Annotated in this window: 59 protein-coding genes, 2 pseudogenes and 1 riboswitch (2 of these 62 running past the window's edge); of the genes and pseudogenes, 22 read left to right on the top strand and 39 right to left on the bottom strand. The window is 66.4% G+C overall.

All coding sequences use genetic code 11. The features are described 5' to 3' along the window. Positions 1 to 1,385, top strand: the end of a protein-coding gene (locus ACPXB3_RS03025) for an ATP-binding protein (RefSeq protein WP_425702631.1). The gene continues 1,960 nt to the left of window position 1, outside the view; the window shows 1,385 of its 3,345 coding nt (coding positions 1,961-3,345); its start codon lies beyond the left edge, outside the window; it ends in the stop codon at positions 1,383 to 1,385. Positions 1,386 to 1,395: 10 nt separating this feature from the next. On the opposite strand, the gene ACPXB3_RS03030 is transcribed toward ACPXB3_RS03025, so the two are convergent. The 3 genes from ACPXB3_RS03030 to ACPXB3_RS03040 form a co-directional block, all read right to left on the bottom strand. Next, positions 1,396 to 1,872: a DUF5313 domain-containing protein gene (locus ACPXB3_RS03030; RefSeq protein WP_425702629.1), complete on the bottom strand. Its 477-nt coding sequence runs from the start codon at positions 1,870 to 1,872 to the stop codon at positions 1,396 to 1,398. Between the two features lie 145 nt (positions 1,873 to 2,017). Beyond that, positions 2,018 to 2,356, bottom strand: a complete 339-nt coding sequence (locus tag ACPXB3_RS03035) for a DMT family transporter (protein WP_425702627.1) — start codon at positions 2,354 to 2,356, stop codon at positions 2,018 to 2,020. 1 nt (position 2,357) lies between these two features. Then, positions 2,358 to 2,672, bottom strand: coding sequence for a DMT family transporter (locus ACPXB3_RS03040; RefSeq protein ID WP_425702625.1), 315 nt, complete (start codon positions 2,670 to 2,672; stop codon positions 2,358 to 2,360). 18 nt (positions 2,673 to 2,690) lie between these two features. Beyond that, positions 2,691 to 2,755: riboswitch (guanidine-III (ykkC-III) riboswitch) on the bottom strand. 69 nt (positions 2,756 to 2,824) lie between these two features. On the opposite strand from ACPXB3_RS03040, the gene ACPXB3_RS03045 reads away from it, so the two are divergent. Beyond that, complete coding sequence (locus ACPXB3_RS03045; protein ID WP_425702623.1) at positions 2,825 to 3,379, top strand: hypothetical protein; 555 nt, start codon at positions 2,825 to 2,827, stop codon at positions 3,377 to 3,379. A 94-nt stretch (positions 3,380 to 3,473) separates the two neighbouring features. Here ACPXB3_RS03045 and ACPXB3_RS03050 read toward each other — a convergent pair whose 3' ends face one another. Next, positions 3,474 to 5,711, bottom strand: coding sequence for an NADP-dependent isocitrate dehydrogenase (locus ACPXB3_RS03050; RefSeq protein WP_425726302.1), 2,238 nt, complete (start codon positions 5,709 to 5,711; stop codon positions 3,474 to 3,476). Between the two features lie 245 nt (positions 5,712 to 5,956). Between ACPXB3_RS03050 and ACPXB3_RS03055 the strand changes: the two genes are divergently transcribed. Continuing rightward, on the top strand, positions 5,957 to 6,769 hold the full coding sequence (locus tag ACPXB3_RS03055) for a methyltransferase domain-containing protein (protein ID WP_425726304.1): 813 nt from the start codon (positions 5,957 to 5,959) through the stop codon (positions 6,767 to 6,769). A 26-nt stretch (positions 6,770 to 6,795) separates the two neighbouring features. On the opposite strand, the gene ACPXB3_RS03060 is transcribed toward ACPXB3_RS03055, so the two are convergent. Beyond that, complete coding sequence (locus tag ACPXB3_RS03060) at positions 6,796 to 7,011, bottom strand: dodecin (protein WP_425702618.1); 216 nt, start codon at positions 7,009 to 7,011, stop codon at positions 6,796 to 6,798. 162 nt (positions 7,012 to 7,173) lie between these two features. Between ACPXB3_RS03060 and fadD5 the strand changes: the two genes are divergently transcribed. Next, positions 7,174 to 8,778, top strand: coding sequence for a fatty-acid--CoA ligase FadD5 (fadD5, locus tag ACPXB3_RS03065; RefSeq protein ID WP_425726306.1), 1,605 nt, complete (start codon positions 7,174 to 7,176; stop codon positions 8,776 to 8,778). A 49-nt stretch (positions 8,779 to 8,827) separates the two neighbouring features. Here the strand turns inward: fadD5 and ACPXB3_RS03070 are convergent, their stop codons facing one another. Continuing rightward, the gene (locus tag ACPXB3_RS03070) at positions 8,828 to 9,679 is read right to left on the bottom strand and encodes a 3-hydroxybutyryl-CoA dehydrogenase (RefSeq protein ID WP_425702614.1); all 852 of its coding nucleotides are present in this window, start codon (positions 9,677 to 9,679) and stop codon (positions 8,828 to 8,830) included. A gap of 135 nt (positions 9,680 to 9,814) precedes the next feature. Here ACPXB3_RS03070 and ACPXB3_RS03075 point away from each other — a divergent pair, with 135 nt between their 5' ends. After that, the gene (locus ACPXB3_RS03075; RefSeq protein WP_425702612.1) at positions 9,815 to 10,606 is read left to right on the top strand and encodes a hydroxymethylpyrimidine/phosphomethylpyrimidine kinase; all 792 of its coding nucleotides are present in this window, start codon (positions 9,815 to 9,817) and stop codon (positions 10,604 to 10,606) included. Between the two features lie 38 nt (positions 10,607 to 10,644). Here ACPXB3_RS03075 and ACPXB3_RS03080 read toward each other — a convergent pair whose 3' ends face one another. Further along, positions 10,645 to 11,685: a YihY/virulence factor BrkB family protein gene (locus tag ACPXB3_RS03080; protein WP_425726308.1), complete on the bottom strand. Its 1,041-nt coding sequence runs from the start codon at positions 11,683 to 11,685 to the stop codon at positions 10,645 to 10,647. Between the two features lie 188 nt (positions 11,686 to 11,873). On the opposite strand from ACPXB3_RS03080, the gene ACPXB3_RS03085 reads away from it, so the two are divergent. Both ACPXB3_RS03085 and ACPXB3_RS03090 read left to right on the top strand, forming a co-directional pair. Next, on the top strand, positions 11,874 to 12,200 hold the full coding sequence (locus tag ACPXB3_RS03085) for an ArsR/SmtB family transcription factor (protein ID WP_425702924.1): 327 nt from the start codon (positions 11,874 to 11,876) through the stop codon (positions 12,198 to 12,200). Between the two features lie 3 nt (positions 12,201 to 12,203). Next, positions 12,204 to 12,689 carry an SRPBCC family protein gene (locus ACPXB3_RS03090; protein WP_425726310.1) on the top strand — a complete coding sequence of 162 codons (486 nt, stop codon included), beginning with the start codon at positions 12,204 to 12,206 and terminating at the stop codon, positions 12,687 to 12,689. Here the strand turns inward: ACPXB3_RS03090 and ACPXB3_RS03095 are convergent, their stop codons facing one another. The 4 genes and pseudogenes from ACPXB3_RS03095 to ACPXB3_RS03110 all read right to left on the bottom strand — a co-directional run. After that, a complete protein-coding gene (locus ACPXB3_RS03095; protein ID WP_425726312.1) occupies positions 12,690 to 13,355 on the bottom strand; it encodes a phosphoribosyltransferase in 666 nt (221 codons plus the stop codon). It abuts the gene before it with no gap. Between the two features lie 10 nt (positions 13,356 to 13,365). Beyond that, positions 13,366 to 13,812, bottom strand: coding sequence for a hemerythrin domain-containing protein (locus ACPXB3_RS03100; RefSeq protein ID WP_425726422.1), 447 nt, complete (start codon positions 13,810 to 13,812; stop codon positions 13,366 to 13,368). A gap of 171 nt (positions 13,813 to 13,983) precedes the next feature. Next, positions 13,984 to 14,589, bottom strand: a complete 606-nt coding sequence (locus tag ACPXB3_RS03105) for an LGFP repeat-containing protein (RefSeq protein ID WP_425702606.1) — start codon at positions 14,587 to 14,589, stop codon at positions 13,984 to 13,986. Between the two features lie 215 nt (positions 14,590 to 14,804). Then, positions 14,805 to 15,751, bottom strand: a pseudogene (locus ACPXB3_RS03110) (dihydrodipicolinate reductase); the annotation flags it as partial. A gap of 14 nt (positions 15,752 to 15,765) precedes the next feature. On the opposite strand from ACPXB3_RS03110, the pseudogene ACPXB3_RS03115 reads away from it, so the two are divergent. Beyond that, a pseudogene (locus ACPXB3_RS03115) lies at positions 15,766 to 16,062 on the top strand (TetR/AcrR family transcriptional regulator); the annotation flags it as partial. A gap of 38 nt (positions 16,063 to 16,100) precedes the next feature. Here the strand turns inward: ACPXB3_RS03115 and ACPXB3_RS03120 are convergent. After that, a complete protein-coding gene (locus ACPXB3_RS03120; RefSeq protein ID WP_425726314.1) occupies positions 16,101 to 16,709 on the bottom strand; it encodes a QsdR family transcriptional regulator in 609 nt (202 codons plus the stop codon). Between the two features lie 78 nt (positions 16,710 to 16,787). Between ACPXB3_RS03120 and ACPXB3_RS03125 the strand changes: the two genes are divergently transcribed. The 3 genes from ACPXB3_RS03125 (at position 16,788) to ACPXB3_RS03135 (ending at position 20,835) form a co-directional block, all read left to right on the top strand. Then, the gene (locus ACPXB3_RS03125) at positions 16,788 to 18,086 is read left to right on the top strand and encodes a serine hydrolase domain-containing protein (protein WP_425702603.1); all 1,299 of its coding nucleotides are present in this window, start codon (positions 16,788 to 16,790) and stop codon (positions 18,084 to 18,086) included. Between the two features lie 15 nt (positions 18,087 to 18,101). Continuing rightward, entirely contained in the window at positions 18,102 to 19,745 is a 1,644-nt protein-coding gene (locus tag ACPXB3_RS03130) for a hypothetical protein (RefSeq protein ID WP_425702601.1), read from the top strand. A gap of 61 nt (positions 19,746 to 19,806) precedes the next feature. After that, positions 19,807 to 20,835, top strand: a complete 1,029-nt coding sequence (locus ACPXB3_RS03135) for a hypothetical protein (RefSeq protein WP_425726316.1) — start codon at positions 19,807 to 19,809, stop codon at positions 20,833 to 20,835. Between the two features lie 24 nt (positions 20,836 to 20,859). On the opposite strand, the gene ilvD is transcribed toward ACPXB3_RS03135, so the two are convergent. Next, a complete protein-coding gene (ilvD, locus tag ACPXB3_RS03140; RefSeq protein WP_425726318.1) occupies positions 20,860 to 22,575 on the bottom strand; it encodes a dihydroxy-acid dehydratase in 1,716 nt (571 codons plus the stop codon). A gap of 101 nt (positions 22,576 to 22,676) precedes the next feature. Here ilvD and ACPXB3_RS03145 point away from each other — a divergent pair, with 101 nt between their 5' ends. Beyond that, entirely contained in the window at positions 22,677 to 23,447 is a 771-nt protein-coding gene (locus ACPXB3_RS03145) for an alpha/beta fold hydrolase (RefSeq protein ID WP_425726320.1), read from the top strand. Between the two features lie 90 nt (positions 23,448 to 23,537). On the opposite strand, the gene ACPXB3_RS03150 is transcribed toward ACPXB3_RS03145, so the two are convergent. Together ACPXB3_RS03150 and ACPXB3_RS03155 are read right to left on the bottom strand one after the other, a co-directional pair. Further along, a complete protein-coding gene (locus tag ACPXB3_RS03150; protein ID WP_425726322.1) occupies positions 23,538 to 24,089 on the bottom strand; it encodes a hypothetical protein in 552 nt (183 codons plus the stop codon). A gap of 171 nt (positions 24,090 to 24,260) precedes the next feature. Next, positions 24,261 to 25,190, bottom strand: coding sequence for an NADP-dependent oxidoreductase (locus ACPXB3_RS03155; protein ID WP_425702593.1), 930 nt, complete (start codon positions 25,188 to 25,190; stop codon positions 24,261 to 24,263). A gap of 85 nt (positions 25,191 to 25,275) precedes the next feature. On the opposite strand from ACPXB3_RS03155, the gene ACPXB3_RS03160 reads away from it, so the two are divergent. Both ACPXB3_RS03160 and ACPXB3_RS03165 read left to right on the top strand, forming a co-directional pair. Further along, entirely contained in the window at positions 25,276 to 25,875 is a 600-nt protein-coding gene (locus ACPXB3_RS03160) for a TetR/AcrR family transcriptional regulator (RefSeq protein WP_425726324.1), read from the top strand. A gap of 379 nt (positions 25,876 to 26,254) precedes the next feature. Continuing rightward, positions 26,255 to 26,692, top strand: a complete 438-nt coding sequence (locus ACPXB3_RS03165) for a VOC family protein (protein ID WP_425726326.1) — start codon at positions 26,255 to 26,257, stop codon at positions 26,690 to 26,692. A 205-nt stretch (positions 26,693 to 26,897) separates the two neighbouring features. Here the strand turns inward: ACPXB3_RS03165 and ACPXB3_RS03170 are convergent, their stop codons facing one another. Then, positions 26,898 to 27,878: a zinc-binding dehydrogenase gene (locus ACPXB3_RS03170; protein WP_425726328.1), complete on the bottom strand. Its 981-nt coding sequence runs from the start codon at positions 27,876 to 27,878 to the stop codon at positions 26,898 to 26,900. Between the two features lie 11 nt (positions 27,879 to 27,889). Beyond that, on the bottom strand, positions 27,890 to 28,408 hold the full coding sequence (locus tag ACPXB3_RS03175; protein ID WP_425726330.1) for a nuclear transport factor 2 family protein: 519 nt from the start codon (positions 28,406 to 28,408) through the stop codon (positions 27,890 to 27,892). Positions 28,409 to 28,479: 71 nt separating this feature from the next. Between ACPXB3_RS03175 and ACPXB3_RS03180 the strand changes: the two genes are divergently transcribed. Beyond that, positions 28,480 to 29,286, top strand: a complete 807-nt coding sequence (locus tag ACPXB3_RS03180) for a LysR family transcriptional regulator (protein ID WP_425726332.1) — start codon at positions 28,480 to 28,482, stop codon at positions 29,284 to 29,286. Positions 29,287 to 29,453: 167 nt separating this feature from the next. On the opposite strand, the gene ACPXB3_RS03185 is transcribed toward ACPXB3_RS03180, so the two are convergent. The 3 genes from ACPXB3_RS03185 to ACPXB3_RS03195 form a co-directional block, all read right to left on the bottom strand. Further along, a complete protein-coding gene (locus tag ACPXB3_RS03185) occupies positions 29,454 to 29,852 on the bottom strand; it encodes a type II toxin-antitoxin system VapC family toxin (protein WP_425726334.1) in 399 nt (132 codons plus the stop codon). Continuing rightward, on the bottom strand, positions 29,849 to 30,082 hold the full coding sequence (locus ACPXB3_RS03190; RefSeq protein ID WP_425702581.1) for a type II toxin-antitoxin system Phd/YefM family antitoxin: 234 nt from the start codon (positions 30,080 to 30,082) through the stop codon (positions 29,849 to 29,851). Before ACPXB3_RS03190 ends, ACPXB3_RS03185 begins: the two co-directional genes overlap by 4 nt. Positions 30,083 to 30,155: 73 nt before the next feature. After that, the gene (locus ACPXB3_RS03195; RefSeq protein ID WP_425726336.1) at positions 30,156 to 32,279 is read right to left on the bottom strand and encodes a heavy metal translocating P-type ATPase; all 2,124 of its coding nucleotides are present in this window, start codon (positions 32,277 to 32,279) and stop codon (positions 30,156 to 30,158) included. Positions 32,280 to 32,530: 251 nt separating this feature from the next. Here ACPXB3_RS03195 and ACPXB3_RS03200 point away from each other — a divergent pair, with 251 nt between their 5' ends. The 3 genes from ACPXB3_RS03200 (at position 32,531) to ACPXB3_RS03210 (ending at position 34,462) form a co-directional block, all read left to right on the top strand. Then, positions 32,531 to 33,433, top strand: coding sequence for an NADP-dependent oxidoreductase (locus tag ACPXB3_RS03200; RefSeq protein ID WP_425726338.1), 903 nt, complete (start codon positions 32,531 to 32,533; stop codon positions 33,431 to 33,433). Positions 33,434 to 33,535: 102 nt separating this feature from the next. Beyond that, the gene (locus ACPXB3_RS03205) at positions 33,536 to 34,039 is read left to right on the top strand and encodes an MBL fold metallo-hydrolase (RefSeq protein ID WP_425726340.1); all 504 of its coding nucleotides are present in this window, start codon (positions 33,536 to 33,538) and stop codon (positions 34,037 to 34,039) included. A gap of 84 nt (positions 34,040 to 34,123) precedes the next feature. Beyond that, positions 34,124 to 34,462 (top strand): hypothetical protein, encoded by a 339-nt coding sequence (locus ACPXB3_RS03210; RefSeq protein WP_425726342.1) that lies wholly within the window; start codon positions 34,124 to 34,126, stop codon positions 34,460 to 34,462. Positions 34,463 to 34,530: 68 nt separating this feature from the next. Here ACPXB3_RS03210 and ACPXB3_RS03215 read toward each other — a convergent pair whose 3' ends face one another. The 8 genes from ACPXB3_RS03215 to ACPXB3_RS03250 all read right to left on the bottom strand — a co-directional run bounded on the left by ACPXB3_RS03215 (position 34,531) and on the right by ACPXB3_RS03250 (position 41,405). Then, on the bottom strand, positions 34,531 to 35,052 hold the full coding sequence (locus ACPXB3_RS03215) for an OsmC family protein (protein ID WP_425726344.1): 522 nt from the start codon (positions 35,050 to 35,052) through the stop codon (positions 34,531 to 34,533). A 137-nt stretch (positions 35,053 to 35,189) separates the two neighbouring features. Continuing rightward, positions 35,190 to 36,062 carry an amidohydrolase family protein gene (locus ACPXB3_RS03220; protein WP_425726346.1) on the bottom strand — a complete coding sequence of 291 codons (873 nt, stop codon included), beginning with the start codon at positions 36,060 to 36,062 and terminating at the stop codon, positions 35,190 to 35,192. Next, on the bottom strand, positions 36,059 to 36,376 hold the full coding sequence (locus tag ACPXB3_RS03225; RefSeq protein WP_425726348.1) for a DUF4387 domain-containing protein: 318 nt from the start codon (positions 36,374 to 36,376) through the stop codon (positions 36,059 to 36,061). The genes ACPXB3_RS03220 and ACPXB3_RS03225 overlap by 4 nt, the downstream gene beginning before the upstream one ends. Next, positions 36,369 to 37,766, bottom strand: coding sequence for an acyclic terpene utilization AtuA family protein (locus ACPXB3_RS03230; RefSeq protein ID WP_425726350.1), 1,398 nt, complete (start codon positions 37,764 to 37,766; stop codon positions 36,369 to 36,371). Before ACPXB3_RS03230 ends, ACPXB3_RS03225 begins: the two co-directional genes overlap by 8 nt. Positions 37,767 to 37,804: 38 nt before the next feature. Beyond that, positions 37,805 to 39,145: an MFS transporter gene (locus ACPXB3_RS03235; protein WP_425702569.1), complete on the bottom strand. Its 1,341-nt coding sequence runs from the start codon at positions 39,143 to 39,145 to the stop codon at positions 37,805 to 37,807. Positions 39,146 to 39,284: 139 nt separating this feature from the next. Continuing rightward, on the bottom strand, positions 39,285 to 40,010 hold the full coding sequence (locus ACPXB3_RS03240) for a GntR family transcriptional regulator (RefSeq protein WP_425726352.1): 726 nt from the start codon (positions 40,008 to 40,010) through the stop codon (positions 39,285 to 39,287). A gap of 75 nt (positions 40,011 to 40,085) precedes the next feature. Beyond that, the gene (locus ACPXB3_RS03245; protein ID WP_425726354.1) at positions 40,086 to 40,514 is read right to left on the bottom strand and encodes an ester cyclase; all 429 of its coding nucleotides are present in this window, start codon (positions 40,512 to 40,514) and stop codon (positions 40,086 to 40,088) included. Positions 40,515 to 40,547: 33 nt separating this feature from the next. Then, positions 40,548 to 41,405, bottom strand: coding sequence for an MBL fold metallo-hydrolase (locus ACPXB3_RS03250; protein WP_425726356.1), 858 nt, complete (start codon positions 41,403 to 41,405; stop codon positions 40,548 to 40,550). Between the two features lie 204 nt (positions 41,406 to 41,609). Between ACPXB3_RS03250 and ACPXB3_RS03255 the strand changes: the two genes are divergently transcribed. Both ACPXB3_RS03255 and ACPXB3_RS03260 read left to right on the top strand, forming a co-directional pair. After that, positions 41,610 to 41,984, top strand: coding sequence for a MerR family transcriptional regulator (locus ACPXB3_RS03255; protein ID WP_425726358.1), 375 nt, complete (start codon positions 41,610 to 41,612; stop codon positions 41,982 to 41,984). A gap of 193 nt (positions 41,985 to 42,177) precedes the next feature. Further along, positions 42,178 to 42,534: a hypothetical protein gene (locus tag ACPXB3_RS03260; protein ID WP_425726360.1), complete on the top strand. Its 357-nt coding sequence runs from the start codon at positions 42,178 to 42,180 to the stop codon at positions 42,532 to 42,534. A 52-nt stretch (positions 42,535 to 42,586) separates the two neighbouring features. On the opposite strand, the gene ACPXB3_RS03265 is transcribed toward ACPXB3_RS03260, so the two are convergent. Beyond that, the gene (locus tag ACPXB3_RS03265; protein WP_425726362.1) at positions 42,587 to 43,147 is read right to left on the bottom strand and encodes a TetR/AcrR family transcriptional regulator C-terminal domain-containing protein; all 561 of its coding nucleotides are present in this window, start codon (positions 43,145 to 43,147) and stop codon (positions 42,587 to 42,589) included. Positions 43,148 to 43,305: 158 nt separating this feature from the next. Here ACPXB3_RS03265 and ACPXB3_RS03270 point away from each other — a divergent pair, with 158 nt between their 5' ends. Then, a complete protein-coding gene (locus ACPXB3_RS03270) occupies positions 43,306 to 43,743 on the top strand; it encodes a nuclear transport factor 2 family protein (RefSeq protein WP_425726364.1) in 438 nt (145 codons plus the stop codon). Between the two features lie 39 nt (positions 43,744 to 43,782). On the opposite strand, the gene ACPXB3_RS03275 is transcribed toward ACPXB3_RS03270, so the two are convergent. The 10 genes from ACPXB3_RS03275 to ACPXB3_RS03320 form a co-directional block, all read right to left on the bottom strand. Further along, on the bottom strand, positions 43,783 to 44,211 hold the full coding sequence (locus tag ACPXB3_RS03275) for a nitroreductase family deazaflavin-dependent oxidoreductase (RefSeq protein ID WP_425726366.1): 429 nt from the start codon (positions 44,209 to 44,211) through the stop codon (positions 43,783 to 43,785). Positions 44,212 to 44,370: 159 nt separating this feature from the next. Next, positions 44,371 to 45,483 carry an MSMEG_0565 family glycosyltransferase gene (locus ACPXB3_RS03280; protein WP_425726368.1) on the bottom strand — a complete coding sequence of 371 codons (1,113 nt, stop codon included), beginning with the start codon at positions 45,481 to 45,483 and terminating at the stop codon, positions 44,371 to 44,373. Further along, entirely contained in the window at positions 45,483 to 46,331 is an 849-nt protein-coding gene (locus ACPXB3_RS03285; RefSeq protein ID WP_425726370.1) for a carbon-nitrogen hydrolase family protein, read from the bottom strand. Before ACPXB3_RS03285 ends, ACPXB3_RS03280 begins: the two co-directional genes overlap by 1 nt. Before the next feature lie 63 nt (positions 46,332 to 46,394). Beyond that, entirely contained in the window at positions 46,395 to 47,834 is a 1,440-nt protein-coding gene (locus tag ACPXB3_RS03290; protein ID WP_425726372.1) for an MSMEG_0567/sll0787 family protein, read from the bottom strand. 1 nt (position 47,835) lies between these two features. After that, positions 47,836 to 48,891 (bottom strand): MSMEG_0568 family radical SAM protein, encoded by a 1,056-nt coding sequence (locus tag ACPXB3_RS03295; RefSeq protein WP_425726374.1) that lies wholly within the window; start codon positions 48,889 to 48,891, stop codon positions 47,836 to 47,838. Then, on the bottom strand, positions 48,888 to 50,360 hold the full coding sequence (locus ACPXB3_RS03300) for an AMP-binding protein (protein WP_425726376.1): 1,473 nt from the start codon (positions 50,358 to 50,360) through the stop codon (positions 48,888 to 48,890). Before ACPXB3_RS03300 ends, ACPXB3_RS03295 begins: the two co-directional genes overlap by 4 nt. 27 nt (positions 50,361 to 50,387) lie before the next feature. After that, a complete protein-coding gene (locus ACPXB3_RS03305) occupies positions 50,388 to 51,677 on the bottom strand; it encodes an MSMEG_0569 family flavin-dependent oxidoreductase (protein ID WP_425726378.1) in 1,290 nt (429 codons plus the stop codon). Continuing rightward, a complete protein-coding gene (locus ACPXB3_RS03310) occupies positions 51,674 to 51,991 on the bottom strand; it encodes an MSMEG_0570 family nitrogen starvation response protein (RefSeq protein WP_425726380.1) in 318 nt (105 codons plus the stop codon). The genes ACPXB3_RS03305 and ACPXB3_RS03310 overlap by 4 nt, the downstream gene beginning before the upstream one ends. Beyond that, the gene (locus ACPXB3_RS03315; RefSeq protein ID WP_425702547.1) at positions 51,984 to 52,883 is read right to left on the bottom strand and encodes a carbon-nitrogen hydrolase family protein; all 900 of its coding nucleotides are present in this window, start codon (positions 52,881 to 52,883) and stop codon (positions 51,984 to 51,986) included. Before ACPXB3_RS03315 ends, ACPXB3_RS03310 begins: the two co-directional genes overlap by 8 nt. Before the next feature lie 34 nt (positions 52,884 to 52,917). Beyond that, entirely contained in the window at positions 52,918 to 53,442 is a 525-nt protein-coding gene (locus ACPXB3_RS03320) for an MSMEG_0572/Sll0783 family nitrogen starvation response protein (RefSeq protein ID WP_425702546.1), read from the bottom strand. Positions 53,443 to 53,678: 236 nt separating this feature from the next. Here ACPXB3_RS03320 and ACPXB3_RS03325 point away from each other — a divergent pair, with 236 nt between their 5' ends. Further along, on the top strand, positions 53,679 to 54,249 hold the 5' portion of the coding sequence (locus tag ACPXB3_RS03325) for a 5,10-methylenetetrahydrofolate reductase (protein ID WP_425726382.1). 365 nt of this gene lie beyond the right edge of the window; the window shows 571 of its 936 coding nt (coding positions 1-571); its start codon is at positions 53,679 to 53,681; its stop codon lies beyond the right edge, outside the window.

Genomic DNA, 54,249 nt, shown 5'->3' on the forward strand with positions numbered 1-54,249 from the left:
GCCGTCGGGACATGTATCGCACTGTGTGCGAACAGTTCACCCAGTGGAGTGAGATCGATGTCGAATCCGCCGACGATCGTGCCGAACGGCTCTCGGAGCAGTATGAACTGCTCATGGAGGAGCATCCCGACGTCGAGGCCCTGCAACGCAAAGCCGAGGAGATCTGGGAGCAGGTGCGCTCGGCGATCTCGCAGGCCGCCCTCGTTCGCGACCGCATCGCCACCCAGGATGTGCGCCGGACCCAGCTGCTCGACCTCGTCGATCGACTCAAGGCCGAGGACATCTCCGGGCCGGCCGAGGCGGCCCTCGACACCTTCCGCGAGGATTCGGCGGCGACGCTCGACGTGCTGACACCGGATCCGTATCGGCAGGAGCTGCTCAAGGCCGTCGGCCGGGATCGGGACCGCATGCGGGCCGATGCACGCCGCTCGCGCGACGAACTGACGCGGATCCTGTCCACCTACGACGAGGAGTTCCCGGACGCGATCCCCAATGACAGTGCGGATTTCGACGAGCGTATCTACGACTACGTCGCGCTGTGCCGTCGGATCGACGAACGCGAACTTCCCGGCGCCTACGAACGTATGCGTCGCCTCATCACCGAGCAGGCCCCGGGTGCCATCCTCAACCTGCATATGTCCGCTGACGCCGAGGAACGGCGCATCATCGATCAGATCGAGCGGGTCAACACCGGGTTGGGGGCCGTCGCATTCAACCGCGGAACCCGTCTGCGACTACAGCCGGGACGCCGAAACCTCGGTGCCGCAGCCGAACTCACCGAGAAGGCTCGGTTGATCGCACAGCGTTCGACGGCGGTGGCCTTCGGCGACGAGCAGGCGATCCTCGAGCAGTATGCCGACATCCTGATGCTGCGAGAGCGGCTGGCCGGTGCCACGCCCGAGGACCGGCAGTGGACGCGCGATGCACTCGACGTGCGTAATCGCTTCGACTTCTATTGCGAAGAACATGACGCCGAGGGCGGCGAGACGATCCGGACCTACAGCAACGCCGGCGACAACTCCGGCGGCGAGCAGGAGAAGCTGATGGCGTTCTGCCTGGCCGGCGCACTGAGCTTCAACCTGGCCAGCCCCCACGGCGACGACAACCGGCCGATCTTCGCCCAGCTCATGCTCGATGAGGCGTTTTCCAAGTCCGACCCGCAATTCGCCCAACAGGCGCTCTCGGCGTTCCGCAAGTTCGGATTCCAGCTGGTGATCGTGGCCACGGTGCAGAACACCAGCACGATCCAGCCCTACATCGACAACGTGGTGATGGTGTCGAAGACCGAGGCGGCCGGCGGGCGGCCTGTTGCCACGGCGACGTCGACGTCGATCGGGGCGTTCTCCGATCTCCGCCGGACCTCGGGCCACGATCGGCTGATCTAGCCGGCCGGCGTCAGCGGCCGGTGCCGCGGTACTTGCGGTGGTATTCGTCGTAGAGGTCGGCGTTCTTCTCCCGCTCCCGCTTGGAGATCAGGTCCGGATCGAGGCCGTGCTGGCTGAGCCGGTAACGCCGCCATACGCGGTTGAGGGCGATGGAGAAGAAGATGTACGGGATCAGGATCGGCACGGTCATGTTCGCCCGGACCAGCCAGTCGGCAGGCACGAACAGCAATGGGATCAAAATGATTACGCACGGCACCGCCCATCGGGCCACCATCCGGACAGTGGCGCCGGGGCCGGCCAGGTCACCCTCGACCCACTCACGCATCGAGTCGGGGAGCCGGGCGCCGTACACGTACTTGACGTACTGCCACCCGTGCGGACGCTGATCTCTGCCCACCCCGGGCACGGTTGGTCGTGCGGCACCGGTCGATGACCCGGCCTTCGCGGAGCCTCCCGTGTTCCCGGAGCCGATGTTGGTCTCAACCATGCGGGGTTCCTCTTCTCGAGCGATCGTCCGTCACCGTTCATTGTCCTCCGGCCGGTGCCGGATCGGCGAAGCGGAGGCGGTTCCCGTTCTGGGGTGACCCCCGCCGACAATCAGTAGTGCACAACCGATTGTACAGTGGTACCTTCTAGCGCCTCGGCACCTGCCGGTCCGATCCGACGACCTTGAGCCCGATGATCGCCACCACGATGCCTGCGAGAAACACGATCTTGGCCGCCGACACACTCTCGAGCCCGGTGATCATTGCGTAGCTCACGGTAAGTGTCGCGCCGACTCCGACCCACACCGCGTAGGCGGTACCGATCGGGAGATACCTTGCGGCCCAGCCGATACCGGCCATACTGACCGCGAGCGCCACCAGAAAGACGATCACCGGAACGGGTTCGGTGAAGCCATGGGAGCGGTCGAGGGCAGCAGCCCACACCGACTCGCAGACTGCCGAGAGCACCAAGATGACCCACGGCATGTCAGCTCACCGCCTTGAGGCCGATCACCGAGCCGATGAGTAACGCCGACAACAGGACGCGCCCGACACCGGCGCGTTCCTGGCCGGTCGCGAGGCCCCAGAGGACTGTCAGGGTTGCCCCGATGCCCACCCAGACCGTGTACGCGGTGCCCAGCGGCAAGTCGGCCATCGCAACCGCCAGACCCACCATGCTCAGGGTCAGCGCGACGACGAAGACGACGACGGGCCAGGGTTTGCGGAACCCGTCGGACGCTCCGAGCGCTGCCGCCCAGACGGCTTCGAGGACACCGGAGAGAATGAGGATCAGCCAGGACATGACGAGTTCGCCTCCACCTTCGTGGCAGTCTTGTCGCTGAGCGGGTACTGCTCCCTCGTCCGCGGGTCCGGATCGGACACCGCCACGAGGCTAGCAAACACTTCTTCGTCATGATTCCCGCCGAATTGGCGGCCATTTGCGACGATGGTGGGATGTCAGACCTCACCTACGAGGAGTTCGGCCGCCGCTTCTTCGAAGTGGCCGTCACCGAAGATCGGGTGGCCGGGGCGTTCACCGCGATCACCGGCGATTCCTTCGACGTCGGTCCCATCCCATCCGGCCCGGGTGGGATCGCAAGGGTCCGCGCCCGGGTCAGCATCGCCGAACCACAGATCGTCCGCGATATCTCCGACCTGATCACATTCACCGTCCGAATCCCGTTGTCGATCCGACTGCTGGTGGATCTGCGGGTCGACCGCATCAAGTACGACGTCGACGGATCGGTCCGGCTCGCCCTCACCGCGCGGGCCGTCGAACCTCTCCAGCTGCACATCGACGTCCGGCCGCCACGCCCCAGCGATGTCACCGTCGGCGTGGCGTCGCGCAATCTGCGCGGGGAGATCATCCGGGTGGTGGGGCAGGTCGATGACGAGATCAAGCGCTTCATCGCGCGCGACGTCGCCGCCCGGATCGAGGATCCGCTGGTGACCAGTGCCCGCATCATCGACGTCGCGGCCGAACTCGGGCGGGCATTCGAGGCCATGTGACGCAGAAGACCCGCCACCGACGACCCGAGCCCCGCTCCGGGCCGGGAACGGGGCTCGCGTGCAGCGTGCGGTGCGCGATCGCCTCGCGCCGGGTTCAGGCGCGCGCGGTCTCGAGTACCGAGTTGAACGTCTCGCTCGGCCGCATCACCTCGTCGGTGAGCTCGTTGTCCGGGGCGTAGTAGCCGCCGATATCGACCGGCTCGCCCTGCACCCCGTCGAGTTCGGCGACGATGGCCTGCTCGTTGTCCTCGAGCGCCTTCGCCAGCGGCGCAAAGTGCTTGGCGAGTTCCTCGTCGTCGGTCTGCGTCGCCAGTGCCTGGGCCCAGTAGAGCGCCAGGTAGAACTGGCTGCCACGGTTGTCGAGTTCGCCGGTACTCCGTGAGGGGCCCTTGTTGTTCTCCAGCAGCTTCCCGGTGGCGAGATCGAGGGCGTGCGCGAGCACCTCGGCCTTGGGATTGTCGTTCTTGCGCCCGAGATCCTCGAGGCTGACCGCCAGTGCCAGGAACTCGCCGAGGGAGTCCCACCGCAGGTGGTTCTCCTCGATGAGCTGCTTGACGTGCTTGGGTGCCGAGCCACCTGCACCGGTCTCATAGAGCCCGCCGCCGGCCATCAGCGGCACGATGGACAACATCTTCGCACTGGTACCCAATTCCAGGATCGGGAACAGGTCGGTGAGGTAGTCGCGCAGGATGTTGCCGGTTGCCGAGATGGTGTCGAGGCCCCGGATCAGCCGTTCCATCGTGTACCGGATGGCACGCACCTGCGACATGATCTGGATGTCGAGGCCCTCGGTGTCGTGGTCCTTCAGGTAGGTGGTGACCTTGGCGATCAGTTCGTTCTCGTGGGGACGGTACGGATCGAGCCAGAACACCACCGGCATCCCCGAGTCGCGGCTGCGGGTCACGGCGAGCTTCACCCAGTCCCGGATCGGGGCGTCCTTGACGATGCACATGCGGAAGATGTCGCCCTCTTCCACGTTCTGCGACAGCAGCACCTCACCGGTGGCGAGGTCGGTGATGTTGGCGACGCCGTCCGCGGAGATCTCGAAGGTCTTGTCGTGTGAGCCGTACTCCTCGGCCTGCTGCGCCATCAGACCGACGTTGGGGACCGTGCCCATGGTCCGGGGATCGAACTGGCCGTTGGTCTTACAGAAATTGATCATCTCCTGATAGATCCGCGAGAACGTCGACTCGGGGTTGACGGCTTTGGTGTCCTTGGGCCGTCCGTCGGCGCCGTACATCTTGCCGCCGGCGCGGATCATGGCCGGCATCGACGCATCGACGATGACGTCGCTGGGGGAGTGGAAGTTCGAGATGCCGCGTGCCGAGTCGACCATCGCCAGCTCCGGACGGTGCTCGTGGCACGCGTGCAGATCGTCGATGATCTCTTCCTTCTTCGACGCAGGCAACGCCTCGATCTTCGAATACAGATCGGAGAGTCCGTTGTTGACGTTGACGCCGAGCTCGTCGAAGAGCTCACCGTGCTTGGCGAAAGCCTCTTTGTAGAAGGTCCGCACCGCGTGTCCGAACACGATCGGATGGCTGACCCGCATCATCGTGGCCTTCACGTGCAGGGAGAACATGACGCCGGTCTTGTAGGCGTCCTCCATCTCCTCCTCGTAGAACTCGACGAGTGCCTTCTTCGACATGTACATGCTGTCTACGACGTCGCCGGCCTCGAGGCGCACCTTGGGCTTGAGCACGATCTTCTCGCCCGAGGAGGTGATCAGTTCCATCTTGACCTCGTGATCGCGGTCGAGGGTCATCGACTTCTCGCCGTGGTAGAAGTCACCACGCCGCATGTAGGCGACATGTGTCCGCGAGGCCATCGACCACTCGCCCATGCTGTGCGGGTGCTTGCGCGCATACTCCTTGACCGCCATGGGTGCGCGACGATCCGAATTACCTTCGCGTAGAACAGGATTGACCGCACTACCAATACATTTCGTGTAGCGATCACGGATCGACTTCTCGGCGTCGGTCTTCGGGTTACCCGGGAAGTCGGGGATCTTGTAGCCCTTGTCCTGGAGCTCTTTGATCGCCGCGAGGAGCTGCGGAACCGATGCACTGATGTTCGGTAGCTTGATGATGTTGGTCCCGGGGTCCTGAGTCAGCCGGCCGAGCTCGGCGAGATTGTCGGGAACCTTCTGCTCGTCGGTCAGATAATCGGGAAACTCGGCGAGGATGCGCGCGGCAACCGAGATGTCGGAGGTCTCGACGTTGACGTCGGCGGCGTCGGCGAACGCTCGAATGATCGGCAGAAAGGCGTGGGTCGCCAGCATGGGCGCCTCGTCGGTCAGCGTGTAGATGATGGTCGGTTTCTCCGCGCTCATAATCTGCCTTACTCTCCAGTCGTGGTCACGCAGCGCCCTGATTCGTGTTGTCGGGGCGGTACCAGTATCGCGGGCGTAGCGGCATCGGCGCGTGTTGACGCGTTCGGTGGAGCCACCGCCCACGGCCCTCGGGTTCGGGCCAGTTCCGAGCTTACGACTCCGGTCGGCCTCCCGTTACGTCACATGCGCTCCGCGCCTGCGACGAGAATCACAGACCCGATGACCTCGAGGAAGGAGCGGAACACATGACCGATGCCACGCCACATCGTGACGTCTACACCCATGGCCACGACTCGGTGGTCGTGTCGAGTCACGGGATGCGTACCGCGGCCGGTTCCGCCGCCTACCTGATTCCCTTTCTCCGTCCGGGCCTCGACCTTCTCGACGTGGGGTGTGGGCCCGGCAGTATCACCGTCGACCTCGCCCGACTCGTCGCACCCGGTCGGGTACGCGGTGTCGAGATCACCGAGGCGCCGCTCGGACAGGCCCGTGCGCTCGCCGCGCAGCGCGGCATCCCGGTCGAGTTCGCCGTCGACGACGCCTACCGGCTCACCACCCCGGACGACAGTGTCGACGTCGCCCACGCCCATCAGGTGCTCCAGCATCTGTCGGATCCGGTGGCGGCGCTACGCGAGATGCGCCGGATCACCCGGCCCGGTGGGGTCGTCGCGGTGCGCGATGCCGACTATGCGGCGTTCAGCTGGTGGCCTGCCGACAAGCGCCTCGACGCGTGGCTGAACCTCTATCGCACCGTCGCACACGGCAACGACGCCGAGCCGGACGCGGGCCGCCGTCTTCTCGCGTGGGCCCACGAGGCGGGATTCACCGAGGTGACGCCGTCGGCATCGGTGTGGTGCTACGCGACTCCCGACGAGCGGGCCGCATGGGGCGGGATGTGGGAGCGCCGGATCTACTCCACGATCGGGCAGATGGCGATCGAACGAGGCCTCGCCAGCCGCGCCGACCTCGACGCCATCTCAGCGGGTTGGCGGGAGTGGGCAGCACACCCTGATGGGTGGCTGGTGATCCCCCACGGCGAGGTGGTCGCCCGCGCGTGACGGCCCAGGGCGCAGATCAGCCGACTTCAGTCGGCGTCGTCGATGCGGAAACCGACCTTCAGCGTCACCTGCGTGTGCGCGACGGCCCCGTCGGCGACGTGCCCACGGGTCTCGATGACCTTGAACCATTCGACGTTTCGGGTCGTCCGGGAAACCCGGGCGATGGCATTGGCGATCGCCGCATCCGAGCCGTCAGGAGAGGAGCCGACGACCTCGATGACCCGATATGTGTGCTCACTCATAGGCCGATTCTGGCACGGTTTGCAGCCGTGGTGGCCGCTCTCGGGCGATCAACACCAACTCGTGTTCACCGGCGCGCCCGGATGGCCGATGCGCCCGCCCTGCTCGGGCAACGGCCCTACCATGTGAGTCACGACACACCCATGCCACTGGGGAGACCACCGATGAGCGTCATCACCGAGCCGGTAGGCGATCTGACCACCGAGCCATTGCAATCGCGCCGCGCGCACTGGAACAACCAGGTGCACCGGCACGCGCTGATGACCCCGGACCGCCCCGCGTTGCGATTCCTCGGACGCACCACCACGTGGCGGGAACTCGACAAACGATCCCGCGCGATCGGAGCTGCGCTGGGCCGCCGCGGGATCGACTTCGGCGACCGCGTCTTGCTGGTCCTGAGCAACCGCACCGAATATGTGGAGGCGGTATTGGGCGCCAACCTGATCGGTGCGGTCGCCGTTCCGGTGAACATCCGGATGAGCCCGGCCGAAGTGGCCTATCTCCTCGCCGACAGCGGCGCGCACGTGGTCATCACCGAGTCCCTCCTCACGCCGCTGACGCAAGCCGCCACCGCGGCCGGGGGCATCACCCATACCATCGTCGTCGGAGGTGGCGATGACGCGGCCGACCACCTCGACTACGAGACCCTCGTGGCCGAGGACGGCGCCGATCTGCCGGCGATCGATGTACCGGAAGACACCGTCGCGCTGATCATGTACACCTCGGGCACGACGGGAAAACCCAAGGGCGCCATGCTCACCCACCAGAATTTGCAAGCGCAGGCGGTGACGACCATCGCGGCCGCGCAGGCACATTCGGACTCCGACGTTGCCTCGGTTGTGCCACCGATCTTCCACATCGCCGGGCTCGCAGCGTTCGCGCCGACGTTCTATCGGGGGGTGACGGCGGTGATCCATCCGCTCGGCGCCTTCGATGCCGACGACATGCTCGACACCCTCGAGCGTGAGGGCACCACCTCGGTGTTCATGGTGCCCGCCCAATGGCAGGCCGTGTGCGCCGCCCAACGCGCACGGCCGCGAGATCTCAAGCTGCGCACCATCAGCTGGGGTGCGGCGCCGGCGTCGAACACCGTCCTCGACGCGATGAACGCCACATTTCCCCAGGCCGCCAACATGACCGCGTTCGGGCAGACGGAGATGTCACCGGTGACCTGCATCCTCGAGGGCAAGGACGCGCTCACCAAGGTCGGCTCGATCGGCGAGATCGTGCCCGTGGTGACCGCTCGGATCGTCGACCCGATGATGAACGATGTCGCGCCCGGCGATGTCGGCGAGATCGTCTACCGCGGACCGAATCTGATGAAGGGCTACTGGCGCAATCCCGGGGCGACCGCCGACGCGTTCCGCGGCGGCTGGTTTCACTCGGGAGACCTCGTACGCGAGGACGAGGAGGGCTTCCTCTACGTCGTCGACCGTGCCAAGGACATGATCATCTCCGGCGGCGAGAACGTGTACTGCGCCGAGGTGGAGAACGTCCTCTACGCACACGAGAAGATCGCGGAGGCCGCGGTCATCGGACGTGCCGACGAGAAGTGGGGTGAGGTACCGGTCGCCGTCGTCGCACTGACCGCCGGCGTAGACGATCTCACGCTCGCCGAACTCGAGCCGTACCTGAACGAGACCCTGGCGCGCTTCAAACAGCCGAAGGACATCATCATCGTCGGCGAGTTACCGCGAAACGCCGGCGGCAAGGTCGTCAAGCACCGACTCCGCGAAGCCTTCGGCAGCAAGGACGCCGGACTGCGCTGATGCCGGGAGCGCCGTCCGCGCCGCCGGCATCAGCGCTCGGCTGCTCGGGTCAGCTCTTGTACTCGTAGAAGCCCTTGCCGCTCTTCTTGCCGAGGTAACCGGCTTCGACCATGCGCGCCAGCAGCGGCGGCGGTGCCAGGTGCGGCTCGCGGAATTCCTGGTACAGCGATTCGGAGACATCGTGCACCACGTCGAGACCGACGGTGTCACACAGTGTGAGCGGGCCCATCGGGTGGGCACAGCCGTTGATCATGCCCGTATCGATGTCTTCCTTTGTGGCATAACCACTCTCGTACATGCGGATGGCGCTCACGAGGTAGGGGACCAGCAGGGCGTTGACGACGAACCCGCCGCGGTCACCGGCCGCGATCGTGCGCTTGCCGAGGTGATCACGAGCGTAGGCGGTGACCGTCTCGATCGCCTGGGGCGAGCTGGCAAGACTCGAGATGATCTCGACGAGCGGCATCACCGGCACCGGGTTGAAGAAGTGGACACCGACGACGCGCGACGGATCGGCGACGTCCCGGGCGACCCGGATGATCGGGATCGACGAGGTGTTGGTGGCCAGGATCGCCTTGGGGTCGGTGACCTTGTCGAGTTCGGCGAAGAAGCCGACCTTGAGTGACTCGACCTCGGGGAGTGCCTCGATCACCAGTTCGCGATCGCCGAAATCTCCGACCGTGGTCGTCAGGGTAAGGCGGGACAGCGCCTGTGCGGCGTCGTCCTCGGAGAGCTTGCCCTTGCTGACCCCGCGTCCGATGGACTTCTCGATCCGGGTGCGCGCGGCGTCGGCGGCGCTCTGGTCACGTTCGAGCACCAGGACATCATCGCCGGCACGGATCGCGACCTCGGCGATGCCCGCACCCATGGTGCCGCCGCCGACCACTCCGAGCTGTGTCATGAAAACCCTCCACGTAGGCAGTAGTGAACCGACGCCAAGCGTAGTGCCAGGCGCAGGGCACGTCGCAGCCGGATGCCGCCTTCCTGGCATGGTGGAAGGCCTAGCAGATCGCGATCAAGCAGAGGAGAAACGCTCATGGCCACGGTGTCCTACGTCATCGCCGGTTCCGAGGCCACCGGGGGAGCCGGACTGCAGGCCGATCTGCGGACCTTCGCCCAATTGGGTACCTACGGCGTCGGCACCGTCACCTGCATCGTCTCGTTCGATCCGAAAGCCGGATGGGGACACCGGTTCGTCCCGATCGCGTCACCCGTCATCGCCGACCAGATCGAGGCCGCCACCGTCGCCCACGAACCCGAGGTCGTCAAGATCGGGATGCTCGGCACACCGGAGACCATCACCACCGTCGCCGACGCATTGCGCGCCCGGCCGTGGCGGCATGTCGTCGTCGATCCGGTGCTGATCTGTAAAGGACAAGAACCGGGTGCCGCTCTCGACACCGACAACGCGCTGCGCGAACACATCCTGCCGTTGGCCACCGTCGTCACCCCCAACCTGTTCGAGGCGGCGACGCTGGCCGGGATGGACGAACTGACCAGCGTCGACGACCTCTCCGAGGCAGCCCGCCGGATCGCCGACCAGGGGCCGCAGGTGGTCATCGTCAAGGGTGGGGTCGGGCTCGCCGGCGACGACGCCGTCGACGTGGTCTTCGACGGCTCGGGGGTCACCGTGCTGCGCGCGCCGAAGGTCGGCCAGGAGCGCGTTTCCGGTGCGGGGTGTGTCTTCGCTGCGGCGACCACGGCCGAATTGGCCAAGGGTGCGAGCGTGCTCGATGCCGTCGGTACCGCCAAAGCGTTCACCCATGCCGGGATCGAGAACCGGATCGCCTCCGCGGCGCCGTTCGACGCGGTGTATCCCCGTCCTTGATCTCGCCACGCACGGCACACCACGGTCTCGTCGGCCGGTCACTCCGGCGGCGGATCCTTCGAGTCCTTTGAGCTGCCCGAGTCCTTTGAGCTGCCCGGGTCCTTTGAGCTGCCCGGGTCCTTCGGGCGCTTGTCGAAGCTGACGTGGATCTCCTCGAACCCCTTGTGTCGCTGGGCTTTCGCCTGAGCAGAGTAGGCGGCCTTGTCGCCGCGGGTGAGGACGACGTTGTCGGTGAACGGGGTGAGCATCGAGCGTGGATAGAGCCGATCGACGCGAACGGCGTTGGCCTCCAGGCAGAACACGACCAGAATGGCCGCGACATAGAGAAAGGCCAGCAAGCCCAGCACGACGGCGAACACCCCGGTGGTGGCACTCGCGTTCGCGATGACGTGCTGGACGTAGATGCTGCCGAAGCTCTGCAGTGCCTGCCAGCCGATGGCGGCGGCCGCGGCGCCGGGGAGGACGTCAGCGACACCGACTGTGCGTACCGTACCGATGCGGAAGGCCACCACGAACACCGCGGCCGTGAGAAGTACCGCGCCCGCGATCGAGAGCCATCGGCCCGTCGTACCGAGGTCCACGGCCGCGATTGCGCCGTTGACCACGGTCAGCGCGATGATCGCGGTTCCCACAGTCGAGAGCAGCATCAGGCCGCGCACCCGCACCCGGATCGGGTCGGGCCGGTCGTTGCGGGGCACCGCCCACACCACATTCATCGCATTCTGAGTCGCGACCGCGACGCCGAGACCACCGTAGAGCGCACCGACGATCCCGATGACCACTGCAACCGTCCCGCCGCTGAGCTCGCCGGGGCGGCCCAGTTCGGATCCGAGCACCGGGATCTGCGACATCGCCGAATCGACGATCCGCTCCCGTAGTCCGGGATTGTCGCGGAGCACGAATTCCAGGACCGTCGTCAATAGCAGGAGCAGCGGGAACAGCGAGATGAACGCGTAGTAGGCGATGAGGGCGGCGAGGTACCCGCCTTGGTCGTCGAAGAACTTGTAGGCGACCGCGAGGGGATAACCACTGAGGGGGTGGCGGCGCTGGAATCGGTCGACGCGCGCACTGAGCGACATCACGGCCACCTTTCTCCGACACCTCGGGTCCGTTCGGGAACCTTCCACGACGATCATCACCGACCGGACGGTGATGTCGCCGAATCACGAGTCCGCCACGGCGTGTCCAGCGGCCTTGACACCATACAACCAATTGGTTGTATATTCAGGAGGTGGCCGGATCCGACGACGAGGACAGCGCAGATGCGATGTTCCATGCGTTGTCCGACCGGACCCGCCGCGACATCATGCGACGCGTCCTGTCGGGGGAGCACTCGGTCTCCGCACTCGCGGCGCACTACGACATGAGCTTCGCCGCGGTGCAAAAGCATGTCGCCGTACTCGAGCGGGCCGGCCTGCTGAACAAACGCCGTCACGGTCGTGAGCAGCTGGCCACCGGCGACGTCACCGCGGTACGCGCGGTCACCGCGATGCTCGCCGAACTCGAACAGCTCTGGCGGGGCCGAATCGCCCGTATCGACGAGCTCCTCGCCACCGAACCCACACCAAGAGATCACCGAAATCAGGAGGATTGACCCATGCCCGTCATCGACGTCACACACGATATCGACGCCCGCACCCTCACCATCACCGCCGAGTTCGCCGCACCGCGGGCACGGGTGTGGCAGATTTACGCCGATCCGCGTCAGCTCGAACGCATTTGGGGCCCGCCCAGCCATCCGGCCACGTTTGTCGACCACGACTTCACTCCTGGTGGCCGGGTCACCTATTTCATGACCGGTCCCGACGGACAGAAGTTCTCCGGCTACTGGATCATCGATTCCATCGACGAGCCGCGTGGCTTCACCTTTCGCGACGGCTTCGCCGATGACGACTTCAACCCGGTGGAATCCCTGCCGGTATCGGTCAACGAGTACACCTTCGCCGAAAAGGACGCCGGCACCGTCGCCACCTATCTGAGCAGATACGACTCCGCTGAGGCGTTGGAGAAGGTTCTCGAGATGGGCATCGTCGAAGGAGCGTCGGGCGCAATCGATCAGATCGACGTCTTCCTCGCCGGGTAGTCACGGATTACCCGCGGGCGGATACCACCCGGCGAGTATCGACTGCACTCCTCGGTCGGTCAGTTGCGTGAAATCGTCATAGGCGCCGCCGACACCGCGGAACGGGTGTGGGGTGACGGGGCAGATCACCGAGTCCGCGTCGGGGAAGTCTGTCGCGACCTCTCCGGGGCCGACCGGCACCGCAACGATCAGTGTGGCCGCGCCCAACCGCCGCAGGGTGCTCAGCGCCGCACGCATCGTGGCCCCGGTGGCGACGCCATCGTCGACGACGACAACGGTCTTACCTGCCACCGCGAGCGCTGGCCGACCCTCTCGGTAGGCTCCTTCGCGGCGCGCGAGTTCGGTTGTCTCCCTGGCAATCACCGCCTCCAACTCATGCGGCGAGGTATGCGTGTGGGCGATGATATCGTCGTTCATCACGACCGTGCCGTCGGCGGCGATGGCTCCCGCGGCCAGTTCGGGTTGGCCGGGCACGCCGAGCTTTCGGACGAGGAAGATGTCGAACGGAAACCCGAGCGCTTCGGCCACGGCCACACCGACCGGAATCCCACCGCGGGGGAGGGCCAAGACGACCACATCGTTGCGCCCCGACAGATGAGACAAGTGCCCACTCAACCGGCGACCGGCGTCGGTGCGGTCGCGGTACGGGCGATCCGGTGGGCTCATCAGCCGCCATTCAGGTGTGAAGCATCGTCTCGCCGGGGTGTGCGCGCTGCCATGCAGCGATCGCCGAATCCCACTGGTCGCCGTCCAGGGTGGTCACCGACGCCGGAAAGAGTGCATCCTCCTCTTTGGCGATGTGGTGATGCAGATCGAACACCGCTTCCCGAAATGCTTCTTGCACCGGCGTCAGCGAGAGATCCATCGACTGCAGGAAGTCGTCGAGTTCGCGATGCTCGGTGATCAGCGGATCGATATGGTCGGCGAAGATCTCATCGGTGCTGAGCAACTCGGCGAACAGACCGTCCTCTTCGCCCTGCCAATGCGAGCGCAGCTCGCGGCGCAGCCGCGCTGCCAACTCCCGCGCTCGCGCGAGGTCGCCGGCGTCCAATGCCCGGACGGCGTCTCCGCCGAGGTTGACCGCGCGCTCATGTTCGGCGGTGTAGTCGCGGAGCAGCGGCATCTCCCGGCATCCGCAGTACTGGCACACGTCGGATCTCCTTGCCTGTGGGGTTTCGCAGCCGTCGACCACATCCGCACCACACCGTACTCCGCACGAGACGGCAAGACCGGCCCCTTGGCGCGGGCCCCGATGCCCCGGTCCGGGCCGGGACATCGGGCCCGCGGCGGGAGACTATGACGCCGGGACGACTGTCCCGTTGACCGTCACCTCGACCTTGTCGGTCGCGGAATCCCAGGTGATCTTGCCGTGCTCGAAGGTGGAGGTCTTCACGGTGCCCGCCTCGGTCTCATCGCTCGTCGCGGTACCGAGGGGTCCCTGTGAGCCGCCCTTGCCGTTTGGTGCCGGCTGGCCGGATGCGTCGCGCGGAAGGTTCCACGCGTCACGGATCTTGCCCCAGGTGATGTACGCCGGGGCGTCGGCGTTCTTGGCCGTGATGACTCCGCCGTCGAACTGCTGGAACACCACGCCGTTGGGACTGGTGCCCGACGCTTCGGCGCCCGTCTTGGGCTTGCCGAGGTCCGTCTTCTGCTTCTCGGTCGCCGAGTTGTACTTCGCCGCAATGGGTCCGGTCAGGGTGACCGGCGTGCCGTCGGCGGCCGTCAGACTCACCGATTGTCCCTGCGCGCCCGCACTGTTGGAAGCGGGACTCTCGGCCATCGTCGCCGACGACGACGATGATGCCGACGAATCGTTGTTGTCGTCGCTACAACCGGCTGCGGTGAACACCGCAACGGAGATTGCGGCAACGCCCACCGCCAGTCGCATGGTCTGCTTCATGATTTCCCTTCGGTTCTCACTGTTTCTCGGCCAAGCGGACACGCCATCGATGGCCCGTCCGCGACGCTAACCAAGTTGTCATGATGAATCCAGGATTTGCGGGTCACGGTGCTATTTCGTGTCCTGCACGAAGAGTCGCCGTAGCCGGCCCGAAACGCCGCAGGGTACGGCGTCGGCGCTGATCAGTTGATGTGGGCGCCCGCAGACCGTGCAGCTCAGATGCGGATGCGGCCGGCGAACCCGCGCAGGGGAAGGTCGGCGCTGGTGACGATGCCGGGAGCGGCGGCGACGACCGATGTGATGGCGTTGAGGGCGGGCAGGCCGGTGACGGTCATGCCGATGGAGGCGAAGTTCTCCGGATTCGACAAGTCGAAGCCCTTCCGCGGAAAGATCATGTGTTTGCTGTAGATGTCGGGGTCGGCGGTGACCTGGGTGATGTAGCAGCCCTTGATGTTCCACGCAGGATCGGTGTGCGGGGTCATCTGCCATTCGAGGCGGGACTCCACGCGCGCGACCCCGTCCACCATGCCCTGATATCTGATGTAACTCGCACCCAAGGAGCCCTTGGACATGAAGTACCAGCCGAGGTCGATGTCCTTGGTGCAGGCGCCGAGGTCGTAGCTGAATTTCACCTCGTCGAGTTCCAGGTCGAAGGCGTCGGCCATGAGGTAGACCGAGTCGGCGAAGACGGCGGTGTATTTGTAGAGCGAATCGGGGATGGTCGGATCGTCGATCGGCCGGCCATAGCCGACGGCATTCCAGGTCTCCACGGAGTGATGACAGGAGACGTCGACGGATTCGGTGACCGTGACGTTCTCGATGTCGGCGACGTCGGCGGTGTGCACGATGGCGAGGATCTGGCACAGTCCCGGATTCGTTCCGGTGCCGTAGAAGGTGGAATTGCCACGCTCGCATGCCGCTTCGATGACCTCGCTGACCTTGCGCCCGAGGGATGGGCGTGGTTGCGGTCGCGGTGGAAGCCGGTGATCCAGTCGGCGGTGGTCACCATGTCGATACCGGCTTCGAGCACTCTTTCGTAGAGCTCCTCGTCGGGGAACACGCCGTGGAAGGTGAGGACGTCGGGGTGGGCGGCGATGATCTCCTCGATGGTCCCGGTGGCGATCACGCCGACCCGCGCGGTGCCGACGATCTCGCCTGCGTCGCTTACGTCGATCCGAGTCGCTCGCCATCGAGACCCTGCGCGCGGCGCTGCCCCGCGACCATGCCGAACTCGAACGCGACTACCCGCTCACCGCCGCCGAGCTGTCCTCATGGAAATCGCACTGGGACAAAGCATGCCAGCGTTCGTTTGCGGACCTCGAACTCGACCCGGTCAAGGTCCGCCGGGTGGCGGCGCTGATCCCGGCCGCCATGCGCGGGATCACCTCCGAGCGCGTGCTCGGCACCTACGGCGACCTCGACGACGCCATCGAGGGACTCATCGGCAGCATGGTCGCCTACCTCGAGGGCTGAACCGGGCTCGGACCGCTCGCGCCGGCGCCGCACCGACCTCACTCCCGCAGCAACAGCGAGATCACGACCCGCGCGGTTTCCGGATTGGGGTTGAGCTCCGGGTCGCCATCATTGTGGAGATACCGTTCGCCGACGGTGACGATTCCATCGGCAAGCACACCGGCCGGCGCCGGTGGGCGGTAACCACCCTCGCGGACCTCGGCCGCGATCAGTTCTTCGATACGACCGACCAATCGTGGCCGGATCGGACCGGTCGGCGCAGTAAGTATGCGGACGGCCCGGGCGCCGTCGTCGCGCAGCAAGGCCCGGAGCGGGTCAGCGGCGGCCACCGCATCGAGGAACCAGGTGACACCCGCGTGAATCCGCGCGACACCTGAGCCCCCCGCCTGGTCGGCGGCTGCGTCGAGGAGCCGATCGAGTTCCACCCACAGCACGTCGGCCAGCAGGTTGTCGCGATCACCGGTCCAGCGGTAGAGCGTCGCACGCGAGACACCGAGATCACGTGCCAGCGCACCCATGTCCAATCGCCGGCCCGAGAGAAAGGCGTGTCGCGCCGCCTCGAATGCATCTACCGGGGTGGACCGCGCCGGCAGCTGGTCGCGACTTGTCGATTGCCGATACGCGAGAGACTCACCCGTCTTGCCCATGGGCAAGATCCTAGCCGCTCCGATGAGACATTTCTGCAATTTGCAACGCGATACGACACTGTTGGTTATTGTCTCATCATGCTCGCGACGCCACACCGGATCAGACCCGCAATCGCGTCGATTCTCACCGCTGTGGCCTGCACGATCGCGGTGTTCGTGCTGCCGGTCCCCGCTCCGGCCGCCGCCGCCCCGGGAAGCACCACACCGACGCAGTGTCCGACCACCACCTCCGGCGCCGATCAGCAACGCGTCGAGCCGGCCAGGGTCGCACTGGATCCGGTCGCCGTTCGGGACGCAATTGCCTACGCCGAGAGCCACATGCGTGCGACCGTGCGGGTGTACCGCAACAACTGCCTCGTCGGTACAGGTCGATCGAACACCGCGACTTCTGGCGCGCAAATGCCGGTATTCAGCGCGACCAAGAGTGTTGTCTCCATACTCACCGGGATCGCGGCGGACCACGGTGCATTGCGACTCGACGACGCGATCGGTCGCTACCTTCCGACAGGACGTGATTGGGGCGATGCGGCACACCGCGCCATCACGGTACGACAATTGCTGACCCAGACGTCGGGTTTGCAGTCGGCCGAGATCGCCGAGGTGGCGTCGGTGGGAAACGATCCCGACATCGCGCAAGAAGCACTCGCCCAGCCGCTCGTTGCCCGACCCGGCACGTACTTCTCCTACAGTCAGCGCGGCCCCGATCTGCTGGCCTTCGTGGTGCAACGAGCCGTGGGTACCGATCTGCAGGCATTCGCCGATCGATATCTGTTCGCGCCGTTGGGGATTGCGCACGCCAACTACACCTGGCTGCGAGACCGCACCGGACACACCTACGGCTATGCGCACCTGTTCCTGCAGCCCGGGTCGTTCGCCAAACTGGGGCTGTTGATGCTGAATGAGGGCACATGGGCTGGGCGCCAGATCGTTTCGCCGTCTTACGCCGGACGAGTCAGCATTCCGTCGGCCGCAAACGGATGCTACGGCCTGTTGTTCTGGACCAATCGCGGCACCCGGTGCACCGCCGGGGAGATGCCGTATCGCCAGACGATCGACCACCGCATGATCCTCTCTGCACCACCGGACCTGTATGCGATCGACGGCGCCGCCCATCAGGACGACTTCATGATCCCCAGCCTGCGCATCGCCGTGATGTGGATGGGCGTCGCCGGCGACGCGAACTCATACGGCACCAACAATCCGGCCGCCAGCGATCTCTTCCACAACTTCTTCCGCATCCTGCTGCACGGAGTGCGCGATACACCCTGGCACGATCCCGGCCCGTACCAGGCTCCACCCACCGGCGTACCGGCATCGCCGGACGCCTACGCCGACCCGAACGTCCTGCTTCGCGACCTCGCGCCCAGCGCGCACTGAAGGAGATCTCACACAATGCCCCGCTCATACCGGCTGTTCGCCTTCGGAACCATCTGCACACTCCTGATGTTGGTCGGTCTGCAACTGATGCCCGCTCACGCACGCGCAGATCAGCCCGGTGCCGCCGGACCGGCTTCGGCCGGCCCCGTCGCGCCGGTCGCAGGTCTCTCCGCTGCACAGTTCCGTGACGGGCGCGTGGAACGCCACGGGTCGACACTATCGTTGCAGGGCAAGCCGTTTCGTTTTGCAGGCGCAAATATCGAATGGCTGGGGCTCAAGAACTACGGTCCGGAGCCGTCGGCTTCCATTCCCGCCGGTAGCGAGGCGTACCCATCGGAGTACGAGGTCGACGACGCCTTCGCGACCGCCCGCGACATGGGCGCCACCGTGGTGCGGTCGCAAACACTCGGTGACACCATCGGTTGCCCGGACTGCATCGAGCCGGCACTGGGGAAGTTCAACCCCAACGCCTTCGCGCAGATGGACAAGGTCGTGGCCGCCGCCCGGCGGCATGGCCTGAAACTCCTCGGCGAGTTCGACGGGGATGCGAATGCGCGCCCGGCCTTTCCCGGGGCCCGTAACGTCTCCAGTCACTCGTGGTATTGCCAGTGGCGCAATCGTTCCGACTGCGGGCAGGCATTCTTCACCGATCCCCGCATCATCTCTGACTACATCAACCACATGCGGACGGTACTCGAGCATGTCAACCCGCTGACCGGGCTGGCCTACAAGGACGACCCGACGTTCGTCGGCTGGGTGGACGGCAACAATCTCGCCCTGCTCGACGGAGTCGGTCTGCCTGCGGTCGAAGGGTGGCTGGGCCAGGTGTCGAAAGCGTTCCACACCACCAGTCCGCGCCAGTTGTTCGTCAACATCAGCCTCGGTGGCGGTGACGCCTTTGTGACTCCGGCGGCACTGAACATCCCCGGGATCGACATCTATGCCCTGGAGTACTACCCGCACTGGTTTCCGCTGGTTTCCGGCGGCAACCGGATCGATGGTGCCGCGCCGTTCCTGCATCAGGAGGCCGCACAGGTCGCGGCGGCCGGCAAGGCCTTCGCGGTCATCGAATTCGGCTGGGACCGTACCGATTTCGCAACACCGGCCGCACTGAGTGACTTCCTGGCGGGGTTGCGAGCCGACCCCCACATCGTCGGCGACAACTACTGGGCGCTGCTCTCGCATGCCGATGGCGGTGGCTGGCAACCCGTTCCGGCCAATTCTCGATGCAACCCTACCTGCGAATGGGGCGAGGACGGCAACTGGTGGGCGCTGTACTACACCGGACGCAACACCATCACCAACTCGGCCCCCGACATGGCTGCCCGAGCGCAATTACTCCGCACCCACGCATTCGCCGTCGCGGGGTATCGGCCGCCACCGCCCCATCAGCGGGTGCCGGCGCCCCGCATCATCTCCACCGCCGACGGGCACGTCCGATTCGAGGGCTCCGCCGGGTCACCGCGCTACACCATCGAGCGCCGCGACGCCGGCGGGACATGGCATACCGTCTGTGCACACTGCGTCACCGACGACGACAACGGCTGGATCGACCCCGCACCCGGCGTGCTCGCCTGCTATCGGGTCATCGGCGTCAACCTCGACGGCGTCCCCGGCCCCGCGTCTGCGCCCGCCGGACCGGGATGTCGCCGCCCCTGACACCCGCCCGACCACGGGTGATAGCGTTGCGCTCCGTCGAGGACGATGACGGGGGAACCTGATGACCTATCCGCCACCCGATGGCCGATCCGAGCACAATTCGCCGCCGGACTGTCCTCGGCAGGATCATGCCCAGGACGGCTATCCCCAGCAGGGATACCCACAACAGGGATACCCACAGCAGGGCCGGCAGCCGATGGCCGCTCAGCCGCAGCCCGCCTGGGACGCGGGCGTGCCGACGGATCCGATCGGCCTGTCCTCGGGCGGCAGCGGCGGCGGCAGCGGCAAAGCGCTCGCTGTCATCGGGATCGTCGCAATCCTGCTGATCGGTGCGGTCGTCGCGGTCGGTGTCGTCACCTATCGGCAGGTCAACTCGCATCAGCACGGTTCGCCGGTCGCCGACAGTTCGCCGGCGGGCCCGTCTTCGTTGGCCCCGCCTTCCTCGGCGACACCGCCGGCATCGCAATCGGGGTCGGGAACCACCGCACCGGAACGAACGCAGTGCCCCACCGCCACACCCGCCTCGAACACGCCCGCCGGATGGCACACCGTGGCGGGCAAACGCGGCCTGTCCTACGATGTCCCGGCGAATTGGAAGGTAGCCAGCTGCGGAACGCTGGTCGGCTGGGAAAAGCGCTGCGACAGCGGACCTTTCGGTTACTGTCCAATCCGCACGATGAGCGGTGCCGCGAGCCTGGAGACCGCGCAGTGCCGCAACGACTCCGTGGGTGTTTCGGGCTTGCCCGGTGCATCCGACACCACCGATATCAATGAGGCCGTGCAATCCGAGGCGTCGCTGGTCGCCGACATCTACACCTCCGAATCCGGGCATGTTCCGCAGGTGCAACTCGGTGCGTCCCAGCGGCTGACGGTGGGCGGCGCGCCGGCGGTGCAAGTGATCGCCACGGTCACCGACATCGAGCCGTCGGCGTGCGTCGGGCCGACGGCGATCCACAGCATGGTTGCCACCACGGTCTCGGGGCAGCCAGGGTGCGTCTTGTTCGTGATCTCACTGCCACAAGGCGTTCCGGGCGCCGCCGATCCCGCTGACGTCAGTCAGATGGTGTCCACGCTGCGGCGGGCCGGCTGACCACCGCCGACCGGCCCCGGCGCCCTACTCACACACCGCGCCGCGCGATGCCGACGTGACGAGCTTGGCGTATTTCGCCAGCACGCCGCGGGTGTAGCGCGGAGGGAGCGGGGCGAACGACTCGGCGCGTGCAGACAGTTCGTCCTCATCGACAAGGACGTCCAACGTCGCGGAGCCGACGTCGAGCCGGATGCGATCGCCGTCTCGAACCAGCGCGATCGGGCCGCCGTCGACGGCCTCGGGAGCGACGTGCCCGACGCAGAGCCCGGTGGTACCGCCGGAGAAACGCCCGTCGGTCAGTAGCAGCACGTCCTTGCCGAGGCCGGCTCCCTTGATGGCGCCGGTGATGGCCAGCATCTCCCGCATTCCCGGACCGCCCTTGGGGCCTTCGTAACGGATCACGACGACGTCACCGGCGGTGATCGTACCGTCCTCGAGCGCGTCCATCGCCGCTCGCTCACGATCGAAGACCCGGGCCACCCCTTCGAAGACGTCGGAGTCGAATCCTGCCGACTTCACCACCGCGCCGCCCGGGGCCAGCGATCCGGAGAGGATGGTGATGCCACCGGTGGGATGAATGGGAGAATCTAGGGCCCGCAACACTTTTCCGTCAGGATCCGGCGGCGCGATGTGCGCAAGGTTTTCGGCCATCGTCGCACCGGTGACGGTCAGGCAGTCGCCGTGCATCAACCCGGCGTCGAGCAACGCCTTCATCACCACCGGCAGCCCCCCGATCCGATCGACATCGGTCATCACATGCTTCCCGAACGGCTTCACATCGGCCAGATGCGGTACACGCGAGCCGATCCGGGAGAAGTCATCGAGAGACAACTCGACCTGCGCCTCATATGCGATGGCAAGTAGATGCAGCACGGCGTTGGTCGACCCGCCCAGCGCCATCACGACTGCGATCGCGTTCTCGAAGGCGTCGCGGGTCATGATGTCGCGGGCGGTGATGCCCCGCCGCAGGAGTCCGACGACCGCCTCGCCGCTCTGCCGGGCAAACAGATCTCGGCGCCGGTCCGGGGCGGGCGGGGCGGCGCTGCCGGGCAGCGACATACCCAGCGCCTCCGCGACGGCGGCCATCGTGTTGGCGGTGTACATGCCACCGCAGGCACCCTCGCCGGGACAGATGGCGCGTTCGATGGTGTCGACGTCGGCACGGCTCATCAGTCCACGTGAGCATGCGCCGACCGCCTCGAATGCATCGATGATGGTCACCTGTTGCTCGGTCCCGTCGGAGAGCTTGGCATAGCCCGGCAGTGTCGACCCGGCGTAGAGGAACACGTTGGCGAGGTCGAGCCTGGCCGCCGCCATCAGCATGCCCGGCAGGGATTTGTCACACCCGGCCAGCAGTACCGAGCCGTCGAGCCGTTCGGCCGACATCACCGTTTCTACGCTGTCGGCGATCACCTCCCGTGACACCAAGGAGAAATGCATGCCCTCGTGTCCCATCGAGATGCCGTCGGAGACCGAGATCGTGCCGAACTCAAGGGGATACCCGCCCGCGGCGAAGACACCCTCCTTCACCGCTTTGGCCAGCCGATCGAGGGACAGATTGCAGGGCGTGATCTCGTTCCACGACGACCCGACGCCGATCTGGGGTTTGACCCAGTCCTCGTCGCCCATTCCCACGGCCCGAAGCATGCCGCGAGCCGCGGTGCGTTCGAGCCCGTCGGTGACGTCGCGACTACGGGGCTTGATATCCACATTCGGCGCAGAGTCGTTGTCAGAGGTCATATTCGCCACCCTAGAGGCGGATGTGGGGCACGCGCGCAGCAACCGCGAATTGCCGCAGACAAGCGGGGTATCGGGCCACCGCGGCGGGTAGCGTCAACGCAATGCAGTCTGCCTTGCGTGAGTACACGACCATCGGCCATCCCGAACCGCAAACCCGTGTCTGGCATGAGGTCTACGGTGACGGACCTCCGGTCGTCCTGCTGCATGGTGCCTTCGCGGGCGCATCCTCCTGGGGTGGTCAGATCCCCGCTCTGGTCGATGGCGGCCGCCGGGTGTACTGCCCGGAGCGCCATGGCCACGGGCACAGCCCCGACGTCACCGCCGAATTCCACTACGCAGACATGGCGACCGAGACGATCGCCTACCTCGACGAGATCGTCGGTGGGCCGAGTGCGGTCGTCGGCTGGAGCGACGGTGCCGTGGTCGGCGCCCTCGTCGCACTGCAACGGCCAGATCTGGTGCGCCATCTGGTTCTGATCGGCCAGTACTTCAACAGTTCGGGGCGCGCGGCGGGCGGCATCCTGGACGCACTCGGCACCCGCGATGACGAGCTGATGTCGTTCCTTGCCGCCGAATATGCTGCCGAGTCGCCGGACGGCACCGACCATTTCCCGATCATCGTCGACAAGACCATGGCAATGATCGGCGCCGAACCCGAGATCGATCTCGGTGATCTGTCCGCGATCGCCTGTCCCACTCTGGTGATGCAGGGCGACCGGGACGAGGTGACACTTCGCCACAGCCGTGACGTGGTCGCCGCCATCGGCGACGCCCGGCTGTGCGTCATCCCCGGTACGCACCTCATCCCGATCGAGGCAGCGCAAGCGGTGAACAGTGTGATCCTGCAGTTCTTGGGAGCCGGCCTCTCGTGAACTCTGGTTCCTCGTGTTCACCGGATCCGTGATCACCAGGATCGGCGCGACTGCGGTACGAAGCGCTTGTCGCACACCCCATCCCGACCGTCAGGCGCCGACGATCACCGCGTGCGGTGCCAGGAAGCCGAAGTACTCCGGCGCCGCCGGAATGAGCCCGGTCCAGCCCGGGACCCGGCCCCACACCACCACGAGTGTGCTACCCGCACCGGTGGGCAGAGTTGCCGTTCGGTCGACTCTGGTACCGAGCACCGGGTCCGGCTCGGTCACCCGATTCGGTAGTCCCGTGACACCGCTGCGGCCGTTGGCGACGTTGACCCAGGCAATCTGCAGTCGTGACGGTTCGTCGAGCCACCGCTGAATGACGGTGACATCGTGCCGACCCGTGTCGACGACCGCGTCTACGGTGCCACCGGGGAATCCACGTCCCGGATTGGCGATGTTGACCGTGTGTGCGCCCGCAACACGCTGTGCCGAGTTTGCGGCCGCGGCGACCTCGGGGGGCGTCCCCGCCCTGATCAGGGTTGACACCGGATCGACAGGCGCGCCGGGCGCTGCCGACGCCGTCGCCGGCAGTAGCGCAATGGCGGTCGCGGCAATGGCTGCACCGAGCACGGTGCGGATCATGTTGAGTCTCATCATCACCCGTTCATCGAAGGGACCTGGTCGGTGGTCGGACGCGGAGTCACCCATGCACTGGCAGCGAACGAACGTCCTGTCCGCTACGTCGTTCGCCGGACCCAACTCGTTACCCCGACGAATGATCGAAGTGGTGTGCCGAACTCGGTCATCCCCGCCATCCCGGTCGGCGGCTCAGAGGGTGACCACGATCTTTCCGTGGACGTGGCCGTCGGCTTGCGATGCCACCGCCTCACGGATCCGTTCGACCGGAAAGGCTGCGGCGATGGGCACGCTGATCGCACCGGCGACAAGAGCGTCGGTGAGCTGTGCCATGCCGTCGCGTGGTGCGTCCGAACCTCCCGCCGTGCGCACGCCGCCAGGAGGACTGACACCGGCCGCGATGGTGCAGATACGCGTGGGGGAGACGCCCAGCTCGAGTGCGGTCTCCGCGGTCTCGGTTCCGAAGAGGTCGGTGGCTGCACTCACGCCGTCTGCGGCGAGGCGGCGCACCCGCTCGGCCAGTCCGGGGCCATAGGCGACGGGATCGGCACCCAACTGCCGCAGGAAGTCGAATGTGGCCTCCGACGATGTCCCGATCACGCGAGCGCCGGCGAGCCGCGCCAGCTGAACCGCGAAGATGCCCACCCCGCCTGCCGCACCGCCGATGAGCACGGTGTCGTCGCGGTGCAGATCGATCGCGGCCAACGCGGCAATGGCGGTCATCCCCGCCACCGGAAGCGTGGCGGCGACTTCGTCACCAATCGTGTCGGGTGTGTGCCACAGCGATCGCGTTGTACCGTCCGACACGTCGACGACAACGAAATCGGCTACCGCCCTTGCCAATGCCCCACCGAAGACGCGATCGCCGACGACATATTCGGTGACGCCTGCGCCGACCTCGTCGACGACCCCGGCGAAGTCGTATCCGAAGCCCGACGGCACCGTGACGCCGAACATGACCGCCAGCTCGGGCGACTCGGAGATCTTCCAGTCCATCGGATTCAGGCCGGCAACCGTCACGCGCACGCACACCTCGCCGGGCCCCGCGTGCGGCCGGGGAACCTCCCTCAGCTCCAGAACTTCCGGTCCGCCGAAAGTCTCGTAGACGACAGCTCTGCTCATGGGTTCCTGCTCTCCGGGAAGTGATGGGACTTGGTCCTGTCAACGTACACCCGATTACGGGACCAAGTCCCGTAACATTCAGCGCATGGCCCGCTGGCAACCGGATGCACCGCAGCGTCTCGCCGTCGCTGCGCTCGAGTTGTTCGAGAAGCAGGGCTACGACGACACGACGGTCATCGAGATCGCCCAGCGAGCGGGACTCACCAAGAGCACATTCTTTCGGCACTGTCTCGACAAGCGCGAGGTCCTCTTCGGTGACGGCGCCCTGACCGCCCTGGTCGTCGACGGCATTGCCGAGGCACCGAGCGACGCGACACCGTTTGAGGCGGTCGCGCACGCGATGGATCTACTCGGCACGACGATCTTCACCGGCGATCGCCTGGACTTCGTCGTCCGGCGTTCGGCGGTGATCGATGCCAGCCCACAACTCCGGGAACGCGAAGCCCTCAAAGGGCTCGCGGTCACCGCGGCGATGGCCGACACGCTCGAGCGTCGGGGCGTGCCCGTCGTCGCCGCGCGGGTGGGAGCCGAATGCGGTTCGCTGGCCCTGGAACTCGCCTTCGAGCGGTGGAGCGAGGCCGGCGGCGTTGAGCCGTTCGGTGCGCTCGCGCGCCACGCACTTGCCGAGGTACAGTCGGCCGCCTCCCTCCTGTGCGACGACGGCCGCAACACTGAAAGTCCTTGAACGCCGGCAAAGCTGCTGCTCCGGATTCCGATGCCGGTCACGATCCGATATCCGGTGACCGACGTGTTCCGAGGCCAAGAAGCGACGAGGTTTACCCCTGCCCACAACGGGCTACCGCACAAGCACGCTGTGATCGGCGCCCGGGAGCCGTCACAGTCAGACCTTTGGCGGTTGATGCCACAGCCCCAGAGGTCGCCCCTCATCCTGGTTACCGTCACCACACCTTCGGTCGCCCAACCGATGATCCCGTTCTCGTGGATCTCACGGGCCAAACAGGCGATCTGCCCATGGATTCGGCAGGCGTCACCGCTCGCGAATCTGCCAGGTTCGCGCCACCGGGCCACCGGTATCAGCGCGGAGCTTGTCTAGCATCGAACACGTGGCCATCAAACTGGAGAACGTCGGCATCGCCGTACGCGACCTCGAAGCAACCATCGCGTTCTTCACCGATCTCGGGCTCACCGTCATGGGCCGTGACACGGTCAGCGGCGAATGGACCGACGTCGCGGTCGGCCTCGACGGCAACGACGCGAAAATTGCGATGCTCCAGACACCAGACGGTCACGGTCGTCTGGAACTCTTCGAGTACATCCATCCGGAAGCGATCGACACGGCGCCCACTCGACCCAACGAGATCGGGATGCACCGCGTGGCATTCTCCGTCGACGACATCGACGCCGCGCTCGAGATCGCCGCGCGGCATGGGTGTCATCCGCTCCGCGGCGTCGCGACCTACGCGGACATCTACAAGCTCACCTACCTCCGTGGGCCCAGCGGCATCCTCGTGATGCTCGCCGAGCAGCTGAAGAAGGGCTGACGGCCTGCGTCGATGAAAGTTCATGCGCCACAACGTTGCCGGTCCAGACGCTGGCATACGCGCACAATGGCATCGAGTTCATTCTCATCGCTCCGACTGACTTCAGAGCGCGATCATGTCGCGCGCATCGGTGGCTTGAAGTCGTCGAGTTCGGGACGACAGTCTGAACGCACCGGCTGCCCACGGCGAGCAGAAGCGACGCAGGTCACCGGCAGTCGAGCACGACCTTGCCGAACGCCTGACCGCTACGCGCCCGCTCGAATGCGGCATGAATGTCGACCAGGCGGAATACCGAATCGATCGGCACCCGAACGTCGGGGCGGACGCACAAGGCTGCCAGCCTGACCAGTTCGGCAGGTGATCCCATCGCCGACCCCAGGATCGACAATGATCGGGTGAACACGCGCGGCATATCGATCACCGGGGCGGCTCCCGCGGCGGCACCGACGAGGATCAGCCGGCCGCCCGGACGCAGCCAGCGGATGGCATGCGCCACCGTCGCACCGCCGACGCAGTCGATGACTGCGTCGACCTCTCCGGGCAGAGACTCGTCGAGGGTGTAGGCGGCATCGGCGTCGAGCTCGTCGACCGCCCGGGCGCCGCGGGCGGGGCTGCGGGCGACAACCCACACGCGGGCGCCACCTGCGCGCGCGAGAACAGTTGCCGCAGTGGCGACTCCGCCGCCGGCGCCGTACACCACTACCGTTTCTCCCGGGCGCAATTGCGCACGCGTGAACACAGCTCGGTACGCGGTCAGCCATGCGGTACCGAGGCATGCGGCCGCCTCCCACGACAAGCCCGCCGGTTTAGGGACCAGGTTGGCCGCGGGGACGCGGACGGTCTCGGCGAAGGTGCCGTCGATTCCTTGCGACAACATCTGCAGGCCGGGATCGAGCATGGGGTCCTCGACGAGCCGGTTCGGGTCGGTCAGGATCGGATAGATGATGACGTCGTTTCCGTCGGCGTCGATTCCCGCGCCGTCGGAACCCAGGATCGTCGGCAGCCCGGCGGCGTCGAAACCATGCCCGGCCATGGTGGCGAGGTCGCTGGCGTTGAGGGTGGCCGCTCGCATTCGCACGGTGGCCCAGTCGGTGGGCGCGTCGGCCACCGGCGCGCTGCCGAGGGCCACCGCGCGGGCCGGATCGGGTCCGGGCGCGGTGAGGCGCGCCCCGAACACTCCGGTCACGGGGCGCTCGGTCACGGGGTGGGAAAGGCGTAGGGCAGGTCGTGTTCGATGACCAGGTGGGCGATCGTCCAGGTCGCTCCCGATAGAACCAATTCGGCGTGGGCGTAACCGGATTCGATCGGGACGATCGACCCCTGGGCGCCTACGGTGCCGGCCGGCCACCCGTCGTCAGGCTGCGGCAGTCCACGGACCGCGTAGACGAGGAACTGTGCATCGAATCGTCCGTGGCCGGCGGCGACGTCGATGATCGGATTGAGGAGCGTGTGATGGCTCCACCCCAACGGCGGATGCGCCGCCATACCGGACGTGACGGCGGCACCGATGGTGCCCGCGCCCGTCAGCTCGGCGAGCACCTCTGGGCGCTCACCACCGCGATAGTGGATGGCCACCGTCGCCGTGTCGGTGAACAGTGCCGCCATCGCCGCGGGATCGCGGCGGTCGGCCGCACGCACATAGCGGGCGAACACCTCCTCGATCAGCCGGTGATGATCGGGGATGGTATCCGGAACAAGAATGTCGGTTGCGGTCATGGCTACGAGTTCACTCGCCGAGCAACGAACAAGCCATGCACAATCGGGTCTGACGGCCATATCCTGGTGGTATGAATCGGATGGAACTGCGCGACCTCGAATACGTGCTCGCCGTCACCGAGGAGCGGTCGTTTACGCGCGCCGCGACACGCCTGGGAATCGCGCAGCCACCGCTGTCACGTGCCATCGCCCGGCTCGAACGGCGCCTCGCGGTGACGTTGTTCGACCGGACCAGCCGCGCGGTCACCCCGACCGCCGCCGGGCGTGCCCTGGCCACCGACGCCCGCGTCATCCTCGACGCCAGCCACGCTGCGGTGGATCGGGTGCGCGCCGCGAACGCCGACCGACCGCTGACCCTGGCCGTACGCCCGGCCACCGGTTCGGCGCTGCTCGACGAGCTCCTACACCGAGTGACGACACTTTCGCATCCGATTCCCGTACAAGTTCAACTGACCCGCACACCCACCGACGCGGTCCGCACGGGAACTGCCGACGCGGCCCTCGCCTGTCTGACGAATCTGCCCGGCGGGCTCGTCGCGGAGGAACTCCGGGAGCTATCGGCTGTCGCACTGGTGGCACGTACGCATCCGCTCGGGGACCGCGAGACCCTGATGCTCCGCGAAGTCATCAGTACGCCAGGGTATTTGGCCGAGTGCCCGGATCTGGGTCTCGATGAGATCGTCGACCACATCCATTTACACCACGCCAGTGTGCTCGCCGCCCACGACATCGAGCCGCGTCTCGGCGGCCGAGTCCGCGCCGTTCCGGTGGTCGATGCGCCGGCGATCCACCTCGGCCTTGCACACCATCCCGGCCGGGTTCATCCGCGTATGCGTGAGCTACTCACCCAGGCCCGCCGCGCCGCCTATCCGACCTGACTGTGAGGATCGGCCCCGTTGCCGCGTCAGGGCCCGCGGGGTGCTGATCTCGGGTCTCAGGTCGATGCGGCGCAATAATTGCGCGTTGAGCGCGACGACCACGGTGGAGGCCGACATCAGGATCGCGCCGACGAAGACTGCGAACGGAGCAGGCGGGCTCCGTCACCTCATCTCCGGGTGTCGATGACCGGAGTGAGTGTCCCGTCGTGCATGGTCTTGTCACTCGTGGCGATGCTCAGCGCCCGACGGGTGGCTTGGGCAACGATCATGCGATCGAAGGGATCTCGGTGCGACCAATTGAGTAGTCCAGCCGTCACCGCATCAGCGGCCTCGATCGGGAGATCGGTGGCCGCCATCGTTGCCAGGGTGTCATTCCAGGCCGACAACAGCGGAGAAGCATCGAGACGCCCCAGATGGGTCTTGATGGCGACCTCCCAGGCAGACGCTGCCGAGACGAACAGGTCGTTCGCCGGATTCTCGAGAACGTCAAGGGCGGGGCGGGCAACCCGGCCGGGATCGTTGACCAGCCAGAGAAGCGCATTCGTGTCGAGAAGTATGCCGGTCACGAATCCGACTCCCACGCGGCCAACTCGTCAGCGGGTAGGGGCGCATCGAAGTCATCCGGGATCGTCAGTCCTGGGAACTGACCGAACCGGCGCGTCGTGGGGACGACAGGCGACATCACAGCTACCGGCCGTCCGTGGTTGGTGATCGTGATCGTTTGGCCGGTCCGCTCGACCTCGGCGAGAAGAGCATTGAGCCGCATCTTGGCCTCGGTGCTGCTTACCGTTTTCATACGCCCAGAATACCGTGACGGTCTAGATCCACTAGTCCGATGAGTCCCGGCCACATCGGACCCGGCACCATGCTCAGTGAGGCACCCGCCGGCCACGCCGAGCAGAACGCGTTCTGGTCACGCTGTCGATGCTGTGTTGGGGTGTCAGATCGAGGCGGCGCAACAGTTGGGCGTTGAGCGCGACGACCACCGTGGACGCCGACATCAGGATCGCGCCGACGCTCATCGGCAGCACGAATCCGACGGGGGCGAGTACGCCGGCAGCGAGCGGTACCGAGACGAGGTTGTAACCCGCTGCCCACCAAAGGTTTTGCTTCATCTTTCGATAGGTGGCACGGGACAGTTCGATGACGGAGAGCACCGAGCGCGGATCCGACGAGGCGAGGATGACACCCGCGGACCCGATCGCGACATCGGTGCCGGCGCCTATGGCTATACCGACGTCGGCCTGCGCGAGGGCGGGGGCGTCGTTGACGCCGTCGCCGACCATGGCGACCGTGCGCCCCTCGTGCTGGAGTTCGGCGACTCGTGCCGCCTTGTCCGCGGGGCGGACTCCGGCGTAGACACGGTCGATGCCGAGGTCGGCGGCCACAGAATCCGCGACGGCTTGCGCGTCGCCGGTGATCATGGCCACCTGGGCGCCCAGATGGTGCAGGGCATCGACGGTTCGGCGGGATTCCGGCCGGACCTCGTCGGCAAGCGCGAGCGCACCGATGACCGCACCGTCGACGAGAACGTGCAGGATGATGGCTCCCTTGTCACGCCACCCGGCGGCGATCGGCAGTTCGGTGAGATCGTGTTCCTCGAGCAGGTGCGGGCCCCCGACGGCGACGATCCGGTCGGCGACGACGGCACTGACGCCGACGGCTGGGGAGGACGAAAAGTCTTGTGCCGGTGCGATGTCGAGTTCTTCGCTTCGGGCAGCTCGGACGATCGCCTTCGCGAGCGGATGTTCACTGTCGGATTCGGCGGCAGCTGCGGCGGCGAGCACGTGATCGCGGTCGTGGCCGGCGGCGGCGGCCACTGCGGTGACCGTCGGCTCACCCATGGTCAACGTTCCCGTCTTGTCGAAGAGCACGGCGTCCACGTTGCGCATCGATTCCAGGGCGAGTCGGTCCTTGACGAGGACACCGCCACGGGCGGCGCGTTCGGTGGCGATGGACACCACCAGCGGGATCGCGAGGCCCAGCGCGTGTGGGCACGCGATCACGAGGACCGTGATGGCACGGGTGACGGCGTCGTCGGGCATTCCGAGTGCGCTCCAGACGACGGCGGTGATGATCGCGGCGCCCAAGGCGAACCAGAACAGCCATCCCGCCGCGGTATCGGCGAGGCGTTGGGCCCGCGAGGTGGATGCCTGTGCATCGCCGACCAGACGCTGGATCCCGGCCAGCGCGGTGTCGTCACCGATCGCCGTCACGCGCACGCGCAGACCGGAATCGGTGGCGACGGTACCTGCCACGACCGCGTCACCCACTTCACGACGCACCGGCGCGGATTCGCCGGTGACCATCGATTCGTCGACGCTGGCCGCGCCGTCGACGACCGTGCCGTCGGCGGGAACCGATGCTCCGGGCCGGACGACGACGATGTCGCCGACGAGGAGTTCGCTCGGTGACACCGTGACGGTGTCGTCGCCGACGACCTTCTCGGCTTCGTCGGGGAGCAACGCGGCCAGTGACTCCAACGCCGACGAGGTCTGGGCCAGTGACCGCATCTCGATCCAGTGCCCGAGGAGCATGATCACCACGAGCAGAGCGAGTTCCCACCAGAAGTCCAGCTCATGGTCGAGCAGATGCAGCGTCGAACCCCATGACGCAACGAAGGCGACCGTGATCGCCAGCGCGATCAGCAGCATCATCCCCGGCTTGCGGGTGCGCAGTTCGTCGGCCGCGCCGCTCAGGAACGGCCGCCCGCCCCACAGATACATCACCGTGCCGATCGCGGGGGAGATCCACCGCGCCCACCCGGTGTCGGGGACGGTGTAGCCGATGACATCGGCGAACATTCCGTCGAAGATCGTTGTCGGTATCGCCAATACCAGCATGATCCAGAACAGTCGGCGGAACTGGCCGACATGGTCGCCGTGGCCGGCATGCGAATCGTGATCGCCGTGGTGACCGTGCGATCCGGGCGCACCGTGGTCGTCGTGCGCGGCGTACCCGGTCGAGGCGGAGTGCTCGCGGTCCGTGTCCATGTCGCCGAATATACCCATCTGGGGTATTCCCGAGCGAGGATCGACAACGTAGGGCAGTGCCCCCAACCGGATTGGGCTGTTAGCATCGCGATCATCGGAGTAAAAATGCGTTCCTGCCTGCGGCCACCGAGTCGTTGGGGAGCGCACGCACACGCGGTATCGCCCGATCCGCCACTTCTTCTCGTGAAGGAGTTCGTCGTGCAACGTTCATATGCGTCCCATTCGGGACGTGCTCGTCGGGAGGTCATCCGATGAAGGCGGCGCGGTTCAGCCGATTCGGCGGACCCGACGTCCTCGAGATCGTCGACCTCCCTGCCCCGCATGCGGGACCCGGAGAGATCCGTATCGAGGTGCGCGCAGCCGGCGTCAATGCCAGCGACTGGAAGAAGCGGCAGGGACTGATGGATCAGGAGCTGCCGCAGACGTTGGGCTACGAGGCGGCCGGCGTCGTCGACGAGCTCGGGGCAGGGGTCTCCGGTGTGGCTCTGGGAGACCGGGTCTTCGGCGCCTCGGCCTACGGTGCCGCTCAAGCCGAGCTTTCCGTCTTGTCGTACTGGGCGAAAACGCCGGAGTCGCTTGCCGATACCGACGCCGCTGCCATCCCCGCGGCCGCCGAGACGGCCGCTCGGGCTCTCGACACCCTCGATGTGGCCTCGGGCACAACGTTGTTCATCAATGGCGCCTCGGGCAGCATCGGGAGTGCGGCCGTTCAGTTCGCCGTTGCGCGCGGGGTCCGCGTGATCGGTTCGGCCAGCCCTGCCACACATGAGCGCCTACGTTCCCTGGGCGCCGATCCGGTGGCGTACGGCGATGGGATGAGTGCTCGCGTGCACGCCCTGGCACCGACCGGAATCGACCGGGCATTAGACGTCGCGGGCAATGGCGTCCTACCCGAACTGATCGAGTTCACCGGAAGCCCCGAGCGCGTCGTGACAATCGCAGACTTCGTCGGGGCTCGCGACAACGGTGTCCGTTTCAGCAGAGGCGACGACGGCCGCGCGACCTACGCACTCGCGCAGGCGGCGACCTTGGCAACCGAGGACCGCTTCTCGATTCCGGTCGGTGCCACCTTCGACATGTCCGAGGTTGCCGAAGCCCACCGGGTCGGGGAATCCGGCGCGGTCCGCGGAAAACTCGTGCTGACGGTGCAATGACCGATGTCGACTTAGAAGTGCATCCGCGACCACATGACCGTCACACTCCGATAGCTCAGCGCACCAATGGTTTCGCGCTCCCACTACGAGGAAGTGTCACTGATGACAGACACTGAGGTCCGTCGGCCGGGTCTGCTGACCTGTTGCCGGGCAGTCGCCGGTCTACCGCTCGGCGTGATCCAGCCGCGACGACCCGACAAGCGGTTCTTGGCATCATTGTCCGACCGCGGGATACCCGACTCGGACACGACCGTCGAGGTGATCGCGCTGCCCCAGCGAGAACGGCTTGTGCCGACTCCCGGGATCGCCGAGGGCGTGTGGCGACCCGGCCGCACCCCGAACCTGATCAACGCCTTCGTCGTCTGCCACCCGGAGGCAACCTTTCTCGTCGATCCGGGCGTCTGCGTCGATGTCGTCGATCGTGCGGTCGCCGAGTTGCCGTGGACTCTTCGGATCGCGGTGACGCCGCGACGCGACGTCACCGACATTCGACAGGCGCTCACACTCGCCGGTATCGATGCTGCCGGCATCGACTTCGCGTTGCCCACACACTTGCATTGGGATCACGTCGCCGGACTGCTCGACCTGCCCGGGCTGCCCGTGTGACTTCATCGCCCCGAACACACCTGGATGATGAGCGGGCAACTCGCTCCGCAGGGCGGCGTACGCCGGCCACTGCGCGACAGGCCAGTGAGCCTATATGACCTCGACGGGCCGCCCGTTCTCACCTTTCCGCACAGCCTCGACCTGTTCGGCGATCGGTCGGTGATCCTGGTCGGCCTACCCGGTCACACCCCGGCGAGTATCGGAATTCTCGCGCAGACCGCCGCCGGCCCAACACTTCTCGCCGGCGATGCCGTGTGGAGCAGAGTCCAGATCGACCGATTCCGACAGAAGGCGTCATACCCGGGCCTGCTCGCCGACGCCGAACGGGACACGGCCTGGCAGACGCTACATCGCCTCTACGCGATACGAGACCGCATCACCATCGCGCCCAGCCATGACAGAAGTCCCACGACGACAGTCTGATCGGCCGTACCGACTCAAAGCGCCGTTGCGGCAACAGGCATGCCCCGACGTCCTGGACGCGGTGCCGGTCAAGCGAGGTTGATCTGCACGGGTACCGCGTTGCCGATGGTGTGTCCGACTGGCGAGCTCTTCAGTACGTTCGCGTGGAGCGTCTCCAGCGCCGCGCGCGGAGCATCCGAATCGACGGTGATCGTCGCGGTGATCGAGTCAAACCCGGCGTGACCTTCGGCCAGTCCGAGGAAGACGTGCAGGTCGAGATCACCCTTGAGGTCGACGCGCACGTCCCGCAGCTCGATCCCGGCGAGCGTGGCGTTCGCGGCATAGCCGACGGCCAGGCAGTTACCCAGGGCGCCGAGGAGCTGTTCGACCGGATTGGGCGCGGTGTCGGCGCCGCCCAGGCCGGCCGGTTCGTCCGATGCCGAGGGCGCGAACTTCCGTACCTTGGCCTCCGAGGCGAACGCACCCTTCCAGGTCACATGGGCCGCCCAGGTGGTCTTCGCGTTCCCCGGGTCGTCCTTGATCGACTGCACCAGACTCCCTACGGCGTCGATGTTGACATCGTTGAGCTGGCTGGTCGCGGTTTCGGTCATCGATTGGATCCTCTCGAGTCGTCGACCACACCGACGGTAGGTCGCTGCACCCGGGGATTCCTCGTTAAATCCGCACCGATTTCAAACAAGGAGGAACTACGCCCGCATCTCGGGACCAGGCGCGCGCTGCTCGGCGATCACCCCTGTACGGCGTCGTCCCATCCGTAGAGTTCGGCCGGATTCTGCCGCAGGATACGGTCGCGGACAGCGAGATCAGGCACCCAGGTGCGCAGCGCCGCTGCCAGGGCGGCGTCGTCCGGGGGGCGTCCCAACTCCGTGAGATGCGGCCAATCACTGCCCCAGACAAGCCTATTCGGCGCGTCGGCGACCAGTGTCCGTGCCACGCGGGCCGCTTCGGGATAGTCGCCGGTGCGATTCGCCGTTTCGGGATCGGTTGCGTTGAGGTAGGCGCCGGAGAGTTTGACCCATGTACGACCGTTGTCGAGCAACCGTTGCAGCGCGTCGAAGGCCGGACCCGTCATGCTGCCGGTGAGCGGCAACCGGGCCATGTGGTCGATGACGAGCGGGCACGGCAGACGGTCGAGTCGGTCGGCGTACCCGGCGATCTGCTCACCCATCAAATGCACCTGAATGTGCCAACCGAGATCGGCAACACGTCGGGCGAGTGGCTCGAGCATGTCCACGTCCACCACCGAATCGGCGGCATTCCAGAGACTGAACCGAAGGCCTCGGACACCGGCTTTGTCGAGCGCGCGCAGCTCGGAATCGGGAATGCCGGAATCCACTACGGCAATCCCGCGACCGGCACCGCCGAGTCGGTCGAGAGCGTCGGCGAGACAACCGTTGTCGGTGCCGTACACCTTGGACTGGACGATCACCACGCGCTGCGTGCCGAATGGGCGCCGCGCACGCAGATAGTCGTCGAGCCCGAATCCGCCAGGGACGGTTTGGCCTTCCCAGTCGCCGCGCGGCGCGAATCCTGCCTCGAGCACATGGATGTGGGCATCACACGCCGGTAATGCCTGCGGGCCGGAACCCGGCACGCTCACCCCAGCCTCATCGTCGCGAGCGGTACATGTTGCTGACCCGAGTGCAGGTCACGGTCGTGGAGGCCGCCCTGTGGGGCGCGACGGGGCAGCGACACCTTGACCACTCGCAATTCCGGCAGCTCGAAGACCCGGACGTCGGTGGGGTCGACGCGGTAGCGCTCGCCGATCCGCTCGGCGGTGATGGCCGAACTGCTGACGAGCGTGGTGAATGCTGCATCGTCGGGGAGGAAGATGTCGATGGTCGTCCAGAACGGCCCGGCGTTCTTGGCACGGACATAGCTCGCGATGTCCGACACGGTCGGTGACTCAGGCATGGTGGCTCCCATCGTGGTGGAGGTTTCCGTCGAACTCGGTACGGAATGCGGCGTTCGCCGAGTCCACCGACAACACGTGCTGCAGGACGAACTCGTAGGCGGGTCCGCGCTCGATCTCGGCGGGGGAGTAGGGAAAAGCGAAGCTGGGCAACCGATCCATGTCCGGAAGCGGCAGATGCAGCAGTAGGGGACTGGCGATCTTCGCCACGGCGGTCGCCGTCTCCTGGTCGCCGGCACGCACCAGCATCACCAGCCCGACCTCACGTGGCGGCGAGGCATCGGGTTCGATGTCGCCGAGCACGGCGTTGTAGCCGTAGGGGCGCAGATCGTAGGTGACCCCTACGGCTTCGTCTGCAAGGAGGTCGGCGATCCGGACATCGAGTTGAACACGCAAGAAGGCGAGCCACTCGTCGAAGCGGTCGAGAATCACCGGATCCCGTAGGCCGACAAGGCTCATCGTCTCGTAGCCGCGCAGGGCCGCACCCTCGAGTTTCACGGTGTGGGGCTCGTGATGGAAGACGCTGCCCTCGACCCGGACCCGCCGGTCGTCGAGCGCGGTGTAGGTGGCCGCGGTCGTATCGAGGGTCCCGGCGGGCTCGCGCAGCAAGAAGGGGTCGACGTTCTCGTACAGCATATGCGCGGCAACCGATCTCGGTGTGCACGCAGCGGTGGCGGCGAGTGGTTCGATGGTGAAACCGCCCGCGTCGAGCGTGATATGTACACCACCGGCCACCGGGTTGGTGGTCGACATCCCGCCGCATTCGGCGATCTTCGCGGCATGCCAGGTGGGGCCTTCGGGCGCGCCCTTGCGGAGCATGGCCGCCGCGATGACCGCCGTGTCGGTGGTGCGTCCGGCTAGGACGACATCCGCGCCGCGGTCCAGTGCATCGCTGAGGGGTTCGTGCCCCATCAACCCGACGATGTGCTCGCATTCGAGGAGGAGATCTTGATCGAGCGGGCCGCCGCCCGGCAGCGGAGCGATGTCGCCGTCAGCGAGTGCCGAGACCAGCGCCGACGGCTTCTGTTCGCTGTAGATTCGCGCCAGTCGTAAGGACAGCCCGTCCTGGGTCAGGATGTCGCGGGCGATCCCGGCTACCCAGTCCACCCCGGCGTCGGTGCCGGCGGTGCCGCACGAACCGACGATCAGGGGTACACCGGCGCGGGAGCTAGCGTTCAGCAGCAGCCGCAAGTCGCGTCGCACCGCCGCAGCGGTCGGCTTCGCCGTGGCCGTGCCGAGGTAGTACGCACCGGGATCGGTGGATCCCGCATCGATCGCTATCGCGTCGACGCCGAGATCGATGCCCCGGTCGAGAGTCTCGGCCGGAAATCCGGTCCCGAGCATTCCGGCCGGAACCATGATGCGGGCGATCGGTGGAAGACTCATGGACATGAAGGCAGGTCTCCTTGATTGTTGACGTCGAAGGTCGTTCAGACGGTGCGGTTGTTGGTCTTCGGCCCCAGGATCTGCACGGCCGCCGCCATGATCAGAACGAGTGCGGCGCACGCGACATAGACGGTTCCCGCACCGGCGGCGTCGAGGACCGGAACCGCGACGAGCGGCAAGACGGCCGAGACCACCCGCGAGAGTGCGTAAGGCCGTCCGATCGCGCCGGCCCGCATGTGGGTCGGGAACAGTTCGGCGAGGTAGATATGGCTGACGTTGGACTGGACGACACTGGCGAGCCCCGTCAGGAACCCTGCGGCAACGATCACCACCGCATCGATGCCGACGCCGAAGATGGTGCCGCACACGGCGACTGCGATACTCGACGCGATCAGCAGGGTTCGGCGCTGAATTCGCTCGACCAGGAACACACTACAGATGGAGCCGAGCGGGTAGCCGATCGCGGTCAACGCCACCATCAACAGCGAATCGGCCACGTCATACCCCTTGGCGACCAGCGCCAGCGGCGCCAACGAGGCAAAGCCGTAGAAACCGATGGGGTTCAACAGATTCACCACCCAGATGAGGATGGTTCGCCGGCGCAGCTCACCCGGCGTGTGTGCCACCGCAGACGGCGCAGCGGTAACCGGCGCAGCGGTAACCGGCGCAGCGGTAACCGTGGGACGGTGCCCGATCGGCGCCGAACGAGCGATGTCGCGCAGGATCTTCTCGGCTTCGTCGTATCGGCCCTGACTGATCAGCCAGCGCGGCGACTCGGGCAATGAGCGGCGCATGAGCCACACGACAATCGCCCCAGCACCGGTGCACACCATGAGAATTCGCCAGCTCGCCACACCTGCGATTTCGTGCGGCAGAGCAAAGGTCAGCACACCGATGACGGGGACGGCCGTCAGGGCGATCGTGTAGCTGGCGGCGATGAGTCGGCCGCGGCGCGCGTTGGGCATCGTCTCGGCCAGATAGCTGTCGACGAGCGTCAATTCCGCACCCAGCCCGATGCCGAGCAGGACTCGCATGATGATCAGCACGGCGACTGTCGGCGAGAACGCGGCCAAGGCCGACAGGATGGCGTAGGCCGCGAGGTTGACCTGGAACATCCTGCGGCGACCGAAACGATCGGCGAGGGGCGCCAGGGTCAGGGAGCCGACTGCCTCGCCCACGAACGGAGCAGCCAGCAGCGTGGCCTTGGCCATCGTGCTGAGGTCCCAGTGCTCACCGATGAGTGGGATGAGTAGGGACCCGAGCGCAACCTCGGCGAAGTTGAACACTCCTCCCACGCCGAGAAGAAGGACGAGGCGGCGATGCCATCTCGTCACCGGTTCGGCGCCGAGACGAGCCATCATCTCGTCGCCGATCGCCGGGTCCATCCGGGTCATGGCAGGTCGGGCAGCAGCGGTGCTACGCGACGGAGGTACTTGATCCACGTCACAAAGCATTGCACATCGCCATAGCGCTATGCAATAGCATCGTGGAATTGCGCACCACTCGCTGCGGCAAACTTGCTGGTCAGCGTCGCGACTGCGGGTGCGACAACCGGAGATCCACCGAAGAACGGAGATGGGTGCGGGTAACCTGTTCGGCACGCTCGGGGTCGTGGGCTGCGATGGCGTCGACGAGATCGGCATGCGCACGCAGCTGTTGCTCACCGAGCTCGCGTCGACTTTGCGTCATCACCTCGATGGCCTCGAGGCGCGCCGACCGCCCGACCACTTCACAACTCTGCGCAAGCCGCGTGACGACCGGATTGTCGGCGACCTTCGCGACCGTGTCGTCGAACCGGCGTGCCGCCACCAGGATGACCCGCGGAATCCCTTCGCGCGCCGCCGTTTCGAGGTCGCGCAGCCGAGAACGCAAGAGCGCGATCTGATCCGGCGTCGCCTTTTCGGCGGCGAATCCGGCCAAGACCCCCCGGATCGCCACCTCTGCTGATTGAAGCTCGGCGAGGGCCTCCACCGAGTGCTCGACGACGACGAGGGTGCGCGGCCCGGTCTTCTCGACAAGCCCTTCCTGTTCGAGTCGACGTAATGCCTCACGGACCGGGGTCGGACTCATTCCCAGTGACAGCGCCAGCGAGCGCTCGGTGAGCCGTTGAGCGGGAACAATGCGGCCCGTGGCGATCTGCTCGCGAATCTCGAGGTAGGCGCGCTCGCCCATCGGGATGACGGCGGCTGAGTCAGTCGGGTCGGAATCGGGCAAGTCGGAATCGGACGCGGGATCGAAGGTGGCTGACACGCGTCCAGACTAACGTGTGCCATCGCATATTGCTGCAGCAGCGCTAGGCCCCGCCGAGCCCCTCGCGTGTGATCACTACGCCCGGTGCGTAGCCGTCAGCTGACTCTGCAGCGTCTGCGTGTCCAGATATTGGCGGTCCTTGAGGACTCTGCCATCACCGTCGAGAACGAGCACCTTCATGTAGCGCACTTCGAAGGTTGCTCCCGGCGAATGGGGGATCAACTTTCGTCCGCCCAGGTGCAGATCGGCCGAAGACGTTCCGGCGCCGACGATCTCATACGCCACAGCGGTGTCGACCGACCGGTACAGTGCGGTGATCTGTTCGCGATAGTCGGGGAACGCGGCAAACCATCCGCGGCTCCACGCCAGCGTTTGCTCCAGGTCGAGTTCGATGGTCGGGGTGAGGTGAAACCGATACCGGTCCGCACACGTCCGACGCCAGTCGTCCCATCGCTGTCTGGTCCATGCGTTTTGCACGCGTCTTTGTATTTCGATCACATCCATCCGGTGCCTCTTCGACTGCTCGGTGAATTCTGGTCAGATGTCGGCAGGCTGGAACGGCGAGGCCGCATCGGGGTCATGGCTGGGGACAATTGCCACGGACGAGTCGAGTGCCGACAAGATTCGGATCACGTCGAACGCCGTCCGACGATCGCTGTCGAAGAGACGGCTCAGCCCTTTGCCCCGCCTGTACCGGATCTGCACGTTGTGCCACACCGCATCTCCGACCAGCAACACCCAACGTGGTTGCGGTGCTGCGCGCTCTCCCAAGTGCAACAAGAATCCGACGCTGCCCGGTGTGTGACCCGACATCTCCAGGACCGTGACCGAACCGTCGCCGAACATGTCGTGACTGCGGGGAAAGCCGAGGACCGGAGGTCCGTCGAGCTCGTAGAAGTCCACCATTCGATCCACCAGGGCCCGACGGGCGACACCCGACGGTGCCCGTCTTCCGTCCATGGCCCAATGCCATTCACGCTCGGTGACCCGCATCGGCAGGTCCGGCGCGTCGACGAGGCCCGAGACGTGATCCCAATGCAAATGGGTGGGCAGCGCGAAATCGATGTCGGCGAATGTGAGGCCGACGTCTTCCAGTGAGTCGCGCACACTGACAACCGACGCCGGCGGCGCCACCAACGCGCGCATCGGGGCAGGCAGTTGTGGCAACACGCGGCGATGCACGTCGGCGCAGATCGCCGGATCGACCAAGATATTGGCGGCCGCGTGCCGAACCAGGAAACTGGTCATCGCATTGCCCACTCGCGCCGGAGACCGTACTCCGGCGGCAACGATCGGCGTTGCCGGCTCGCGTCGCACCTGACGAAACGTCGTCAGCGTGACAGTTCCGGAAGCCGACGGGAGGTTCGCGGTGCCTGCGGGGGGACCGAGGGTCATGGTGCGAGCCGAATCCGCTGGTCAGCATATCGGCGACGGCGGCGGACACCGCGAGAAGATTCGGGACCAGACGTCCTCGCGCCGAGACATCCGGACGATCGGGGTCGCGTGAAATCGAGCGTGCTGAGGTCATGTCTGGCAGGCTATTTCTTCAGGTCGACCTGAAGTCAAGAGTCGACTCGGAATCGGCAGAAGGAGCCCCGGATGGGCTATCGGATCGGAGAAGCCGCAGCCGCAATCGGGGTGCAGACGCATGTACTGCGGCACTGGGAGGACGTCGGGGTGCTCGTCCCAGCGCGCACCGCCACGGGGCAGCGCATCTACGACGATGAATCGATCACTCGCGCTCGGATCATCAGGCGATGCCAGCACGCCGGCCTTTCGCTGGCTCAGATACGTGCGCTTGCGCCCTCGACCACCGGCGAGCGAGTCGCCATCATCAACGAGCAGCGCGCCGCAATCCAGAACACGATCGCACAACTGCGTCGCACCGATGAATTCCTCGGCCACGTCACCCGATGTCGCCACCCGCTCGTCGACCAATGCCCCGAATGTTCCGACTTTGCGCACCACGGATGAGCGGGCCGAGCGGCAGCGCGACCGGATGATCTTTCAGCGTGCTTTCAGCTCACGAGTGCAACGCTAGAAGGGCAATGTCGGACCCGTACCAGGATTCTTCACCTTGTCCGGTCCTTGCTGACACACGAGCGCCGGGCCAGTTCACACAGGCCGAGGTTGTGACGGATAGGCCCAGCGACAAAGGGAGTCGACGATGTCCAGAAACGCCAGAACCACCAGAATCCGCGTCGCGGTGATCGCCGCGGGCGCCGCCACCGCCGCCATCTTCGGCGCGGCCGGCCACGCATCGGCCGACATCACCCCCGGTACCTACACCTCGACGACGTCGTCGTCGGGCATCGTGCTGCTGCAACGCCCAGGCCACGTCGAAGGGCATGACCTGGTTCTCATCGGGCGGTACCCGATCCACTCGACACCGAACGGCGGTTACGTGGACATCTTCCCCGGACACCGAATCGTCTACAACAGCGACGGACACGGCGGATACAGCGGTCCGGTCTATTTCGGTTCCGTGGTCGTCGGCACGGGCACCCTTACTCCGCATCGCTGACCGAGAGCGGCCGAGCCCAGTAGAGGCGCGAATGCTATGAGACCCTGCCCGCCTATGGCATCTGAGCGGTGAGTCCATCAAGCACACAACACAATCCGCGCTCGAACCGCCGGTCCGGATCCAGATCATCGGCTTCGCGGACCATCCGATTGAGGCGCGGGTACGCACCACTGTCCAATACCTCTTGCACGTATGGGGCCACGGAGGCATGCCACTGCACGTCGGTGAGTCCAGACCGCTGCCGGACTTGCCTTTCGGCGAGTTCCCGTACTGTCGCACCGAGCACGTAGGCCAAGATTGTCTCGACGGCACTGCTGTTGGTTGTCGGATCGTCGGCGTAACCGCCGGCCGCCGCCAGCGCCCGCTCGTAGTGGGTCAGTGCGTTCGCGCCGATGGCAGGCCGCCCGGCCAATTGAGTCCCCAACCAAGGATGAGCGTTGAGCATGGTGCGGCGATTGCGCGCCACTGCAGCGAGATCTGTGCGCCACTCGCCCGATGGCTCAGGAGGTATGTGCTCGCCAAGAACTGCGTCAACCATGCGATCGAGGAGTTCGTCTCGGTTGTTGAGCACGCGGTAAAAAGAGGCCGTGCCCGACCCGAGCGCGCCGGCCACTCGACGGAGGGACAACGCCGCGAGCCCATCTTTGTCTGCCAACACAACCGCGGTCCTGACGATGTCTGATAGTTCTGGCGCCCTCCCACGCCGCGCCGAACGCTCTTGATCCCAAGATGCCATGGATACATCGTAGCCAGCGCGGCTACGCTGTATCCATGGATATTCCGACACTACTCAGCGCCTACTTCGCGGCGATCGATGACAAGCGTCTTGACACCGACATTGTCGCAGCGACCTTCTTGCCCGACGGTCGGATAGTCCGACCGGATGGCGTCGCCCTCACCGGCCCAGTCGAGATCCTCGACGAACAGACCCGGAGCTTCGCGCGGTTCCGCGCAACCCATCACATGCTCACCGACCATGTCGTCACTCGATCCGGGGATACCGCCCAAGTGCGAGCAAACATGCAGGCGATGCACCTCTGGAACGACGCCGGCAACTCCGCCGAACTAGAAACGCACTTTGTCGCCGGGGGCGTCCTGCGGGCCGGCGCCGAATTCACTCCAGACGGTTGGCGATTGAGCGAATTGACGATGCGGCCGACCTGGCGCACCGGCGCCACGACACGCATGTTCCTTTCGGCCCACAGATGATGCCAAAGGCGCTGGAGCGCCGCCGCTCCGCCTATTGCGTTACTTCGTCGTGAGCGCGAGGACCGGGATGGTGCGGATACCGGCCGTCTTCTTTTCGTAGTCGGCGAAGCCGGGGTAGCGGCGGGCTTGTTCGGCGTAGATACGGTCGCGGTCGGTGCCGGTGATCTCGGCGACTTCGACGTCGCGGGTGTCGCTGCCCACCTCGATGCGCGCAGTGCCCGCGGTGGTGAGGTTGTAGTACCAGTCGGGATTGGTGGGTGCGCCGGCCTTGGAGGCGAACACGTAGATGGTGCGCGGATTGTCGGCGTCGGGCAGGTACATCATCGGGGTGATGTTCTGCTTGCCGGTCTTGCGGCCTTGGTGGTGGACCAGGACCATGGGTGCGCCTTCGAAATTGCCACCGACTTTGCCGTCGTTGGCGCGGAACTCGGTGATGATCTGGGTGTTCCAGTCGTTTGGTGCGCTCATGGGGCTCCTCATCGGTGGTCGGTGATCCGGTCAGTACTCGAGATGTGAACGGAGGCGTGCTGCGGCGCCGGCGGAAATCGCGCGATGTACCGCCCTACTGACTCTACGACGGTCGCCGAGTCACGCGGTAGTGGTTCACCGACGTGCGGGAGCGGAAATTCACGCGGTTCGATCAACTCTCGGATGCGGATGCTGCTCGTAGAACTCGATGTGCGACCGCGCGGCAGCCTCCCATGTCAATCCGCGGGCCAGCACACGGCCCGGCTCGGCTCGGGGATGATCGCCGCGCAATGCCGCGTCGAGTCGCGCGGCCAGTGACGGAACTTCCCCGGCGTAGGTGACCACATCTCCGAAAACCTCTCGGAGGATGGGGAGTTCGCGTGTGACGACTGGTCTTCCGGCCGCAAGCGCCTCCATCGCGGCGAGCCCGAAACCTTCTTTGATCGAGGGAAAAGCGAATGCGTCGCAGCCCGCGACCAGCGAGGGGAGGGCGGCGTCGTCGACGGCACCGAGCACGATCGGCGCTACCCCGAGTTCGGACTGCCTGCGGTCGAAGTCGGCTCGATAGTCGCGGTAGTCGAACAAGGTCTCGCCGCCCGCGAATACGAGCGAGAGATCGGGGTGATCACGGCGGAGCAGAGCATATGCCTCGAGGAGGTCGATGCTGCCTTTGCGGGGCTCGATGCCGCCGACAGCCAGGACGTAGTGCCCCAGACGCGTGCGCCACTCGTCCCGCCTCGCTTCGGCGGCCGGGGAGTCGGCTGCTGCCGACGCGAACCGCGCATAGTCGACTCCGTTCGGGATCACGGTCGGATGCAGACTCCACCCGTCGCGCACCTCGTCGGCGACGGCCTGTGACACACAGATCCGTGCGTACGGATCGACCACGGCCTTCTCGTGACACTCGACGAGCACCGGCGTGGTGAACCGGTCGAGGTGGTGAATCGTCCGAATGCATGTCCCGACCGCGTTGGCGCTGATGCAGTCCTGGGCGTGGACGATGTCATAATCGTTGTACGCGAACGAATGTCCGATCACGTTGATCGACCTCACGATTCGGTCGGTGACCGTCTCGTCGGGGACGTCCGGGAACGGGATGAGACGTTGTCGGACGGAATCGGCGATCGAGCGGAAGAAGCCCTCGTCGCCACCACGCGCCAGGCTCCACACCGTGACGTCGACCCCGAGTCGGGAGAGTGATTCGGCGAGGTTGAGGGTGTGGACCACCCCACCACGCGGCTTCGTCGAGTAGGTGATCAGCGCAACACGCATCAGGATGCTCCGAGATCGGCTGCCGAAGGATAGATTTCGGGACGCAGCTCGGCGAGGTGGTTAAGTGTGCGTCGGGCGCGGATGATCTCGGACTCGACGTCCGCGTCGATCTTGGCGAGGCCACCTTTGGATCGGGTGGTGGCGAGGACGTCTCCGCCCGGTCCGACAACCTTTGCCTGGCCGAGAAATTGGAGTGAGCCGGTGACCCCGGTGAGGTTGGCGGAGACCATGAACACCTGGTTCTCGGCGGCGCGGGCGCAGTCGTAGAGGTCGAACAGGCGCGACTGGCGGTCGGCCGGAAGGCGGGCGGCCCGGTCGGTCACGCTCGCCGGCCACGCCGAGAGAGCCGCGATGATCTGGGCTCCATCGACGGCGAGGGTGCGGGCCGATTCGGGGAAGGTCTTGTCGTAGTCGATGAGCATCCCGACGCGTCCGACCGGCGTGTCGAAGGTGGTGAACGAATCACCCGCCGCGTAGGCCGCGGACTCGCCGGCCGGTTGATGGACCTTACGGTGTGAGCCGAGAATGCCGTCGCCCGTGAGACATACGGCCGCGTTGTAGTGGGTCTCGCCGTCGGCTTCGGTGTATCCGATGCACACGGTCATGTCCCCGGCGGCCTCGGCGATCGTTGCCAGTTCCGGTCCGTGCGGGTCGAGGGCCGGGGGCAGGTCGTCGAGATCGGGGGAGCGCAGGTTGCCGATGTAGCCGCCGAGGGTCGCGTCGGGAAACACGAGGAGATCGACCCCGTCGCGGCGAGCGGCCTCGATGATGCCGACGGCCTTGGCGACGCCACGTTCCACGTCGCGGCCGAAGTGACCCGCAAGTGCGCCGAGCGTGACTGTTCCCATGTCATCGAACTCTACCGAGAGGCCGCCCCGTCGACCCGCCGACGACCCGCGCGTGGTGCGGTCTCACGCGATGCCCAATCCGGTCACGGTGGATTCCACCGCGGTCGTGGTGCGCCCGTCGGGCCAGTGCAACCGTACCCCGGCTTGCGACGTCAACCGACCGCATGGAGCTGCGGTGACCGGTCCCGGAACGTCGGTGATCCTGCGCTCGTCGGCGACGAGCATCGCGAACCCGGGGAAGCACGTCATCCACGCACCCATCGCCGCCGACTCCGGGCGGGGGATGGCGGCGACGTCGAGTTCGGCACCGGTGCCCGATGCCTCCGCGAGCATACCGAGCGTTCCGACCAACCCGGCCATGCTCACGTCCTTGGCCGCCGCCGGGCGCAGCCCACCCACGATCGACGACATGCCCACGAGTTCCCCACTCGACCGCGTGCTCGTCGAATCCCATTGGCGTCCTTGATATCCCGCCCGCCACGAGCCCCCCAGATCAGCGACGAGCGAGACCGTGTTGCCGGCCCGTCCACCGCCGCCCGGGACCGGCTGCGGGGTCCGCCCCAGCGCTGTGACCGACAACGCAGCGGGGACACCGAGTTGCGTGTGTCCGCCGAGGACCGGGGTGCGCCACATCTGCGCGGCATCCGCGATCCCGCGAATGATCCGGTGCAGGTGAGCGGTGCTGGGCGCGCCGACGGAATCGAGCATGCCCACGGGATCGGCGCCCATCGCCGAGAGATCGTTGAGGTTCACCAGGACCGAGCACCAGCCGGCCCATTCCGGGTCGCGTTCCACCATCGACGGGATGATCGCATCGCAGGCCGCGACGAAGTCACTGTGGGGGACCGGTACGCCGTCGTCGCCGCAGAATCCCGCCGGCCCCAGACCGCCCGATTGCGCCGCGAAGGGCCGTAATGCGCGGGCCAGAACGGATTTCGTGTCATCGGAGTGCGCCTGGAGGCGACCGATCGGCCACGACATGTGCCGATGCGAACGGCCTCGGATGACGGGGCCGGTTCCGAGATCGTCCCACCCGAGCGAGGTGAACAGTCGCCGGTAGCGTTCCTGCACGGTGGCGTCGAAGCGCAGGACGTCGTGGCCTTCGGCGAAGGCGCACGCCGCACGGACCAACGCCGCACCGATCCCGGCGGCATGAGCGTCGTCGGCGACGACGAGCCGGCTGCCCGACCACCATCCGATGTCGACGGGTGTGCACGGCCCCAGCCGGACGCCGCCGAGCACACGGCCGTCGTCGGCGGTGGCCACCAGGACCGCGGTGCGCGGGTCGTCATCGGTGTCGTCACGATCGGTGCGGCTGAACAAGTCCTGCCGCTGCACGAACTGCACGTGGCGCAGGTCGCGGTACGCCTGCAGTTCGGTGATGGTGTCGGCCAGGTGGATCAGGAAGGGACTGGCCACCTGCCGAGGTGATCCGGCGAGAATCGACAGGTCGGCCGTGTCGGTGGTGGACGTCGCGCATCCCACGGAGGTGCCGTCGAGCATGTCAGCCCCCGACGCTCTGCAGGATGCTGCACGCGCCGCAGGCCGCGCATCCGGCGCGTTGATCGCCACCGGACATGGTGAGCAGTTGCAAGTGGGCCGCGACCTCCCGCATGACCTTCTCGACGACCGCGGGATCGGGCGCCGACGCCCCGTCGACCTCGACGGCGAGCGTGCCCTGATGGGGCCGGAACGGCACGATGAACGGGTAGACGCCCGCATCCGCGAGTTCTTTTGCACCGGCGATCATCTCGTCGGGGTCCTCACCGAGGCCGACGAGAAGGTAGGTCGAGACCTGATTGCGGCCGAACACCCGGACTGCTTCCCGCCAGGCCGCCCAGTATTCCGTCATCGGCACCGTCGACTTCCCCGGCATCCACCGACGGCGTACCTCGTCGTCGAGGGATTCGACGTGGATACCGATCGCGTCGGCACCGGCATCGCGGAGTTCGGTGAGGGTCACAAGGTCCGCCGGAGGTTCGCATTGCACCTGGATCGGCAGTTCGGGAACGGCAGCCTTCACCGCCCGCACACACCGGGCGAGGTGTCGCGCACCACGGTCCTTGCCCGCGGAGGTTCCGGTGGTCATGACCATATTGGTGACACCGTCGAGATCGACTGCGGCCCGGGCCACTTCGGCGAGATGTTCTGGCTTCTTGACCGCGACGGTCGATCCGGTGCGTAACGATTCCTCGATGGAACAGAATCGGCAGCGTTGGTCTTCGGTGTAGCGAATGCACGTCTGGAGCACGGTGGTCGCGAGGACGTTGCGGCCGTGCAGCTTTGCGATCTGCTCGTATCCGACGCCGTCGTCGGTGCTCCGGTCGTAGAACCGTGGGCGTCCGATGACTCCGATGTCTAGGCCCACGTCCATTCCGTCGTACAGGACGCGGTCGCCGTCGAAGACGAAGGGACTGTCCGGGTGTCGGGGAATCGCGGCATGGAGTCCGTCGACCAGGAGGTGTCCGTCGTCGGTGGGTCCGGCGCCGCCGGTGCGGTTTACCGGTGGGGTGCCGCGGATGCCGAGGAGTGCCAGGTCGACGCGGGTGGATGCGGTCATCGTGGAGTCCGTTCGTCAGTGGGTCGGGCCGGCCCGCGCAGGCTGTTCCCGGCCGGCGCGCGTCGTCGGATCTTGCCCGCGTCGTTGCGGAGTGGTGTATCGGTGAACATGATTCGGGCCGGCCGCCACTGCGCCCCGAAGTGTCGTTCGATGTACTGCGCGACGAGCTCTGCGGGGCAGGTGTGTGCAGCGGTTTCGATGGTCACGGACAGCTGTGACCGCCCGTCAGGGCCGGCTTCGGCAAAGGCGACAGCACTGTCGACGCCGGGCAGTTCCGCCAGACATTGTTCGACGTCGGCGGGATAGAGGTGGTCGCTGCCGCGGCGAATGATGTCGGACTCGCGGTCGAGGACATAGAGGTAGCCGTCGTCGTCGACGTATCCGACATCACCGAGGGTGTCCCAGCCGTCGGCGCGGCGTCTGCCGGGCGCACCGAGATATCGATACGACGGCGCCGAGCCGCGCCGCATCCAGATGGTCCCGGCCACACCCGCTGCGGCCACCGAGCCGTCGCGTAGGCGGATCTCCAGTTCCGTTCCCCCGATGGGTTTTCCGGCCGTCCCGGGGTGGTGGAGCCACTGCGATCCGGTGGCCATGGTGAGCCCGTTGGATTCGCTGCCCGCATACACCTCGACGACGCGCTCGGCGCCGAGCCACGCGATCAGTGCCTGCTTGTCGGGGGCCGGGCAGCGGGCTCCGAGATGCAGTACCGACTCCAACGAACTCAGGTCGTGCCGATGCCGCTCGGACTCGGGCAGTCGGAGCAGACGCCGGATCGACGGCGGGGACAGCACGGTCCAGGTGATCCGGTGTTCGGCCACGAGGCGCAAGAACCGGTGTTCGTCGAAATGCGGCTCGATGACGAGGGTGTGTCCGGCGGTCAGGCCGCGGAACGCGTAGGTGAATGCGGTCGAGTGCCAGAGCGGCGAGCACACCAGTTGTTTCGCCTGCCGGGGTACGAACGCCGCAACCGGCGCCTCGGGGTCGACGAGTGCCGGAGTCTGCGAGACAACGATCTTCGGGACTCCCGTGCTTCCGGAGGACGCGGGTGCCTTCCAGGAGGAGGACCAGATGTCGGGCAGTCGCCCGGCCGACACTTCGAGGGCGTCGGACTCGGTCACGACAGGAACCGACGCCGACGCCGACGCCCCGATGACCACCGTCGGTTGTGCGAGCTCCCGGAGCGTGGCACGTTCGTCGGCGCGCATTGCCGGTTCGAACGGCATGGGAGTCGCGCCGGCCCGCCAGATCGCCAGGCATGCCACCACGAAGTCGACGCCGTTGGGGAGGGCCACCTCGACGAGGTCGTCACGCTGGACGTGATGCTTGTGGAGTAGCCGGGCGAGTCGGTTGGCGCGCTCATCGATCTCGCCGGCCGTCGTGGCGCCGGTGGTGTCGGTGACCAGCACCTGATCCGGCGCGGTCCGCGCCCGATCGGCGAAAACCGATGAGATCGATTGAACGACCATGGCTTCGAGCTCCTCTCGCGGTTTCCGCTACTGGTTGGCGGCGAGTCGGATGCCCGGCCGGCCCAGCGCAGCTCCGACGGACTCGGCGATATGGCGGGCATCGCGATCGATGCCGAGGAACCTGCCCGATCCCCACGTGTGCATCCAGGGGAGTCCGACGAAGTTCAGTCCGGGCACCTGGGTGACGCCGCGCGTCTGCATCGGCCGCCCGGCACCGTCGAAGGCGCTGGCCTCGATCCAGCGGTAGTCGGGCCGATAGCCGATGGCCCAGACGATGGTGGTGATGCCGGCATCGCCGAGATCGAGATCGGTGGGTTCGTGCGCCGGGGTCCAGACGGGCTCGTACCGAGAGGGGGCCGGGGCGTCGATGCCGTTGGCCTCGATGTATCGGTCGATGTCCGAGCAGATCGAGTTGTACACCGAGTCGGCGTGATCGAGGGACGAGGCCAGGGTGGGAGCGAAGCGGAGTGTGGCGTCGTTGCCGTCGGTGAGTTTGCCGTACAGCGTCATTCCCTCCGCCGCGAATTGCCGGAGATCCACGTCGCGGCCGCCGTCGCGACCGGTCACATAGTGATTTGTCTTCTCCTGCGCAGCCTTTCCTCCGGGATACTCCTGGGCCGGGGTGTCGTAGGGCCCCATGTCGGCCAGCCACGTCATGCAATCGCGACCCCGGTAGGTGCGCGCCACCCGGGGCGCGTTGCCGAGGGCGAGGTGCACCTGCCGCCCGGCGAGGTGCAGATCCTCGGCAATCTGTGCGCCGGACTGTCCGGAGCCTACGACGAGCACGGCACCGGCGGCCAGTTGATCGGGAGTGAAGTACTCCTCTGAATGGATCTGGGCGACAGCCGGATCCAACGACGCCGCGAAGTCGGGCACGACCGGGAGCGGATACCCGCCGGTGGCGACGACCACCTGGTCGCAGGTGAGTGTCTCGTGGCCGCCGGCATTCTGCAGGGTGAGCTCGAATCCGGTGTCGCCGGTCTGGCGAAGCCGCGTGACGGTGGTGTGTTCCCGCAGGGGAGGGGCGAACGTGCGGAGCCATCCACCCAGCCAATCGACCACCTCGTCACGGGTCATGAAGCCGTCGGGGTCCGGGCCCTCGTAGGCGTAGCCGGGCAGCCGGCAATGCCAGTTGGGTGTGACAAGGGTGAAGTTGTCCCAGCGCTTGGAGGTCCAGGCGTGGACCGCGGTCTGCGACTCGATGACGACGTGCTCGATGTCGGCGTGCCCCAGGTACCAGCTGACCGAGAGGCCGGCCTGGCCGCCCCCGATGATGGCGACGGGTATGTGGGTGACGGGCGGAACCGGTGTGTTCATGATGTCTCCGGTGAGGACGATGCGGTGGGCAGGGGTGGGTGCATGGCGAGGATCTCGACGGTCGACGAGTCGTCGTATCGTCGCGCGGCCTCGGTGACGGCGTCCGCGGTCGTGGCCGCCGACGTGCAGGCGAACCCGAAGGTCGCCCGCACGCGTTCGGCGGCCTCGTCGAGTCCGGTCGTCGAGCGGTCCCGGAAGTCCGCGACCGTGTACCGCCCGCCCGGCTCGAGGTGATCGTGCATCACGAGACTCGGCGAATAGCATTGCTGGACGGCACCATCGGGCCATTTCACGGTGAACGTCATCTCAGGCATGGGTGAGATCCCGCCAGCCCGCAGCCGCCGTCGGATCGACCTCGGTGAGCACGCCGTACACGTCGGGCCGCCGATCGCGGAGGTGGAACATGCCCGCGCGCATCGCGGTGAACGTACCGGCGATGTCGACGTCGGCAACGGCCAGGCCACTGTCGACGAGTGTGGTGTCGAGAACATTTCCGCCGGGGTCGACGATCTTCGCGTTGCCGACGTAGCGCAGCGATCCGAAAGTGCCTGCCTGATTGGATGCCACCCAGAACACCTGGTTGTCCAGTGCGCGCGCGGCGTCGAACAGATTGAACCGGTACGTCCACCGATCGTCTTGGATGTTCTCCGCGGTGGCCGTGCGGGCCGCGGGCCAGGCGGACAGGCTCGCGATGATCTCGGCGCCGTCCAGCGCCATCACCCTGGCCGCCTCGGGAAATGCCTTGTCGTAGCAGATCTGCAGACCGACGCGCCCGACCGGCGTGTCGAAGACCCGGTAGTCCGAGCCGGACGAGTACGACATGTTCTCACCGAGCGGCTGGTGGACCTTGCGGTAGCTGCCGTAGACGGTGGTGCCGTCGAGGATCGCTGCGGCGTTGTACCGGGTCTCGCCGTCCTCGGCGAGCTCGCAGAAGCCGATGGCGATGACCATGTCGCCGATGATCGACTGGACCCGCCTGATCTCGGGACCGTCGAGGGTGATGGCCGGTGGAAGCGATCTGGCAGTGGTCTTCACCGTGTCGCCGTGATTGCCGAGCGACGACAGGTAGCCGCCGATCGCGGCCTCCGGGAATACCAGGAACTCGACCCCGCGGTCGCGCGCCCGGGCCACGTAGTCGGCGATCGTCTGGTAGTTCTGTTCGAGGTCACGGGTGAAGTTGGCCGCGACCGTACCTATGGTTGTCATCTGACTCTCCTTGCTGCAGAGCGGTTTCGGATCGTCAGACCATGTAGGTCGAGTTGATGATCGCACCCTTGCGTGCGAAGTGGATGAGCGCATCCTGCACGTCGAGCGGATGTGCCGGGATGACGCCCTCGATCAGGTCCTCCTCGCGGCCACCGTGTAGCGCCAGGCCGAAGCGGCAGCAGAAGGCGGTGCCGCCTTCCTTGATGAAGGTCTCCAGCGAATTGTTGATGTTCTGCTCGCCGGGGAACCCGGAGTCGCCGGTCGTCGGGAATCCCCGTGTGGCCAGGCAATTGATGGCACCGGGTCCGTAGAAATAGATCGTCGAGTCGAAGCCCTTGCGCAGCGCGCGGGTCGCCTGCAGCACGGCGACGAACGACACCGACGACTCGTGGGCGATGCCGTGGACGAGGGTGAAGTAGGTTTCGCCTTCCTCCGCCTGGTAGTCGGGGAAGATCTTGGTTCCGCCGTAGATGTTGGAACCCTTGGGTAGTGCCGGATGTGGGATCTCCGCGAGCGAGGTGGCGATGCTCTCGGTGATGGCGTCGTCGAACATGGGCATGACGTCCTCCTGGACGGGATGAGCGGTCGAAGCCGCTGAGCAATAAGGTGAACCGGGGGCGACGTTGCCCGCCGAGGTGAGTTGCGTCGTCGAAAGATGTTCTGGGTGAGGTCTTTCCGACTGCATTCAGTTCACGCCAGGGCTATTACGTCCTGGTTACCGCCGGAACAATTGGGTGGTGAATTCCGTTAACATGGGCTGTGTCGGACCCGCTCGACGCATGGCATGATCAACCGATGGCTTTTCCGGAAAACCTCAGCGCTGCCGAGCTTCTGGCCAGGACCGGCGACGGCGCCCTGCTCTACGGCCTGACCCCGCCGCGCGCAACCGCCACCTCGGAGCTGGCGGACGCCGTCGCCGAGGCGACCTTGGCCCGGCTGCGATCGGTGGCTGTCGACGGCCTCGTCCTCTACGACGTCGACGCGGAGGCAGACCGGACCTCGGCTCCGCGGCCGTTCCCGTTCATGCCGATGATGGATCCGGCCGTGTTCCTCGACCGGCACCTGACCGGCTGGGACGGACCGGTGATCGTCTACCGCGCCGTGAGCAAGTACACCCCGGACGAGTTGGGCGAGTCGCTGTCGGAGACCTCACGTGATCGGGTACTGACCGTGCTTGTCGGGGCGGCGTACCGGGATCAGATGATGAGAACGACGCTTGCCGAGGCCTACGACCGGCATGCCGAGCTCTCGAATCCGCCCCGCATGGGCGGCGTCGTCATCGCCGAGCGACACACAAATGGCGGGGGAGAGCACCAACGGATGCTGCGCAAACAGGATGCCGGTTGTGAATTCTTCGTCTCGCAGG

The sequence above is a fragment of the Gordonia sp. DT219 genome, assembly GCF_049847065.1.
Classification (GTDB): domain Bacteria; phylum Actinomycetota; class Actinomycetes; order Mycobacteriales; family Mycobacteriaceae; genus Gordonia.

Bases quoted from the DNA above. Each gene is read 5' to 3' on its own strand.
- ilvD (WP_425726318.1), bottom strand. From the start codon at position 22,575: ATGACCTCTGACAACGACTCTGCGCCGAATGTGGATATCAAGCCCCGT.
- ACPXB3_RS03100 (WP_425726422.1), bottom strand. From the start codon at position 13,812: ATGCCGCTGCTCCGCGACTACACCGCCGAACATGAGCGCGCGGTCAAC.
- ACPXB3_RS03120 (WP_425726314.1), bottom strand. From the start codon at position 16,709: ATGGGCAAGACGGGTGAGTCTCTCGCGTATCGGCAATCGACAAGTCGC.
- ACPXB3_RS03155 (WP_425702593.1), bottom strand. From the start codon at position 25,190: ATGAGCAGAGCTGTCGTCTACGAGACTTTCGGCGGACCGGAAGTTCTG.
- ACPXB3_RS03230 (WP_425726350.1), bottom strand. From the start codon at position 37,766: ATGTCCATGAGTCTTCCACCGATCGCCCGCATCATGGTTCCGGCCGGA.
- ACPXB3_RS03180 (WP_425726332.1), top strand. From the start codon at position 28,480: ATGAATCGGATGGAACTGCGCGACCTCGAATACGTGCTCGCCGTCACC.
- ACPXB3_RS03050 (WP_425726302.1), bottom strand. From the start codon at position 5,711: ATGAGCGCGGAGAAACCGACCATCATCTACACGCTGACCGACGAGGCG.
- ACPXB3_RS03315 (WP_425702547.1), bottom strand. From the start codon at position 52,883: ATGACAACCATAGGTACGGTCGCGGCCAACTTCACCCGTGACCTCGAA.
- ACPXB3_RS03075 (WP_425702612.1), top strand. From the start codon at position 9,815: ATGGCCACGGTGTCCTACGTCATCGCCGGTTCCGAGGCCACCGGGGGA.
- ACPXB3_RS03030 (WP_425702629.1), bottom strand. From the start codon at position 1,872: ATGGTTGAGACCAACATCGGCTCCGGGAACACGGGAGGCTCCGCGAAG.
- ACPXB3_RS03160 (WP_425726324.1), top strand. From the start codon at position 25,276: ATGGCCCGCTGGCAACCGGATGCACCGCAGCGTCTCGCCGTCGCTGCG.
- ACPXB3_RS03105 (WP_425702606.1), bottom strand. From the start codon at position 14,589: ATGAAGCAGACCATGCGACTGGCGGTGGGCGTTGCCGCAATCTCCGTT.
- ACPXB3_RS03300 (WP_425726376.1), bottom strand. From the start codon at position 50,360: ATGGTCGTTCAATCGATCTCATCGGTTTTCGCCGATCGGGCGCGGACC.
- ACPXB3_RS03270 (WP_425726364.1), top strand. From the start codon at position 43,306: ATGGATATTCCGACACTACTCAGCGCCTACTTCGCGGCGATCGATGAC.
- ACPXB3_RS03035 (WP_425702627.1), bottom strand. From the start codon at position 2,356: ATGCCGTGGGTCATCTTGGTGCTCTCGGCAGTCTGCGAGTCGGTGTGG.
- ACPXB3_RS03085 (WP_425702924.1), top strand. From the start codon at position 11,874: ATGTTCCATGCGTTGTCCGACCGGACCCGCCGCGACATCATGCGACGC.
- ACPXB3_RS03320 (WP_425702546.1), bottom strand. From the start codon at position 53,442: ATGCCCATGTTCGACGACGCCATCACCGAGAGCATCGCCACCTCGCTC.
- ACPXB3_RS03305 (WP_425726378.1), bottom strand. From the start codon at position 51,677: ATGAACACACCGGTTCCGCCCGTCACCCACATACCCGTCGCCATCATC.
- ACPXB3_RS03235 (WP_425702569.1), bottom strand. From the start codon at position 39,145: ATGGACCCGGCGATCGGCGACGAGATGATGGCTCGTCTCGGCGCCGAA.
- ACPXB3_RS03150 (WP_425726322.1), bottom strand. From the start codon at position 24,089: ATGATGAGACTCAACATGATCCGCACCGTGCTCGGTGCAGCCATTGCC.
- ACPXB3_RS03215 (WP_425726344.1), bottom strand. From the start codon at position 35,052: ATGACCGAAACCGCGACCAGCCAGCTCAACGATGTCAACATCGACGCC.
- ACPXB3_RS03310 (WP_425726380.1), bottom strand. From the start codon at position 51,991: ATGCCTGAGATGACGTTCACCGTGAAATGGCCCGATGGTGCCGTCCAG.
- ACPXB3_RS03260 (WP_425726360.1), top strand. From the start codon at position 42,178: ATGTCCAGAAACGCCAGAACCACCAGAATCCGCGTCGCGGTGATCGCC.
- ACPXB3_RS03040 (WP_425702625.1), bottom strand. From the start codon at position 2,672: ATGTCCTGGCTGATCCTCATTCTCTCCGGTGTCCTCGAAGCCGTCTGG.
- ACPXB3_RS03290 (WP_425726372.1), bottom strand. From the start codon at position 47,834: ATGCTCGACGGCACCTCCGTGGGATGCGCGACGTCCACCACCGACACG.
- ACPXB3_RS03225 (WP_425726348.1), bottom strand. From the start codon at position 36,376: ATGCCTGAGTCACCGACCGTGTCGGACATCGCGAGCTATGTCCGTGCC.
- ACPXB3_RS03190 (WP_425702581.1), bottom strand. From the start codon at position 30,082: ATGAAAACGGTAAGCAGCACCGAGGCCAAGATGCGGCTCAATGCTCTT.
- ACPXB3_RS03195 (WP_425726336.1), bottom strand. From the start codon at position 32,279: ATGGACACGGACCGCGAGCACTCCGCCTCGACCGGGTACGCCGCGCAC.
- ACPXB3_RS03275 (WP_425726366.1), bottom strand. From the start codon at position 44,211: ATGAGCGCACCAAACGACTGGAACACCCAGATCATCACCGAGTTCCGC.
- ACPXB3_RS03095 (WP_425726312.1), bottom strand. From the start codon at position 13,355: ATGAGCCCACCGGATCGCCCGTACCGCGACCGCACCGACGCCGGTCGC.
- ACPXB3_RS03055 (WP_425726304.1), top strand. From the start codon at position 5,957: ATGACCGATGCCACGCCACATCGTGACGTCTACACCCATGGCCACGAC.
- ACPXB3_RS03295 (WP_425726374.1), bottom strand. From the start codon at position 48,891: ATGACCGCATCCACCCGCGTCGACCTGGCACTCCTCGGCATCCGCGGC.
- ACPXB3_RS03205 (WP_425726340.1), top strand. From the start codon at position 33,536: ATGACAGACACTGAGGTCCGTCGGCCGGGTCTGCTGACCTGTTGCCGG.
- fadD5 (WP_425726306.1), top strand. From the start codon at position 7,174: ATGAGCGTCATCACCGAGCCGGTAGGCGATCTGACCACCGAGCCATTG.
- ACPXB3_RS03200 (WP_425726338.1), top strand. From the start codon at position 32,531: ATGAAGGCGGCGCGGTTCAGCCGATTCGGCGGACCCGACGTCCTCGAG.
- ACPXB3_RS03045 (WP_425702623.1), top strand. From the start codon at position 2,825: ATGTCAGACCTCACCTACGAGGAGTTCGGCCGCCGCTTCTTCGAAGTG.
- ACPXB3_RS03245 (WP_425726354.1), bottom strand. From the start codon at position 40,514: ATGGATGTGATCGAAATACAAAGACGCGTGCAAAACGCATGGACCAGA.
- ACPXB3_RS03175 (WP_425726330.1), bottom strand. From the start codon at position 28,408: ATGACCGCAACCGACATTCTTGTTCCGGATACCATCCCCGATCATCAC.
- ACPXB3_RS03285 (WP_425726370.1), bottom strand. From the start codon at position 46,331: ATGGGAACAGTCACGCTCGGCGCACTTGCGGGTCACTTCGGCCGCGAC.
- ACPXB3_RS03070 (WP_425702614.1), bottom strand. From the start codon at position 9,679: ATGACACAGCTCGGAGTGGTCGGCGGCGGCACCATGGGTGCGGGCATC.
- ACPXB3_RS03060 (WP_425702618.1), bottom strand. From the start codon at position 7,011: ATGAGTGAGCACACATATCGGGTCATCGAGGTCGTCGGCTCCTCTCCT.
- ACPXB3_RS03250 (WP_425726356.1), bottom strand. From the start codon at position 41,405: ATGACCCTCGGTCCCCCCGCAGGCACCGCGAACCTCCCGTCGGCTTCC.
- ACPXB3_RS03080 (WP_425726308.1), bottom strand. From the start codon at position 11,685: ATGTCGCTCAGTGCGCGCGTCGACCGATTCCAGCGCCGCCACCCCCTC.
- ACPXB3_RS03145 (WP_425726320.1), top strand. From the start codon at position 22,677: ATGCAGTCTGCCTTGCGTGAGTACACGACCATCGGCCATCCCGAACCG.
- ACPXB3_RS03125 (WP_425702603.1), top strand. From the start codon at position 16,788: ATGCTCGCGACGCCACACCGGATCAGACCCGCAATCGCGTCGATTCTC.
- ACPXB3_RS03130 (WP_425702601.1), top strand. From the start codon at position 18,102: ATGCCCCGCTCATACCGGCTGTTCGCCTTCGGAACCATCTGCACACTC.
- ACPXB3_RS03280 (WP_425726368.1), bottom strand. From the start codon at position 45,483: ATGCGTGTTGCGCTGATCACCTACTCGACGAAGCCGCGTGGTGGGGTG.
- ACPXB3_RS03135 (WP_425726316.1), top strand. From the start codon at position 19,807: ATGACCTATCCGCCACCCGATGGCCGATCCGAGCACAATTCGCCGCCG.
- ACPXB3_RS03090 (WP_425726310.1), top strand. From the start codon at position 12,204: ATGCCCGTCATCGACGTCACACACGATATCGACGCCCGCACCCTCACC.
- ACPXB3_RS03255 (WP_425726358.1), top strand. From the start codon at position 41,610: ATGGGCTATCGGATCGGAGAAGCCGCAGCCGCAATCGGGGTGCAGACG.